Genomic DNA, 48,615 nt, shown 5'->3' on the forward strand with positions numbered 1-48,615 from the left:
CGCTCGCGATATCGATAAACGAGGTGAGGTTTTTGTCGATCGTTGACATGGGAAGCTCCTTGCTAAAGCGTCTAATAAATTACGTTATAGTTAACTACTTACGTATAATGTAATTTATAGCTGGGCAGATTGCAAGGTTTTTTATAGCGCGTTTTTTAGAAAACCACAGGCATAAAAAAAGGCTGAGCAATGACTCAGCCTTTTTACTAACATGCTTTTCTATTCATTTACGCTAAATAGTTAGTCTTTTAAAACGTCAGCCATCGCATTGGCAACATAATCGATATTGCTGCTATTTAAGCCCGCCACACACATACGCGAGTTAGATACCATATAAATACTGAACTCGCTTTGCAGGCGTTCGACTTGCTCAGGCGTCAGACCCGTAAAGCTAAACATGCCGTTTTGCTCGGTCAAGTAATCGAAGTTACGATCTGGAATTTTTGCTTCCAATACCGATTTGAGCTTTAAGCGCATGTCTTTGATACGGTCGCGCATCGCATAAACTTCGCCTACCCATTGCTCATGTAGTGCTTCGTCGTTCATGACGATATCGACGACATGGCCACCATGTGATGGTGGGCTTGAGTAGATACGACGTACTGTAGCGTTTAGCTGACCAAAGACGCGCTCAGCTTCGTCAGCGGTTGGACAAACGACAGAGAGACCCCCGACACGCTCGCCATAAAGTGATAAGTTTTTAGAAAATGAGTTACTCACAAATACGGGTAGACCCATTTCGACTGCTTTACGGATAGCGTAAGCATCGCTGTCCATATCTTCACCAAAGCCTTGATAAGCGATGTCCATAAATGGAATCAATTCACGTTTTTGAATGACGCCTAGTGCAGTGTCCCACTGCTCACGAGTCAAATCCATTCCTGTTGGGTTATGGCAGCAAGGATGCAATAAGACGACATCGTTTTTGTTCAAGGTTTCAAAAAAAGCAATCATTTCATCAAACTTGATGCTACTGGTTGCCTTGTCGTAGTACGGATATTTATCGACTTCAACGTCAGAGCCTTCAAAAATAGCAATGTGGTTGCCCCACGTAGGATCGCTGACATAACACTTAGATTGCGGGAACCATTCATGGATAAATTCTGCGCCTACTTTTAGCGCACCAGAACCGCCGATGGTCGCGATGGTCGCAACCAAACCATCTTGTAAGATTTGAGCGTCTTTACCAAACAGTAAGTCCTGACAGCCTTTACGGTGTCCTGGCAAGCCGGCCATTGGCAAGTAAGGACGAGGAGAGATTGGGTCGGCTATACGCTCTTCAGCCGTTTTGACACACTCAAGGACGGGGAATTTGCCGTCCTCATCATAATAAACGCCCACACCCAAATTGACTTTATCTGGATTGGTGTCGGCGGCGAATTTGTCCATCAATCCTAAGATCGGGTCACCAGCATAATAATCGATACGTTCAAACATTTTTTTTCCTTACAAGGGATATGAGTTAAGGCGATAAAAAGCATAAACCAGTTTGGTGATTAACTCAACGTTAGATTCCGCTATCCTGATTAATTAACGCATTTTTTTGTTTATTGACAAATTATTGGGCAGATTTGAGCCTTTGCCAAACTTGTGCGATGACTGGATTGAAAGGGTTTAATCACGATTAAACACGCTGCAAATCATCAAAGTGGCTGGCAAAATAATCCTGCAAAAATTGCTTAAAGGCAATACTGGCGGGTGATAATGCCCGCGATGAGCGCTGATAAATGAAAAAGCGGCGCATTTTGACTGGTTGTGCCAAGGGGCGCATTTGTAGGCCATTGGCGCTTACCCAATCTATCACCTCTGGCATATAAGGCAAGCACAAGGTAATGCCAAAACCTTGGCGCGTCATCTCAAGGGCGGTCGACATAAAGTTGACTTTATAACGCGCCTGCTGAATATGGCTTGCGATACCCTCGTCAAGCTCGGCGGTTACTTGTTCCAAAAACGGCCCTTGCAACGTAATAAGCGGCGTGTCTACCAAGTCCTGCCATACGATTTCTGATTTTTGCGCCAGCATATGACTATCAGGCACTACCACACAAAATGGTAGCTGATATAACAAATCGGCGCTGATGTCATCCTCATTTTCCATAAAGCCACGCTCGGTACCGACGCCCAAATCCACCTCGATATTTTGAATGTGTTCCAAAACATTTTCGGCCGAGCAATCAAGTAAAGACACGCTAATGTGAGGGTATTCTTTAGCAAATTGCGCAATGACCGCTGGCATGGAGGAGGCGGCAAATTGCGAAACGGCAAGCCTGACCTGACCTTGCGCTAAGCTTGTCAAACTACCGGCTTCGTTTTCGAATAGCTGCATCTCATTTAAAATACGTCGCGCTTGCGGCAATAAATGATGCCCGACGACGGATAACGACAGCTGGCGCGTGGTGCGGTCAAATAACACGATACCGAGGCTGGATTCTAATTCTTTAATCAAACCACTGACGGCAGATTGGGTCAAATGCATCTGCTCGCTGGCACGGGTAAAACTGCCATTGTCAGCCACACTGATAAAAGCGGTCAATTGGCGAATACTGATATTCATAAGTAAACCTGATAAATAAATCAAAAAATACGATTAGTCTTATAAATAAAGCTATTCTAATATAAATCACTCGCTAATAAGTATGTTTGATGAAAACTATTTTTTGCTGATTTTTAGCGATTTATACCACCAATTGAAATTAAGGATGATGACAATGTCAAAGTTAAAGGCAGATTTATTTGATAACCCAATGGGCCTACAAGGTTTTGATTTCGTTGAGTTTGTCTCACCTGAACCTGAGCTTGTCGAAGAGTTATTCCGTAACCTTGGCTTTACCCATATCGCCAATCACCGCTCAAAAGATGTGGCCTTGTTTCGCCAAGGAGATATCAACCTTATTTTAAACCGTGAGCCAAAAAGTCATGGTAGCTATTTTTTAGGTGAGCATGGCGCGGGCGCTTGTAGCATGGGCTTTCGAGTAGAAAACGCTCAGAAAGCGTACGACCTCGCTATCAAAAACGGTGCAGAGCCAGTAGAGGTGCCAACAGGCGTTATGGAGCTGCGCCTGCCAGCGATTAAAGGTATTGGCGGCTCACTTATTTATCTGATTGACCGCTTTACCGATGGCAACTCTATTTATGACATTGATTTTGAATACCTACCAAGCGTCGATAAGCATCCAAAAGGCTTTGGCTTTAAGGTTATCGACCATCTAACGCATAATGTCTACCGTGGTCGTATGGCTTATTGGGCAGACTTCTATGAGCGTATCTTTAACTTCCGCGAAATCCGTTATTTTGATATCACAGGTGAATACACTGGCCTAACCAGTAAAGCCATGACCGCGCCTGATGGCAAAATCCGTATTCCATTGAACGAAGAATCAAAGCAGGGCGGCGGCCAGATCGAAGAATACTTAATGCAATTTAATGGCGAAGGTATTCAGCATATTGCGCTATTGAGTGATGATTTATTGTCTAGCATCGACAAATTAAGAGACATGGGAATTCCGCTGATGACAGCGCCAAATGATACTTATTACGAGATGCTTGATGAGCGCCTACCAAACCATGGCGAGAATGTCTCTGAGTTACAGATGCGTGGTATCTTGTTGGACGGCACAACTGAGGGTGATACGCCACGATTATTACTTCAGATTTTCTCAGAAACTATCTTAGGCAGCCCTGTATTCTTCGAGTTTATCCAACGTAAGGGCGATTACGAAGAAGGCTTTGGTGAAGGTAACTTTAAGGCCCTGTTTGAGTCAATCGAGCGTGACCAAGTCCGTCGCGGCGCGATTGGTCAGTCAGAGACTGAAACGCCATAGTTTTTGACCAATCGTTTCTAGTCGAGATTTACCTTTAAGAAACGGTAGTTAATAAAACGATAAATGGGCAGGGCAAAAGGGATTTGTCTTGTCCTTAATAAGCAAAGTACTGTTTAAGATAGTCGCTCCGCAATACTTAGGATTCACTAACGAAAGTAAATGTACTCACGGTAATAAAAGGAATACAGGCATGGAACGCCTACAAACTAACAATTCTATCCATAAAGTCGTTAATGCCAAGAGCGTTACTTCTCAAGCTCTCAGCGATGATGGTTCTAGTCACGCCGATTCAGCTCATAAAAAGCAGCCTTATGTCTCGCATCAGCCAGATAGTCACGGTCATATTCACTACAGTGCCGATGAAAATGCTATGTGGCAGGCGCTGCTTGAACGTCAAGCCAAGCAAATACCCAACCGTGCCTGCTCGGCGTATCTAGAAGGTTTAGAAAAGCTGAACCTGCCATCGACGCATATTCCGCAACTACAGGACATTGACGAGGTATTGCAAGCCACGACTGGCTGGCAAACTGCTGCCGTTCCTGCGCTTATCAGCTTTGGTAAGTTTTTTAAACTCTTGGCAAATAAGCGCTTTCCGGTGGCGACCTTTATTCGCCGCTTTGAAGATATGGATTATATCGAAGAGCCTGATATTTTTCATGAAATCGTTGGACATTGTCCGCTCTTAACCCATCCTGCCTTTGCGGCTTTTAATGAGACATATGGCAAGCTCGGGCTTGATGCCAGTAAAGAAGAAAGGTGGTTTTTGGCACGGCTTTATTGGTTTACCATCGAGTTTGGCTTGGTTGGTAGTCGCCCTGACAATCGCCGTATTTATGGCGGCGGTATCTTAAGCTCGCCTTCTGAAACGGTTTATGCGCTTAATGGTAGCGATACATTGCACCAATCCAAACATCAGCAGCAGCCCCAAAATCAGCCAGAACACCGCGCATTTGATTTACTTGATGTATTGCGTACCCCATATCGCATTGATCATATTCAGCCGATTTATTATGTCATTGTTGATTTAGATACGTTGTTTGATATCGTCAATAGCGATATTATGGGCGCGGTCAAACAAGCGATGGCACTTGGATTGTTTGAGCCGACTTATGCGCTAAAAAATTCCTAGTAATTAAAAACCCCCTTGCAGTATTAAAATAACGATGTTGTAAAAAATGATGCTATGAAAATAGCGTCAACACGGACGTCGCTGTATTAAAAAAATAATAGTTAATTTAAAAGGACATTATAATGACGACATTATCACAAGCCAGCTGTGAAGCCTGCCGTATCGGTGCACCGACCGTCGACGACACAGAAGCACGCGAGCTATTAAAACAAATTCCTGATTGGTCACTCATCGAAGTCGATGGCATTCAGCAATTACAGCGTCAGTATAAATTCAAAAATTTTGTCACAGCAATGGCATTTGCCAACGAGCTTGCAGACATCGCGGAAGCAGAAGGGCATCATCCTGGTATTTTGGTAGAGTGGGGCAAAGTCACGGTCAATTGGTGGTCGCATAGTATTAAAGGTCTGCATCGCAATGATTTTATCATGGCAGCCAAGACCGATAACCTACTGGATAAGTGATGAGACTGGCAATAATCATTGCAACTCTTTAAACTTCTCCCACCCAAAACCAACCCCAACGCCAGAATATATATAATGGCAACATAAGGATGTGTTATGCCTCCACAAGTACTTACCGAGCTGTCTCCTAAAGTAGCGTTTATCATTGCTAGCGTTGTCATTGCGATTATGGGTGTCACCATGATCGGCTTTGGCTGGGTGCCGCATCTGTCGTTGATGCTTGCTATCGTTGTTCTATTAGGCCTTGGCATGTATAAAGGTCTAAGCTTTGAAAAGATGCAGGGGCAGATGTCTTCAGGCGTTGTCAGTGGTATCGGTGCTATTTACTTACTGTTTTTTATTGGTTTGCTGGTCGCAGCGCTTATGATGTCAGGCGCTATTCCTACCATTATGTATTATGGTTTTGATCTTATCTCGCCGCAGTATTATTATATTTCCGCTTTTGTTTTGACCTCAATTATTGGGGTGGCTTTAGGAAGTAGCTTGACCACCGCCGCGACGCTTGGCGTGGCCTTTATTGGTATGAGTAATGCGTTTGATGCCAACGTTGCTATTGCGGCAGGTGCCATCGTTTCAGGCGCCTTTTTTGCCGATAAAATGTCGCCTTTGTCAGATACTTGTACGCTTGCTTCTTCTGTCGTCGGTATTGACTTGTTCGAGCATATTCGAAATATGATGTATACCACGGTACCGGCGTGGCTCATTACGGCTGGGCTGTTTTGGTATTTCTCCGGGCAGACAGGAACCGGCGATTTGGGTCAAGTAACCTTGTTGCAATCGCAGTTGGTTGATAGCGGCTTAGTTCATGGTTATGCCGTGCTGCCATTTGTCGTGTTGGTGGTGTTGGCGTTATGCCGAGTAAATGCCATCTATACCATCATTTGTACGATTGCGACCGCTTTAGTAATTACTTATTTGCACAGTAGTCCAAGCATTGAGCAATTAGGCGGTTATATGTTCGCGGGTTATACGCCTGCTGAAAACTTAGAGCTAGGCGAAGTGGCGGGTATGATTTCACGCGGTGGCATGCAAAGTATGTTCTTTACCCAAACCATCGTCATTTTGGCGTTAAGTCTGGGCGGTTTATTGCGTGCTTTGGGAATTTTGCCAGCGTTATTATTAGGTATTCGAAATATGCTGACAAGCTCAGGTCGTGCCATCTTTGCCGCAGCGATGGCAGCCCTAAGCATTAACGTGCTTATCGGTGAGCAGTATTTGAGTATTTTATTATCAGGAACTGCGTTTCGCCCGACCTTTGAGCGTTTAAACTTACACCCAAAAAATCTATCGCGTACCATTGAAGATGCGGGCACGGTAATTAATCCATTGGTACCGTGGAGCGTGTGCGGGGTGTTTATCAGCCAAGCGTTAGGTGTGTCTGTGCTTGAATATCTGCCTTATGCCTTCTTCTGTTATTTATCGCTACTATTAACGATCCTGTTTGGCTTCACGGGAGTGACAATCAGTTGTAAAGACGGCTCTAGTATTCGTAAGCGCTATAAGACACAAGTAGCGAGTTAAGAAATATGGCGGAATGTAGAGTCGATTTAATGTAAAAAGCACGCTATCCCTGTAGAGGGTATCTATTCTTTACAGGGATTTTTTAACAGTAAGCTCATCATCTGGTTCAAAAAATCAGCAACATGCCTATGCAGATTCTCTCGGTAGGCCCAGTGATGCTTGACTTCATAACCTGCTTCATCGGACAGGAGTATTTTCATCAGTCCCATCTCTTCATAACGTTTTGCCAGATCATTGGGCAGGTAGCCGACGTGATGACCTGCCAAAATCAGTTGTGCAGTTGCTTCCATATGATACGTGGTGGCGCTCAAAGTCTTTGGGCGAACATGATTGATGCTGAGGTCAGTGATATAGCCTCGTTTTATCCATGGAAAATTTTGTTCCAAATCCTCTAGGTTTAAACCTTCTGATTTATCAAATAACGGGTGCTCACGACCGCAGCAGACGACTTGTTTTTCGATAAATGCTGGCTGGAACGTCAATAAGGGTGGAAAACTACCAAAATATCCCACGCCAATGTCGCTTTCATTACTCAAAAGCTTATCTAACATGCTCTCGGGGCTTTGTACATCAATAGAAAAATGGATAAGCGGGTTGTTGCGATAGCTTGCTGCCAGACACTGCTGTAAAACATCATAAAAAAAGGTTGGCATCTGGTCGATTAAACACAGTCGAATATGACCGCCATGAACCGAATCTAATTGGCGAATATAGTGCAATTGATGTTGGAAACTGGCCACCGCTTCGGTAAAGCTTAAACACGCCTCATAAACCGCTGCGCCATCCTCTGTGAGTTTAAAACCAGCGCGGCCGCGATGACATAAAGTCATACCCAAGCGATCTTCTAAGTGCGTTAGATGACCGCTGATGACAGAGGGCGTAACATTTAAGCGAGACTGAGCTGCTGTCACGCCCTGACACTCTACAATGGCCATAAAGCTACGTAAGGTTTTGATGTCTATTTTTATCAGTTCATCTAGCATCTAAAATCATACTCCAATACTTATGTTATCCATACTTATGTTATCCATTTTTTTAATATGAGACATTATCCTAAAACGCTATAAAACTTCTGATAATAACGAATAAATCAAGATTACTACGAAAAGCCAGAAGTTTACTTCTAAATTTTACCATGGTCTGTCTTCTGATATTTAGGTATTGTCGAAGCATCTAACAAATTATCTATTGTGACAAATGTAAACAAGGATGTGATTTATGAAATTCAATCAACCATTAAGCGGCAATGATATGCCAAGATTTGGCGGCTTTGCTTCTATGATGCGCCTACCAACTCAAGCGGATGCTGAGGGTTTAGATGTGGCTTTTGTTGGCGTGCCTTTAGATATTGGCGCGTCAAACCGCAGCGGTGCCAGATTGGGACCACGCCAGATTCGCGATGAGTCACGTATGATTCGACCTTATAATGTCGCTACCCGCGCCGCACCTTTTGAATCCTTACAAGTTGCCGATATTGGCGACGTGCCCATCAATACTTTTAACCTGCAAAAAAGCGTTGATATCATCGAAAAATTCTATACCGATAACATCGTTAACCATGGTGCTATTCCTTTGACCTTGGGCGGCGACCATACCATTGCGTTGCCTATTTTACGAGCGCTCGCCAAAAAACATGGCCCTGTTGGCATGGTACATATCGATGCGCATGCCGATATCAATGACGAGATGTTTGGTGAAAAAATCGCTCATGGTACCCCGTTTCGCCGTGCTGTCGAAGAAAACTTAATCGATGGTAATCGGGTGGTACAAATTGGTTTACGCGGTACGGGTTATAGCGCTGAAGAGTTTGATTGGTCAACCCAGCAAGGCTTTCGCGTGGTTCCGGCGGAGGAATGCTGGTATAAGTCGCTCACCCCACTCATGGCAGAAGTACGCGAAAAATTGGGTAATGGTCCTGTCTATTTAAGTTTCGATATTGATGGTATTGACCCTGCGTTTGCGCCTGGAACAGGTACCGCTGAAATCGGCGGCTTAACCTCAACGCAAGGTATCGAGATTATCCGCGGCATGCGTGGTCTTGATGTAGTCGGTGGTGATTTGGTTGAAGTGTCACCGCCATACGACCCGTTTGGTAATACTTCTGTATTAGCAGCAAACTTATTGTTTGAGATGCTATGTATTTTGCCAGGTGTGCGCTATGACGAAAAAGTTTCAGCAGACTACTAAGCGTACCGCGTTATATTGATAGTAACTAATCTTTATACTTTACGTAAAGGTTGGGCCTAAATACATACTCGATAATTACTTAAATACTAATTACTTAAATATTCAGCGAACTTTTTTAGGATGATTGACTCATGACGCAATCTATACAAGCCACTTCTTCCGCGCCGCCAACGCCGTCTTTGACTTGCGGTGAGCTGTTGGTTCAGTGGTTAGAATATTATGGGGTTGAGACCGTATTTGGTATCCCAGGCGTGCACACAGTTGAGCTGTATCGTGGTCTGCCCAATACTGATATTCGCCATGTGACGCCGCGTCACGAGCAAGGCGCTGGCTTTATGGCTGATGGTTATTATCGCGCTTCTGGCAAAGTCGGGGTTTGTTTTATTATCACAGGTCCTGGTATGACCAATATTATGACGGCGATGGCACAAGCATTGGCAGATTCTATTCCGATGCTGGTCATCTCTAGTGTCAATAAAGTCAAAGACACAGGCAGCGGTGAAGGGCATTTGCATGAATTGCACGACCAGCAAGGAATGGTCAGTCAAGTGGCGCTCACCAGTAAAACCATCTGGCAGCCTGAATCGTTACCTAAAGTCATCGCTGAAGCCTTTGCGTTATTTAGTGGCGCCCGTCCTGGGCCAGTGCATATTCAGCTACCCATCGATGTGATTACCGCCGATGCCAGTCATGTCGCTAGGCCTCCCAAAGTTAATAATACGTTAAATCATCAGGCTGATGCTGGTTTAACGCAACCTCAGATCATGAGACCATTGCCAAATCCTGCACAACTAGATTTGATTGTTGAAACCTTAAAATTGGCAAAAAATCCCGTCATACTTTACGGCGGCGGCTGCGTTGACGTTGATCATGATGCACAAAAACTGTCTGAGCTGATCGATGCGCCGACGTTTTTGACCATCAATGCTAAAGGTTTATTGCCACCTGCTCATCCATTGAGTTTGGGCAGTAATCAATCATTAGAGATAGGTCGCGCGATAATTAGCGAAGCCGATTTGGTATTGGCAATTGGTACTGAGCTTGGTGAGACTGACTATGATGTATTTTTTAATAGTGAGTTCCAAATCAATGGCACACTAATTCGTATTGACTGCGATGCCCAGCAATTGCAGCGTCCTTTTATTGCCGACATTGCCGTATTGTCCGACGCGCAAAGAGCAGTTAGTGGTCTTTGTTCGCGTTTAGAAAATAACGCGCTCGATCATCAAGCAGCCGCACGAGTAGCCGAAGCAAAACAAGCAATTATAGCAGCGATGACGTCAGACTTTGCTGGTCAAAATGCGCTACTGCAATTGATTCGAGATGAGGTGAAAGATGTCATCTTCGTTGGTGATTCAACGCAGCCCGTTTATAGCGGTAACCTTGGTTTTGAAGCATTGGCGACCCGCCGATGGTTTAACTCATCGACAGGATTTGGCACTTTAGGTTATGGTTTACCAGCTGCGATTGGCGCCATGATTGGCTCAAATGTGCCTGTGGTTAGCCTTATCGGTGATGGCGGCATTCAATTTACCATTGCAGAACTCATTTGCGCCGCCGAGCTTGAGTTGCCATTGATTGTTTTGTTATGGAATAACCAAGGCTACGGTGAGATTCGTCGCTATATGGAAGAGGGCGGATTGCCACTGATTGGGGTCAATATTAAGACACCAAATTTTGAGCCACTAGCAGCAGGGTTTGGCGCAGGCTATCGTAGAATTACCGACAAACAGCAGCTGCTGGACGCCTTGCAAACAGATATCAAAGGCAAGCAGCCGATTATTTATGAAGTCGATGAAGCGGATGATTTTCTGACTGAAATAGGCCGGACATTTACCTGCTTTAGTTAACACGATAACCAAGCATTATGCATAAAAACAACGAGTAAAAATGCATCCGGCCAATTCGCTCAGCCCAAGGATAGGTCAGACAGCGAAAGGAAAAATTGGCGATCGTCGCCCATCAAGGAGAGATTAAATGACGAATTATATTGATAAAACGCAGCAGCCGATTTTAGGGAATAGTGCTGGCGTGTCAGACACACCGCAAGGAGAGCAGTGGCGAGCGTCAATGTGGAAGTTTATCTTGTTTTCAGCGCTCGGTATGGCGCTATTTATTATTCCGTTTCAGTGGGATGGCAAAGTCACTATTTTATTGGGCGTATTAACAGATACGTTGCAAGCCGCGCTTGGGGGATTTGTCGTTTATGTGGCATTAGCGATAGTCACGGCCTCCTTTGTAGGGGGGCTAGCAGTAAAAGTATTTAAGCCAAGTCTGCATGAAGATTCTATGTGGGCAAAGCTGTTTGATATCGATTGGCTTTGGTTGGGCGCGCGTTTTTTAGGCGCGCTATTCGTCTGGATGATTTATCTACAAATTGGTCCTGAGTTTATTATCAATCGCAATACGGGCGGCGTGATTTTTGAAGATTTGATACCGATTTTGATTCCGCTGTTCTTCTTTGCCATTTTATCGCTACCGTTTCTTACGGATTTTGGCTTGATGGAGTTTTTGGGTACGTTATCTAGCAAGGTTTTTATAAAATTGTTTAAATTGCCTGGGCGCTCTGCGGTCGATGCTATGTCTTCTTGGTTTGGCGCGGCGTCTATCGGATTGCTGGTGACGATGCAAGAATACGATAAAAGCTACTATAGCCAGCGTGAAGCCGCCATCATTGCAACCACTTTTTCGGTGACTTCCATCGCTTTTACCTATGTCATTGCCAAAACCATTGGCGTGGACAATAACTTCGTTTATTTTTATCTGACCGTGGCTTTAACAGGATTTATCGCCGCCATCATCATGCCGCGAATACCGCCGTTGTCCTTAAAGCCTGATACTTATCATTCTGGTAAGAGTATGCTTGATGAAGAGATTCCTACTCAATACACGACATATCAGTGGGCCGTCAATCGCGCAATTACTCGTGCGCACTCGATGCCGAGTCTCGGTAGTGTATTCAAACATAGCTTCAAAAATCTGCTTGATATCTATTTTGGCTTGATTCCAGTGATTTTTGCTATTGGCGTCATTGGTCTTGGATTGGCGGAATACACACCAGTATTTGATTGGTTGTCTGCACCATTAGTACCTGTGCTCGAGCTGTTAAAAGTTCCAGAGGCTGCCGAAGCGGCGCCGGCGATGATTATGGGCTTTGCCGATATGTATTTGCCTGCTTTGGTTGGTAAAAGTATCGAGAGTGAAATGACACGCTTTATCGTTGGAGCCGCCTCCATTACCCAGATTATCTATATGTCTGAAGTCGGCGCACTGATATTGAAATCAAACATCAAGCTTAATGTGCTAGAGCTATTTATCATTTTTATTCTGCGCACGCTGATCAGTTTGGTGATCATTACTTCAGTAGCTCATTTGCTGTATTAGTCGTGATTTTAATATCAGTAAAGCAGCTAAAATTTACTATAGCGAATTTAATTTAAAACAGATACAGTGCGACTGGGATGAATTTTTCGTAGCCTCTGTGATAACAGCAAACAAGAAAAATTTATACCAGTTGCCCATAACTATTAACGTAACGATTTTATCTTGAACTCACTATACGTCTAGCGTAAAGACTATTTTGTTAAACAATATAAGGCCATTAATCATCATGGAAATGACGAATGCTAGAACCTTGACGAGAGGAACTGCCCACCAGACCATGCAAAATGAAGTAAGGTTAAATGCGGCCTATATAAATGGTGATTGGGTAAATGTCGAAGCGTCTTCGACTGATACGGATACGGCGAGCGATTTTGCCTTATATGACCCAAATTTAGGGGAAGTAATTGCAACAACTCGTCTTTGTAACAGTGCGCATGTAGAAACAGCTGCCAATGCCGCGGCGCAGGCTTATCCTTCGTGGTCACAAACCAGCGTCGATGAGCGGGCGCGTTATTTACAGGCGCTTGCTGATGAGATGGCGCAGCAATTTGACAAGTTGGTTGGCTTATCTGTGTTAAATAACGGCAAGCCGATTGAAGAGGCGAAAATAGACGTAAGCGACGCCATTGCTTGTTATCGCTATTATGCCAATCTGATCAAAGCGCAGGCGACTTGGACTAAGGTATCTACAAGCGAATCGGGCATACGCTTATTAAAAACCTATGCGCCCGTTGGTATTTGCGCGCTGATTGTTCCGTGGAATTTTCCCATGGTCACCACCGCTTGGAAACTAGCGCCTGCACTCGCCGCAGGCTGTACCGTGCTATTAAAACCGTCTGAGGTGACATTATTGCCAGAATTGATGCTGGGCAATATCTTGTCTGCTATCGAGATGCCAAAAGGAGTGGTCAATATTTTACCGGGGGCGGCCGAAGTAGGAACCGCCATGACGAGTCATCCGAAGATTGATAAAGTTTCTTTTACGGGTAGCAACGCCGTTGGCGAAAAAGTGATGATTCAAGCCGCTAAAGGCATTAAGGATATCAGTCTAGAGCTGGGCGGTAAATCAGCTATCGTCGTTTGTGCAGACGCCGATATCGATTATGCTTGTGATTTAATTATCGGTGGTATATTTACCAATGCTGGGCAAATTTGTTCGGCGACCTCAAGGCTGCTTGTCCAGCAAGATATTGCGCAGGCTTTATTTGAAAAATTGAAAATAAAAGCAGAAGCGCTGCAAATAGGGGATGGTTTCGATACTAATACCCAGATGGGACCGCTGAGCAGCGCGCAGCAACTCACGCAAGTCAAAAAATATATCGATATCGCTGCCGGCGAAAACCTCAACTGTCTAACGGGTGGCGAGATAGTAAAGCGCCAAGGGTATTTTGCAACGCCAACCATTTATACAGATGTACCAGTGACCAGCCGATTATGGACAGAAGAAATATTTGGACCCGTATTAGTGAGTAAGACGTTTGCAGACCATGCACAGGCGATTGAATTAGCAGATGACAGCAAGTATGCATTGGCTGCGACCATTGTCAGTGCGGATGAGAAAGCAGCGTTAGAGATAGCGCTACAAATCAAAGCGGGTCATATTTGGATTAATGAGCAACAAATTGTACTGCCTGAGGCGGGTTGGGGCGGATTTAAGCAAAGTGGTATCGGTCGCGAGTTGGGTAGCGACGGCTTGTCCGCGTATCAGAAAAGCAAGCATGTTTTGTTGACAGACTGATACTTAGACTAAGAAGAAAACTTAAATTAAGAAGAGAAAAAGCCTCCAATTAAGGAGGCTTTTTTAGGCTAGAAATGATGTTATGAAAATTAAATAAGCGAAGTGCGATTACTAATAATTTACCGTAACGGATACTATATCAGAGTAACTATCTGGTTTCACATCAGTCTTCGGAACGGTTACATACACCGTATGCGAGTTAGGGACTCCTCTTCCTATGCCGGCGACTCCATTTCCTACATCGTTGGCAGTAGCAGTATTTCCCCACGGCTGTCCATTAGAACCAGAGCGCAATTGGTAGGGGATTGTGTCTGAATTACCGCCAGAGCCCTTCATAATGCCTGCACCTTCCGAGTTACCGTTAGAGGGAGATAAGCCAATGTTGTAATGCATATCCGTCGGGCAAGTAACATTGATTGCATTATGACTGCCAGTAATATTGGGTGTACCTGCTGAGTAACTGCCTAAATTGATATCAGAAGTAGCATTAATAAAACAACCGGAAGTGACGGTCGCTTCTACGACAAAAGGGAGTCCAGCGGTTCCCCGATCTATTTTTGAGCAATCAGCTGAAAATGGCTCGGTGCTGGTAACTACCGTTAGTGCGGTGTGGTTACCACTGAAATCACTACTATATTTTCCTTGTGCCGCCTTAGAATTACCGTTTCCTGAGCGAAGAGAAATACGGATGGGAGCACTACCCGAAAAGCTAGAATGTTCAGCGATCATGATAGGATCTGGTTGATATTCTTTGCCATTTAAAAGGCGATCCCCCCAAGTTTCACCACTTAGCAATGTCATGTTAAATGCCAGCTTGGAATCATTAGGCCCAGACATATAACGTGGGTTAAGAATATCACTGTTGTGGCCGCCACCATCAGCTCCAAGGCAGACGGACACATATCCCGCCGTATCGCCTGAGTTGGTGCAGCTGTAACTCAAGGTTCCCGAAATACTGGCGCTGTCTGCGTTCTCAGGGGTGATGTTGCCAAGGTTAACAGAGCCGTTATTCATGTTCGCTGAACAAGAAATATTGGGAGCCGCTTGCGCTGTTCCTAAGCTCCAAAATACAAGAAGAATAAACACCAATAGGTAGTGCTGCCGAAATATTTGCAAGTTAAGTAAAGTCATTATGGGAGTTCCTATTGACAGACAAGCGGGCCGATGAGTGGAATCTCATCACCTTGTTTAGAATAATCAAAGCTCACTGTACAAATGTCATCTGAGGGGGTGGTGACCTCCAGTGTATTGTATTCATCAAGGGTGTCTAAGTACACCTCACCATCAAAGCCAACCACAGTCGATGGTACCTCTTTATTGGTGACTTGGCGAACCTGACTGCCAAGGGGCAGCGGCTGATTGTCGCTATTAGTTAAGATAATAGATGCTGAACGAACGGGCGTGATGTCAAAATTAACCAGCGTGCCGGCGCGGTCGGTAGGGGTCACATCAAGGCTGACTTTGTTGATACGTAAATCAGCGGGAAGCTCTAAGGGGTTGATGCCAACTTTATTATTCTGATAGGCGTTTAGCGGTGATATCAATAGCAAACCGCGGCTATTGGTGGTTCCTATCAGATTGTTTTGTAGCAAAACGGGCACATCAGCAACGCCACTTGTAGATACGACAGCAAAGCCATTGTTGATTTGGCGAGCAGCAAACAGCCCGCCCCCCATCTTAACCAGCGCCCCTGTTGCGCTGACGTAGCTAGAATAACGACTGTCGCTGGCAATGATTCCTGCCTGCGCCTGACCATAGCGCCCAAGGTAATTAACCTCAGCAAGACCGCTGGTACTGTTACTTCTATTCTCGCTGCCATCTTTATTTTCACTGCCATCTAGGCTTTGCCGAGCTTGCGCTCGCCAGCCAATGCCGCCACCACTTGGCGCTGATCGTGACACATCCGTTGCAAAAAAGGTCGTATCATCGGTATGCTGGATACTGCTGTTCAGCGAGATATTGCGATCCAGCGACATAGAGGCGCTCAGAAAAACACTGTTATTATCAGAGTTACTAAAATCGTGATTGTAGTTGGCACTCACATTTAACCGGCGACCAAAGGACTTTGACCAATACGCACTGGCGAACCGCTCAGGCTCTTTTTCTGCTTGTGTGACCTGATTATAACTGACTCCAAATCGACCAAAATCCTGCGTACTATAACCGGTTGAGATCCGCTCACTATGCCGTGCAAGTGTAGAGCCGTATTGTGATCCCACATCGCGGTAGTTATCGCTTGCACCTGTCGTACCCAAACCAATATTAAAGCGGCTGTTATTCCATGAGTAATCAGCGCTGTATTGTGTGCCAATCTCATCGTCACTTTTACTTGCTGCCAATGAAGCAAATAAAATACCGCCTGCATCGCCAAGAATCCATGTGCCGCCAACGCCCGCGTTGGTCAGACCTTCTGTCAGCTCGGCATGAGTTTCCGCGCTAAAACGGTTACTGACCCCATGACGCCAAGTACCACTTGCCACAAGCTTATCACCATAATCAAAAGAGCGGTTGCCATAATTTTGGCGAACCAATCCAAGCTCAAGCGACCAATCAGACAGTCCCGGCTGTAATAACCGATGGGCATCGTATAAAGAAAAATTTAGCGTGGTGCTTTGACCTAAGGCATCGGTCACCACCAGTTGCGCCTTTCCTGCGCCACTAAAGCTTGGGGCGGTATTAAGCTCAAAAGGCCCTGCAGGGACCTCTCCGCTGTACTGTTTAAGACCGTTGACATAAAGCTCAACCGCTGAGGGCAATGTGGCTGAACCAAAAAAAGTGGGTAGCGGCGTGGTGGAGCGATAAGGCTGCAAATCAAAATTGGTCCCAATTTGTAGACCGCCCAAACGCGTTGAACGCGTCCATGATAGCGCACCTGTGAGAATATCGCCTGCCCGAACCGTCATCAGCTTATCCGGAAATGATTGGCTCCAGCTGGTATCTAATCGTACGGTACGGCTATCCCAGTCGCCGCTACGACTATCACTATCGGCAGAACGATTGGCAGTAGTCAGCGCGGTGGAACTGAGCACGCCAAGCTTGTTAAACGTACGCAGTTCGGTATAAGCGCTCAGGCTTTTAGCGCTATTTTGCGTTTGAGTACCATAAAGGTTGTAATTTAACAATATGCCGGGCGACGCGGTCGGTATCGGACGCTTATTGGTCCGTGTATTAAGAATAGTAGGGTCGATATTGAGTAAAGACAAAGGAGCGATAAGGCTCAGGGTTTGCTGCCGCGCGTTATAATCAATCTTAAGATCGGGCAGGCTTTTGAGTAATATGGGTTCGGAGCTATCAGAAGCAATTATAAAACCCAGCTGTTGCAAGATAGCAGGACTTGCCCAAAGCTCATCGTCACGAAAATAAAAGTGCACCAAGTCCTTATGAGCGCCATTGAGTGTGACGTCTAAATACAGATCTAAGCCCGCGTCATCAACGTTAAGAGTATCGTGCTCTAGGTTGAGCTGGGAGAAGGCCGCATCTTCAATATTTTCAGAAGCGGTCTCTGTAGGAACAATAGTTGCGGGAGTTACTTCATTGAGTTCTACCGCGTGGCTGATAGAGACCGCCACGCATGGTAGAAAGACGGCTTTAGCGAGTAGACGCGTCCATAGTGACGTTCGGGGTCGTCTGAGTGCCATTCATCATAACCTTGAATGTTCCCCCAGCCGTGAGCGCGGAGGGTGGTACTTTCAGTGTCCAGTTCATGGTAGCTCCGGGCAATACATAACCCAATAGCCCCGGATTGATATCCGTACTATTGCCCGACTTATCAGTAAAGCTCAGCCCAGCCAACTGAGCATGACCATTACCGCTATTACTAACGCGAAGCTTTAGCTCATTACCATTTGGTTGTAACTGGGCGTGCCACTGCAATTGTGGACTGGTTTTAGTTACCCCAACCGGCTGAACAAATACCGGAAGCGAGTAGCTGAGCGCAAACTGTAATCCTGTCTTTTGATCCGCCGACTTGATCGGTAGCTCATTGACCATCACCCGATAAGCGGCCTCAACCGCGCCTGCGCCTTGCGGCGGCGCTTTGGCTCGGATGATTCGGATCAGCTGTTTGTCATTGGGATTAAGCTGAATCATCGGTGGACTGGCAAGCAGTGAGCGCGATGGGGTCAGCTTGTCGCCTGACGCATCCTGTGACCACTCAAACACGCGAACTTGCGCCTGAACCTTATCGTTACCGGAATTACTCAGAGTGAGACCACTGGCGTTCTCGCGCGCCTGCAGGCTTAAGGAGATAGGAGAGACCTGAAGTCCGCTTGCCATTACCGCAGATGAGCTAAGCGAAATCGCGCCTGCTAACAGCGCGCGATTTGCTAAACTTAGAGGACGTAATTGAAAATTAATCATAAGGATTAATAAGCTACGGAAACATTAATAGTATCAGAATAAGTATCAGGTTTAACATCGGCGGTATCAGTTACTGTCGCGTAGATGGTAGTGTCGATAGCGGTAGCATAATTTTTTGCTGCTGCAAGGGTAACAGCATTGTCACCGCTACCCCACACAGTACCAGCTGCTGAACCAGAAGTGAGCCTATATTTAACTTCTTGTTTGCTTACTCCTCCTGTCATAACTCCTGTACCATCAATGCTTGCTGATGACGGTGTTAGACTGATTACTGGAACAGCGCCTTCAGAGCAGTTCAAAGTAAGCGTGGCTGTTTTCGTTGCCTCTTCAGATGCAAGACCTGCTTTAACGGCATCTAAAGTGATATCGCCGGCAGTTTTAATGTTACAAACAGATTGAACTTCAACACTAACTTGAAATTCACCAGTAACAGGGTTCTCTGCAGCATTCGCAGTCATAGCAGCGAATCCACCAAGAATAAGCAAAGTTGCAGTTAATAAAGATTTTTGGATGTTCATAATAACTCTCCAGTGAGTATAAATGTCTTAGTATGTCTGTGAAACATAGCAAAATATCAAATTAAAGATGGGCTTATATCTTGCTAAATGGTAGAAATCACGTTTGTGCAAAAGCTTCAGTCTACGGTCATGTGTTAATAACCTGTGACTAGACTATCTATTTCTTTACGGAATTTTAACCCTTTATCGGAAATATCGACCTTCTGTCTTATTTGTTTGTTTATTGTAATATACCTTTTATGTAATTGCACGCTAAATAATTGATTAATATCAAATATTTGTAAATTAGTAAAATTTCAATTAAATGATTATTTACGGAAATATTGTTTATTGTTACAGCAACTATGTTGATATAATTTTATGTTTAAAAAAATCTACGGCACAGGAATGATGCTGATATCTTGCGTATGACATAAAGATTGAAATGATAGCGTAGGAAGGATTAGCAGATATAAAGTAAATAGGCGGCAATATAAATAGCTGAAATATAGTGGTGTTTACAGACTGGCTAAGACTTGGCAGAGTGGGATTTAGAATCTGTAGTTATGTGTAGGATAAAAGCCACAGCTTTAATAGTGTGGCTAGAAATTGATGAGGAATCTTTTTTAGTAATAAATATTATTACTATAGCGTGTTGGTTGTCCTTGCCGTGACTTACCGTTTCATTTTGGCAAGCCAACTTTTATAAATAAAGCTTACTAGCGCGATCCAATTAGCATAGAGAGCCGCACCAAACCGCGAGAATGGAATGTCTACATCATTGACGCTTCTATCATTAAATAGGCATCCTGTAGCCATAGAATTCATGATCTTCATTATAACCACCTTGACCTGAGCCGAGGTCAGAGAAGTCATGAACGAATTCAATGGCAGTAATCCACTTGACCATTTTAAAACCAAGCTCGTTTTCACAGCGTAGTCGCAGCGGCGCGCCATGAAGAACGCTGAGTGGCTCGTCATTCATATCGAGGGCTAGGATAGTCAGTTCGTGCTTCATATTCTCCATTTTATGGCAATCGTAGTAAATTCCGCCTTCAGCCCCCTCAGCGAGAGAATAGAAGACAGCGTAACGCGCCTCCGGCGTCGGACGAACCAAATCGAGAATATGGCGCGTCGGCACTCCAGTCCATTTAGCGACACCGCTCCAACCCTGAATACAGAAATGGGTGGTAATCTGCTCCTGCTGCGGCATCGCCCGTAACTCAGCCAGTGAGAATTCGGCTGGCATTTCAACCAATCCGTCAATGCGCAACCGATAGTCGGCGAAGTCATTTGCCAGAAGATCTTCAAACTCTTTTGAGTCAGGCATTGTACCGTTGGGCCATAAGAAGGGCGAAATGTCTTTTTCAGTCAATTCACTTTTTGGATCGAGCCTCTCCATCCAGCCTTTGAGCGGACCGATCATGAAGGCGCCGATTTTCTGAACCAGTCTCGCATGACGAATGGTAAAAGGTGTCGCGGCGGCCCACAATATGCCTGTTAAGATGATAAGCGGGACGAACACCATAAAGCCGCTCCACGAATCATCATTGACGCCAGCCCACATCATATTCAGATTGTCCCGTGCTCCCGTGATGAATACTAATGTCACGTGCGCTAGAATGAAAAACAGAAACCACCAAAGTGCTAAAAAGTGAATTGAGCGCGCTCGTTGGCGATTAAAGACTCGCCCGAACCAACCAAGATGGTTTGACAATGCAGGGCTTTGCATGAATCCAGTAAACACCGAAATGGGCGCTACCACGAAGACGGTGATGAAGTAGGTGAGCTGCTGCAAGCTATTATATTTGGTCCAGCTTCTATCCGTTGGAAAGTCGAGCGATAAATACTGCACGGCGATCGATACCGCGTTTGGAAAAACCTCCCACGTCGTTGGAACAACCCTCTGCCACTGACCGGTGTAAAATAGTAGACCGTAAACCACAATACCGTTTAGCAACCAGAGTGTATTGACCGAAAAGTGCCACCAACGCGCCAGTCCGACTGAATGGCGAACACCAGGGAGACCAAGCCAGCCTGGAATAGTCACTGAGTCATCTTTGGATGTCCAGATACGTCCTTTTGGTACTGATTTTTGAAAGCGAAACCATTCGGTACCGGGCGTGCTGTCGCGGTGCCAGTAGAGTCTTGGATGATCAGCCAAAATTTGAATACCAGACCGAATAATAAACACCATAAACAGTAGGTTTAGAAAGTGGCCGATGCGCATCCAAAGTGGAAACTCCGTTTCTAAGTCCACCGCAGAGGCAGGCGCACCTGGATAATTTTGGATAAACATCTGAACGCTTGGTAGTTCACGAAGCCATTGAGCGGTTGCTATGCCAGCAACCAATAGCACAAATATGATTGGTAGCGCCCAAAGAACACTGTACCACTTCTTGTTAAAGCGGATTAGCGGTATGATTCCATTTTGCGGCGGTGTCCAATCGTTCAGGAGTAGCTGGTCATTGCCAGGAGCAATTTTTGTTTCAAGTGGATCACGAATCGAAGGGGCGTCATGTTTATTGACAGCAGTATGAGCGTTTTGATTAGTCTTATTCATGAGACATCCATGTTTACAGATTAAAATCGTTTAGGTGGTATTAATGAGAGTTATATTATTTCGTTATATAGACACTTATGGGAGTAATCATCCCACCTCAGCGTTTAGCCCCATTATAGAATGATATAAAAAAGGAGTTGAAGAGATTCGAAAAGTCCTTTCTTATAAATCACTTTACTCTCAGTAATGATTAGTAGCCAGTAATGATTGCTAGCGTGCCTCTATCTATCTTATATAACATAAAAAACTGGCTATGTCAGGGCCATGGACGAATGCTCAATACGACTTACTTATCCTAATTTCTTATAAAGACCAATAAACACACGTCAACCACCATTGCTTTGATCACTTCTATTTTCAAATTTTCTATCTATCTCTACAATTAAAACCATTCAATGTGATACGAGGAAAGTTGGACGGTACAGAGCGGAGAGTTACAAAGATGAGCGAGGATGAAATTACTGTTAGCTGGTATCTGGGCTTATGCGCTTCCATGACTGACACCCCATGCACATTTAAAAATCGGTGTACATAGTAATGTACTTTAGATGCATGGCTTAGGATAGATAAAGCAGGACAGTATAGAACATCAGATACAACAAAGCCCCTGATATCAGGGGCTTGGGCGGCTCTATAGCATAGTATAGAACTAAGTATTGGTACCAGTGGTCGGACTCGAACCGACACGCTTTTAAAGGCAACGGATTTTGAATCCGTCATGTCTACCAATTCCATCACACTGGCATGTTAGGGGATAAAGTCTTTACTGCTAGACAATATCGAATTGGGCTACAGGGTTAACTCTGTATAGGCTGCGTATTATAGCAGCCTAAATGTAGCCGTCAAGAATTATTTATTATATTTGCGATAAAAAGTCATTTTTAACCAACGAAGGCACGTTCAACGGCATAATCTGCTTGAACACCCATACGCGGAGAAACAGTAAGACCAAAGTCATCTAAAATCGCCGACACTTCAGCGTTAAACGGCATGCTTCCACAAATCATGACACGGTCATCGTCTTTGTTCATTGGCGGCAGACCAATATCTTCAAAGAACTTGCCAGATTTCATCAAGTCAGTGATGCGACCGGTATTTCTAAACTCTTCGCGCGTGACGGTAGGGTAGTAAATGAATTTTTTACGGAACTCTTCACCAAAGATTTCATCATTTGGCAGCCCTTCTTCGAACATCTCACGATAAGCCAAATCTTTGACCTGTCGCACACCATGTACCAAGATAATTTTGTCAAAACGCTCATAGACTTCAGGATCACGTGACAATGCCAAAAATGGCGCAAGCCCTGTACCCGTTGACAGCATATATAAATGTTTGCCCGGTAATAAGTCGTCCAGAACTAAGGTACCTGTTGGTTTTTTACTGACCAATAACTCATCGCCAACTTTGATATGCTGCAAGCGCGAGGTTAGGGGACCATCTTGGACTTTAATAGAGAAAAATTCTAAATGCTCCTCATAGTTGGGGCTGGCAATCGAGTAAGCGCGCAATAGCGGTCTACCATCGACAACGATACCAATCATCGCAAACTCGCCATTACGGAAGCGTAAGCCATCGTCACGCGTGGTTTTGATGCTAAATAGAGAGTCATTCCAATGATGAACCTCAGTGACCGTTTCGGTGCGGAGTTTTGACATAAAGCCCTCGTTAGTAAGTGGTAATGTGTAGTCGCCAATTAAAATATTTTTGGGATAAAAACATTAATGGATTTCACGTTATACAAAATTTATAAAATAAAGCGTTTGTTCAGGCAGTCAAGCAAATGTCACTAGCAAAAACCATTATTTTAACATTATTATCAGGTTTTTTAAGGCGTCAGATTCTATCAAAAAACGGCTCTGCTTATAACCGTAAATGTTGACGCCGTACTTTATGAATGCAGGTTTGTGAGTACTGCTATATGAATGCAAGCCATTCTCAATAAATTTCTCGCTCATCATAACAAACTTTAAAATAAAAATCCGCCTAGCCGTCCGTCTCTACCATGATAAAATGGAATATCGTTAGCGAATAATTTTCTATCATTGGTGCGTGCCATTATTATCAGCCATTTATTTTTTGGGATTTGAATTATGACTTGCCAGACTACGGCGCCTTTAAGCCAGCATTTTTCGCCCATTATTGGATATCATCGGTCCCCGCTGTCGCAAAAATTTGGCGCACCAAGACAGCCGAATTTGGTAGCTATTACCAGTGTGATCGAAATGCTGGCACCTTATGATACGCCGGCGGCCTTTATCGGACTGGAAGATTTTAGCCATATTTGGATCAGTTGGCAGTTTCATCATAACTATTTATATAAAGACAGTTTATATAAAGACAATCAACCCAATAAAAACAATAAATCCGCTAGCAATTTTCGCTCGCAAGTGCGGCCGCCGCGTTTGGGTGGTAATCAAAAAATAGGCGTATTTGCCAGTCGCAGTATGTATCGACCATCCGCGCTAGGGTTGTCTGTGGTCAAACTAAAGCGCATTGAGAGTGTCGAGGGAAGGGTGTTACTTATCATTAGCGGTGCTGATATGATAGATGGGACGCCAATCATCGATATCAAGCCCTACGTAGCTTACAGTGACGCGCTGCCTGAAGCACAAAGCGGTTTTGCGCCCACTGCGCCGCACTTGTTGGATGTGACGATTACTGAGTTGGCTTATGCGCAGTTTGAGCAAATCATTAACAATCAGCGCTCTATTAATGATATAAATCAAAATGGTAAAGGTGGAAAGCTTGCTATAAAAGAAGTGATTAACAAGACACAAAAACAATTACTAATGACTGATCTTGATACAATTAAAGCCTTGATAGCCCAAGACCCGCGTCCAGCTTATCGACGTTCAGAGACGCATACATCATTTGTCATGCGCTATAAATCTGTTGATGTTAGTTTTCAGTTATTGGAATCAGAACAGCTACAGATAACAAATATCGTCACAATATAATTAAAGTAAATATCAAAGTTAAAGTAAACATAACCGCCGACCAAATGCTCTAAACCGTAGAAGAATACAACTATAGAAGAATAAAACTATGCCTGCTCAAAAGTACTCGATAGTGATTGATTTACGTTGGTGCCTAGACGAATTGTTGGCAGATAGGGTAATTGATCAACGCGGCTATAATCTCGTTATTACCAGTCGTCGCAACAAGGCTCAGCATCCGTTAATAACGATTAGTGAGTTTGGACTGCCAAATGGTCACGCACTTGATAGCAGTTCTGAAAATAAGTTAACGCTGGCATGGCTCAATCAATGGCTGGCTGCCAAAGCAGATATGCCGCTGGTGCGTATCGACCCGTTAAAGGTCAATGTTCCGGCGGTGACGCAGCTGATGTCCTTTGAGTATGCCCGCTCACAGCACATTTTACCGATTGAAGTAACGCTTGATGAAGTGGTCATCGGTACCGATCAGCCACTTTATACCGATTGGCATAGCAATATTGAAAAACTCATTAAGTCAAAAAGCTATCGTACCGTCTTTATCAATCCTGAACAAATCAATCGCTATCGCCAAGAGTTTTATCAAGTCACGCAAGCGATTGCAGGGGCAAATTCCTTACATAAGCGTGCAGCGGCGGACGTCACCAATGTCGAAGCTTTATTACAACTTGGCGATAACACCAATCCCGATGCCAATGACCAACATATTGTTAAAGTGGTCGATTGGCTATTGCAGTATGCCTTTGAGCAGCGCGCGAGCGACATTCATCTAGAGCCGCGCCGCGAAACAGGCAAGGTGCGCTTTCGCATTGATGGGGTATTGCATAGCGTGTATGAGATGCCACTTGCGATTATCGTAGCGGTGACTGCGCGTATTAAAATTTTGGGACGCCTAAATGTGGCAGAAAAGCGCAAGCCGCAAGATGGACGTTTAAAAACGCGAACGCCAAAAGGCTTAGAGACGGAGCTACGTTTATCCACAATGCCGACTGCCTTTGGTGAAAAGCTAGTGATGCGAGTATTTGATCCAGAAGTGTTGGTGCGCTCGTTTGCCCAGCTTGGTCTGTCGGGTAAGCAGTTAGAAACTTGGCATGAACTGACCGCGCATCCAAATGGCATTATCTTGGTGACAGGACCGACTGGTTCTGGTAAAACCACCACTTTATATAGTACGCTCAAACAGCTCGCTACCGAACAGGTCAATGTCTGTACCATTGAAGACCCAATTGAAATGATTGAGCCTGCCTTTAATCAAATGCAGGTCAATCCGGGTGTTGATTTGCATTTCGCCGACGGTATTCGCTCGTTGATGCGACAAGATCCAGACATTATTATGGTTGGTGAGATTCGTGATGCTGAAACGGCAAATATGGCAGTGCAAGCGTCTTTAACAGGGCATTTGGTGCTCTCAACTTTGCATACCAATGATGCGCCAAGCTCAATTACCCGTCTGCACGATTTGGGTATTCAGCCTTTTTTAACCTCAGCGACTATATTGGGCGTGATGGCACAGCGACTCTTACGGACATTATGCCCGCATTGCAAGCAAGCCGTTGATGTGAGCGCAGATAGTGAGATTGCTATCCAATGGCAAGAATTGGTGCAACCTTGGCGAGCGCCAGTTCCTGCACAAGTTTATAAAGCGCAGGGCTGTGAGCACTGCCGTCATACGGGTTATCAAGGTCGCGTTGGGCTATACGAGATTATGCCATTATCAAATGAGCTAAAAAAACTGGTCGCCGCCGATGCCAATTTGGACACGCTTAAGCAGCAAGCCTACCGCGAAGGCGTTCAGCCGCTAAGATTATCTGGAGCAAAGCGCATTAGCGAAGGGGTGACGACCATAGAAGAAGTCATGCGCGTGGTGCCGTTACATTAAAAATGGCTTTATTAAACAAGACTTGAAAAGCCTGCTTATCAGAGCAATTAATACCATTAAGATTACCAAATTTATATTTTAAAATAGTTCAATTATTAATATTTATTAACGAGATTGTTTATGTTTACTGATACGCACTGCCATCTAAACCGTTTGGATTTAACCAAGTATGATGGCCAGTTGTCTGGCGCCATTGCGGCGATGAAAGAAGCCAATGTCACCCGCGCAATGGCCATTATGTGTGATTTTGCTGAATATGATGAGATTGCTGATATTGTCCGCACTTATAATGACGAGACGTTAAACCTTGGTATGAGCGTCGGCATCCATCCTTGTGAAGATATTGACGTATTACAATCAGCGACGGTCGAGCGCTTGATCAAAACGGCTGATGCTGAGCATGTGTGGGCAATAGGGGAAACTGGGCTGGACTATTATTGGTCGACTGAAAATAAGAAAGCGCAGCAAGCCAGCCTTGCGCGTCATATTTATGCTAGTCAAAGCTTAAAAAAACCACTGGTCGTGCATATGCGTGATGCCAAAGAAGATACCATTGATATCTTAAAAAGTGAGGGTGCTGAGCACGGTATCATTCATTGCTTTACCGAGGACTGGGAAACGGCAAAACGGGCGCTAGACTTAGGGTTTTATATTTCGTTCTCAGGCATTGTTAGCTTTAAAAGTGCGCAAATGATTCAAGACGCTGCAAAAAATATGCCCAAAGATAGAATACTTATCGAAACCGACAGCCCGTACTTAGCCCCTGTTCCTAAACGCGGCAAACCCAATGAGCCAGCGTATGTGCCTTATGTGGCAAGTTATCTTGCCGAGATGTACGGTTGGAGTAGTGATGAAGTCGGCGCACTAACTGCAAAAAACTTTGAAAATTTACTGGCACAGTATCACTAAAATGGTTATGCTATGACCAATCAGTCATTTATTAGCTTGTCTTATGGTTCTGTGTTTAATGTGTTTTTGATGCTGCGCTTAACCATGTGATTATCAATGACTATTTAGCAAACATAAGCATATTTCCATTAGTGGTACTGGCGTAACCGTCATATAATTCATACGCGTGCTGCCGATACACGGATACAAAGGACGGTCATATGCATGATATTGTCAGTTTTTAGGAGAAGTTATGAGTCGTCAGCACCAGTTCAAGGCACGAGAAGAGAATATCTTAGCGATGGCGGAGCAATTGCTACTTGAGTCAGGCGATGGTGATATTACTTTAGATAGTTTGGCAGACCAGCTTGATTTGGCTAAAGGCACCTTATATAAGCATTTCTCTAGTAAAGACGAGCTCTATTTGCGTATTATTATTCGTTACGAAGAGCAGCTGTTCGAGATCAATCGCATTGATGATTGTCCGTCAGCAGGTGTCGCGCGTATGATTCTTCAGCAGCTCTTTAATCCACAAAAGGCCATGCTCCTTAACCAAATCGAAGAGCGCTTGGCAGCATCAGTGACAGGTCTGAACCGCTTGTTTGGCGAGCTTTATGATATTCGTCGCCAGCGTATGAAGCGTTTGATTGATATTATCAGTACGTATTTACAAGAACAGCACAGTAGCTTAAGTACACGTGATTATTTGTCCTCGATCTGGGCGATGGGCCAAGGCGGTGCAGGACTATTAAACTCAAGTTTTTATCAGCGCTACTTAGGTCGCCGTGATACCTTGCGTTATGCCTTTGTTCAGCAAATGCTTGAGTTGCCGAGTCATTATCCAGCTATCGATGATGAGGTGATGGATGAAGACATGCAAGAATTGGTAGAGCAAATCGATACTGAGTCAGAAGAGCATCGCAATACCAATTACTAGATTGCTGTTTTCTAGATTGTTATTATGCTTCAAATATAGCGCATCATTATTTTATAAAAACCCGTGTTGTCATATTTTGTATGACAGCACGTCAAATTTACCTTCTAATAAATGTATAAGTTTACAGTCTTTATAATCTGTTATATCTACCACTTTATACAACACAATCTATCGTCATTTTTAATAGAGTGACGCCATTCTAGATGACTTCTGTATGTCAAAATCGACTTCCCTAATAGCAACATCTCATAGGCACACGCAAGCGGGTTTTACCCTTGTCGAAATTGTGGTGGTGGTGGTCATTTTATCTATATTTGCAGGAATGATGAGCTTATCGGTCGGTAGTAGTGAATCGCGCAAAAACCGCGCTTTTTATGAGCATTTAACGGACTCATTAAACTATGTACGGTTATTATCCGCTGAGCGCATACAGCCGATGGGATTAAGCTTACAAGCGGATAAACAAGGCCAAATCACGCCCGTCATTGTCGCGCTATCTAATCCTTATATTGCTTATCAAAATCAGGATTCCACATCTTCTATTAAAGACAGCACGCCTAAGAATGCTATGGAATTGTCGGCAGATATAACCAGCATGTCAGGTGCTGCTTCAAATAAAGCGCCCACACCAAGCTGGGAGACTGAGCCAGAGGTTAGCCTGCCTGCCTTGCCTGATGGGGTGAGCTTAAGCGTTCAAAGTTTGGATGCGGGAGGCATGTCAAATACAGGACAAATGCAAGCGCTGCAGCCGTGGTTTACTGGCCAAAACGTCCCGCAAGTTTTGTGGTTTGGTACAGGGCAGGCCACGCCTGTGACGATTGAGGTGCGCCATAATTCGCGTTTGGTCGGCGAGGTGATTACAATTATGCCCGATGGCAGTATGTCGATAGGACAAGGGCTGTAGGTAATGATAGATAAAAATAAAAGGGTGCCTGTCCAGCCAAAGCAACAATCAGTGCTATTGACGCCAACAACGTTATCAAAGCACGAGCGTGGATTTACTTTAATTGAAGTGATGGTGGCCTTAGCAATTTTGGCGGTCGTTGCGGTTGCGGCGAGCCGGGCAAGTAGTGCCTATTTAAGCTCAGTCGATGTATTGCGCACCCGAACACTGGCGCAGTTCGTGGCACAAAATGCCGCGGCAGATTTGCGTATTCAAGATACGTGGTTGACAGCCAATAAAACCCAGACTATCAATGCTCAAGGCCTTGACTGGCAAGTGACGATGACCGTCACAGATGCCATCACGCCCGCATTAAAACAGGTAAATATCGCTGTTGCGCCCATTATAGACGGGCAGCCGCGCAGCGCCGTAACCGATATCAACGTGATGCTAAGTAACGCTGAACAAGAGGTTGATAGTTTGGATTTGAGTGGATTAAGCCCCAATGGGGGCAATCTGTGAAATCAAATCATGGATTCACCTTGCTTGAGCTGATGGTAGCGATGGCGATCTTTGCTATGTTAGCGGTCGCAGGCTGGCAAGTGTTTGATGGCGTTAACCGGGCGCGTGAACGGGCGCAGTTTCATGCGGATAATTTAGCGGTTTTGCAATACGCCTATTTGCAACTACAGCAAGATATGGGACAAATCCTTCCTTATCAGGCAGCGGATACGCAAGGTACTAATGCTTTAATTAATAATGTTGCAACCAACAGTACCGTAAATAACAATGGTAGTAACAACAACGCTAGCAATAACAATCAAGAAAACACACCAACGCCTGAACCTTTTATGACTCTGGACGGCGCACGTATCAGCTTTGTGCGTTTTGCCGACCCTGACCCACGTTATCAAAGCAGCGCTAGTATTCAGCATATCGAATACATTTTTGCTGATGAGCGTCTAATTCGCCGCCAATATACCAGCCTTAACGGTGATAGCATAAGCTTAGATAGTGTATTGCTTGAAGGCGTTACTGCTGGGCGTTGGCAAGCTTATTTACCTGAATTAAGTACCAAATTCCCCAATAAAGACAGCAGCAATAATAACAATGCCGCATTAGGGCAGTTGGCGATTTCAGACAATGAAACGTCTGAAATCATGCTGTTACCAAAAGGGGTTGCGCTTAACTTTACCTATCAGGATATGCCGATTACTTGGCAATGGGCATTGACTCCGCAGCCAATACCAAATGTCAGTACAAACACCACGAATAAAAATAATCCTAGTGGCAATAGTAATAACGGTAACGACAGTAATAACGGCAGCATTAATAACGATAACGCAGCCAATGGCACTGTAGAAAATAATAATTCAGGGAACACTATTGAAAATGCGTCATTTGGTCAATGATAAAGGCTATTTATGCCAAGTAAGCTGCCAGTGAAGCCAGTTGTGGCGATGAATGCCGACTCACAACGGGGAGTCGCGCTACTGACTGTCTTATTGTTGGTGGTCAGTATTACCGTGGTTGCGGGGGCGATGCTGGCCAGTCAAAAGATTGCCATTCGGCGCAGCGGCTTGTTGTTTGATCAAAATCAGCTCTTACAAGATATTGATACTGGTCAGCAATTGGCCGTTACTTTGATTCGAGCTGACGCTAAGTTAAATGATTCTGATAGCGAGCAGGACATTTGGGCGCAGCCAATACCGCCTTATACGCTGGGTGGACATAGCATTGGCATTGAATTGCGTGATGAGGCCAGTCGTTTTAATATTAATAATTTATATCACAATGGCGCCGTTGATACTGCCGCTTTGGCAGTTTTTCAAAGGTTGCTCACGCAGTTAAATCTAGAGCCTGATATCGCCATTGCCGTTCTTGATTATCAAGATACCGACAGCGAGGTTTATCAAGATGGCGGTGATGAAACGGTGGTTTATAATCAGGAGTCTAATCGCGGCGCGGATAGAACTTTACCCAACCAAGCATTGATCAGTGTCGATCAATTAGCAGAGATTAAGGGCGTCAATGCAGAAGTATTAGCAGCACTACGCCCATATATCACAGCGGTGCCGTATTATTTACCCATTAATATGAATACCGCCAGTCCAGTCTTGCTTACCGCTTTGGTAGAGGGTGCGACCAGTCAGCAAATGCAGAGCATCGTTCAATTACGAGAAAAGCAAGCATTTAGCTCTGTCGATGATGTCTGGCAGTTGCCGATACTCAGTAGTGTGAAAGAAGAGCAGCGTAAGGCATTAACGTCATTATTAGCTGTTGATAGCCAAGCTTTTATGGCGCTCATTACCGCGAGTGATAATGCCGCTATTGGTCAGGCAAGGCAACGTTTTGCGACCATTATTATCAGTAAAACTGCCGCTGATGAAATAGAAAACAGCAGTAATAATAGTGATAAAAATAGCAATGATGCTAAAAACGCTCAAAATACAAATAGTAAAAAGCCCAAAGACATCCGCGTGGTGACGCAGCGACTTTGGGCATTTCGACCGAATTTTTAAAAGAACTTACAACAGATTCCTTTAAATAGTGAGCAAAGATTTACTTAATCACTTAAACGGGTTTCTTCCGTAGATTTCCAATTATAAGCACCATAAAACAGCATTTGTGCTTGCCGCGTACAATTATGGAGCATCAGCTGTTTTTTCTTTTCTATCTCTGCCAAGTCGACCTCATCATCATGATCTTCGGTATAAGTTAGCTCAAGCCAATCGATAATCCAAGAGAAAAACATATTGACCCCAGCTTCAGCCAATAGCCTACGATCATAGGTATTGATATGGTTAAACGCAGGCTGCAGTGCTAAGTCTTCTGCTAGGCTCTGACCATGTTTTTTAATCAGCTCATTGATGGCTTTGCGTACCGCTTCTGAACCACCATAACGCTCACTGACCAAAAACTGCCAATAGCAAGGCTGCTCGCTGACCATATATAAAAACATCTGGATACTTTTAGCGATTTGACGCTCAAAGCTGCGCTTACGACCAATTTGTAAGTTTTCACTTAACGTTGCCATCGTTCCACCCAACTCTTCGATGACTAGGGCGCGACCAAGCGATTCCATGTCATCAAAATGACGATAAAACGCCGTTGGCACTACGCCAACCTCACGTGTGACTTGTCTGAGGCTGATAGAACTAAAAGACTGTCCGGTCATACATAAATCAAGCACCGCATTAAAAAAAGCGTGCCGAGTTTGAAGTTTTTTTTGTTCGCGACTACTCATAATATTTCAAAATTACCTGATAGATGTCTATCATACTCATTTCATTGCAAAAATACGAATAAAATACGTGGTTAACCATGTTAATTTATTTGTTAGCCTCGTTATTTAGACGATGGTGCCCCAGTGGCCTTGTAACTCTTGTGCCAATCGATATGCTTCATGGTCATTCATACCTGTGATAAAGTCCAATACGTTCAGCATATTTTGGTAAATATTATCGGTTAAATGGCGGCGGTGTTCTTCAAGGTGGGGCTGGAGCAATCTTAACAGCCGCTGCTGCTCAAAGGAGATTGTTGTATTCTTCTCATTGGTCCAAGTAAGTGGCATAAAGGCATCTAATAATTGATGTAAGCATTGATTGGCCATCAGTTCCATACGAACTTTACTTGGATGATTGAATATCTTTTCACGCGCCAATTGCTTAGCTTGAGTAATACCGCTTTGAATGGTGATATCACAATGAGCAAATAAACTACCCGCTAATGTTCCTGCGAGCATCGCATCGCTATTGATTACAAAGGCGTCAGTGACGGCATTGACCAAACGCATCATGGCTCGTGCCCGTAAAGAGGCTAAATGTTGCCTAACGGATATGTTAGACGGCAGATTAATTGTATTTGGCCGCTCACCAATTAACTCATAAAATATCTCGGCGACTTCATTATAAGTCAGCATATTAAGATTGATGCCATCTTCTAAATCAATCAGCGCATAGCAAATATCGTCCGCGGCTTCTAGCAAATAGGCGAGAGGATGACGGGCAAATCCGTCATGATGTTGTGAGTAGGGCAAGCTTAATGTTTCTGCTAGCTCTTCTAACTGCGCCGCCTCACTATAAAAGCAGCCAAATTTTTGCATATGAGTGTTGGGGTTGCCTTGATAAATGGAGGTGTCTTGATGAATGCGGTTGCTATGGGTCGCAAGCCAAGGATACTTCATAAAGGCGCCTAGAGTGGCACAGGTTAAGCGCATACCGCCCAAATCAGGATGGTGCTCATTGCGGGTCAATATACGAAACCCTTGTGCGTTGCCTTCATAGGCAAATAAATCCAATTGCTCATTACTGTTCAGGTCTTGCAAGAGGTTTTGTCGGTCAGGATCCATAAACCAATCACGAATGGCATATTCTCCCGCATGACCAAATGGTGGATTACCGATGTCATGAGCAAGGCAAGCAGCCTGAACGATGATACCAACATCAGCAGGCGAGACATTAGCTGGCAAACCACCCTTTAGCTTCTCATGAAGCTTTTCTGCGGCCATGATACCTAAAGAGCGCCCAATACAAGAGACTTCTAGCGAATGTGTTAGGCGCGTATGAATACCGAGCTGGTTAGTTAGGGGATGGACTTGGGTTTTTTGATTGAGCTGACGAAAGGAGTGCGAAAATACCAATCTGTCGTAATCTTTATGAAAGGAGGAGCGCGCACTGTCCTCAGCAGGGGCTTTTTTATGACTGCCCAAGCGCTGGGCACTAAATAGCTTTGTCCAATGCGCACGTGGATTAAGCGATGAGTTTATAGGAGCATTCATAGTTTACAATCCGTTATTATTATCATTATTTTATTAGTTAATTCTAATTGGGTTTATTTTTAAAGGAAGTTGGAGCTATTATAATAAAAAAAGCCAGCATCAAGGCTGGCTTTTGGTAGTACTATCATAAGACTGTGTAAACGCGCTTTGCGTTACTAGAGGTTAAAAATTAAACGTTAAAACGGAAATGCATCACATCGCCATCTTGGACGATATAAGTTTTTCCTTCTAAGCGCGATTTACCGGCGGCCGCTGCGCCTTTCTCACCACCAAACTCGATAAAATCATCATAGGCAATGACTTCGGCACGAATAAAGCCGCGCTCAAAGTCGGTATGAATGACGCCAGCCGCTTCAGGAGCCGTTGCGCCAACAGCCACTGTCCAAGCGCGAACTTCTTTTACACCGGCGGTAAAGTACGTTTGCATATCAAGCAAATCATAACCGCCGCGAATTACTTGATCGAGACCAGCCTCTTCCATACCCATTTCAGCCAAGAAGTCCTTTTTGTCATCTTCATCAAGCTGCGCGATTTCAGATTCGATTTGGTTACATAGAGCGATAACGATAGAATCTTCGCCAGTTGCATAGTCACGCACGGCATCTAGGTATGGGTTGTTCTCAAAACCATCTTCAGAAACGTTAGCGATATACATGGTTGGTTTTAGCGTAATTAGACCATAGCTTCTAATCAGTTTTTTCTCATCATTGTCTAAATTGGCACCGCGCGCCGCTTTACCTTCTGCTAATAACGGCTCGATTTTTTTAAACACATCAAGCATAGCCGTCGCGTCTTTATCACCGCCTTTGGCTTTTTTGCTTAAATTCAAAATAGCACGCTCAACGGCTTCTAAATCGGCCAATGCCAATTCGGTATTAATGGTTTCGATGTCGTCAATTGGACTGACACGACCATCAACGTGGACGACGTTGTCATCATCAAAGCAGCGTACCACATGGGCAATCGCATCAGTCTCACGGATATTGGCTAAAAACTGGTTTCCCATGCCTTCACCTTTTGAGGCGCCTGCAACCAACCCTGCGATATCAACGAATTCCATCGTCGTTGGCAATACTCGCTCAGGTTTGACAATCTCTGCCAACGCTTTTAGGCGTGGATCTGGCACAGGAACGATACCTGTATTGGGATCTTTGGTACAAAATGGAAAGTTTTCAGCGGCGATTCCCGCTTTGGTCAAGGCGTTAAACAGAGTGGATTTCCCCACGTTTGGTAGACCGACGATGCCGCAATTAAAACCCATAACATGCTCTCAATATATTGATAAAATCAGTTGGTATAAAGCTTGAATAAATAGTAACTCAAAATTGGGCGTATTGTAGCAAATTTAACCGAATATGGGTGAGGTTGTTATACTCGTTAAGTGGCGTGGCATTACACATTATCAGCAGTCCTTATGGTCTTTATTATTATGCTAAGCTAGCATCTAACCACCTTTTTTACTTTACAATAAATTGCGTACTAAACGTAATCAAAGGCAATATCCAACGATGACCACCATTTTTGCGACACACCATTATAATTATCCACAAAACTTTATTGAGATGAAACCCAAGCTTGCGCGGCTTAAGCAGGCAATTAAAAAGCTCGAAGCCAATTTGATAGAGGCAGATACCAAAGAGCTAGAACAAAGGCTCGCTAGTCACTTGGGATTGCAAGTCGATTATGCCAGTGAGCTTAATCCCAATCAACTACTGGCCGCTACTACTACTACAGAGGGTAAAGTGTTGGTCATCGCTGGTGCTGGCTCTGGTAAAACTAAAACCTTAACTTATAGAACCAGTTACTTGATAGAAAATGGCGTGGCACCAAAAGAGATTCTGCTATTAACTTTTACCCGAAAAGCCGCTAATGAAATTAAAAACCGAGCTAAGACTTTGCTGGCAAGTTCTTTTTCTACTGATAATCTAAGCAATAGCAAGGCGCTCAACGACATCACCAGCAGCACTTTTCACTCTTTTTGCAATATGTTATTGCGCCAATATTCAGGGCTGCTTGGTATCAATCCACGCTTTACAATTTTAGATACTGGCGATAGTGAAGACGCCATCGATTTGATCAATAAAGAAAAAAAGTATCCAACCAAAATAACCAATCAAGCCTTTCCACGCAAAAAGACGTTGCAAAATATCTTTTCAACCTCTCGAAATCGCCGTATTCATATTCGCGATTTAATCGAAAGCAGTTATCCTGATATCGCCGTCCATATTCCGGTTATTGAGCAATTGGCGGTTGATTTTCATGAGTATAAGCGCACCAATCATTTATATGATTTTGATGACATCATCAGCCAAGTGGTGCGCCATTTAAGAACCAATGATACGTTTCGAAAGCTACTACAACAGCAGTATCGTTATGTCATGGTCGATGAATACCAAGACACCAATATTCCACAAAAAGAGCTGATTGACCTCATTTGTGCGCCTGCGTCGGTATCACTGATGGTGGTCGGTGATGACAACCAAAGTATTTATGCCTTTCGCGGTGCTAATTATGAAAATATTTTATTATTTGGTGAGAGCTATCCTGAAGCAAAACTGATTAAATTGGAGCAAAATTATCGTAGCACGCCAGCGGTGCTGGATTATATTAATGCTTTATCGTCACAAATCACCTTGGGCTATCAAAAGCAGCTCTACTCTGGTGCCTCTATCGACGGCGTAAAGCCGACATTCCGCCGTTTAAGTGACGAAACGAAAGAGGCGAAATATATCGCCGATAAAATCATCGAATTAAAACCCGACTACGATTATCAAGACTTTGCCGTATTGTGCCGAACGTCTTTTCAATCCAACTACGTCCAGCTTGAGTTTATGGAGCGCAATATTCCGTTTATTGTCGTAGGCGGTATCCGCTTTATTGAACGGCGCCACATCAAAGATGTATTAGCATTCGTCAAAATACTATATAACCCAAATGACACCATTTCATGGCACCGAATTTTGACTTTGTTTAAAGGAGTAGGGTCAGTGACGGCGACGCGATTGACCCAAGCCATTAATACCGATAGTAATGTTAATAACAACACCTTTGAGCCATTATTAGCACCATCATTTGCGAAAAAAAGCCCTCAGCTTAAGTCATTGCACGCGACTTTAAGCAAAGCCAGTCAGGCAGAGTCAGTCGAAACGGTGATTGAGATAATTCTTGAGTTTTATATTCCTGTGCTAAAAACAATCGAAGAGAACTGGCGCGAACGTAGTGAAGATTTTCGAGTGCTTAAGAATTTAGCGACAGAGTACGACAGTCTCGATAAGTTTTTAGAAAATCTTGCCCTTGATCCGCCAAATGATTCAGTGGCGACCGCAGGCGAGCCTAAGAAAGGGACTAAAGACAGCGAAAATAACAGTGATAAAGTTACCATTTCGACCATTCATAGTGCCAAAGGGCTTGAATGGCCAGTGGTTTTCGTCAATTCTCTCGTCGATGGTATGACGCCGCATTACCGCTCACTCAGTGATTTTGAAGAATTAGAGGAAGAGCGTAAGCTGTTTTATGTTGCTTGTAGCCGCGCTAAGAATAGATTGTTTCTAACCGCGCCCGATTATTTCTCAAGCTATTCAGGATATTTCGATAAGCCATCACGGTTTATCGCGGAGTTGCCTGCCGATAAGCTGACGGCCGAGACTGGCAAAAAGCTTTTAGAGACGCTAGCGAGTGAGGATGCGATTTGGTGGTGATAGATATGGCTCATCCTCAATTCTAAGATAATCATAAATGTTAAAAGGCAGTTAAAATAACTCTATCTGACATTGTAACTTTTAGAATTATTTTTCAGTATTTGTACTATTTGGTTTATCTAAATCATGATTATTTTCTTAATGACCTCTTTATTATTCCTATCAAAAATACCTTCCTTTTAAAGGCATAACCAAAAGTATTGAATAGCAAAAATATTTATATCATAAGGGTTTAATCTTGCGCGCAATGCGTTACTATGACTCCCTTATCTGTTATTTCTTATATTCTATACTTTGTATTAAGACCTTAAAAAAGGACATTTTATGCGCTATGAAGTTATCGTTATCGGTGCAGGTATGGTCGGCACCTCAGTTGCTTGGCATCTACAAAAAAATAACGCTCAAGTTTTACTTTTGGACAAAAAGCTACCAGGCTCTGAGACTTCATACGGCAATGCAGGCTTGATTCAACGCGAGGCGATTCATACCCATCCGTTTCCGCGTCAGCTGACTGAAATGATACGCGTACTGCCAAATCAAGGGACCGATATTCGCTATCGCATTCCGGCAATCTTGCGTTATCATCAAGCGTTATTACAGTATTGGAAATATTCTACACCTGAGTCAGTCAAAAAAATAGAAGCTGAATGGCAGACGCTGATTGAGCATTGCACCAGTGAGCACCAACCCATGATTGAAGCTTCTGGGGCTGAATATTTGATTAGCCGAAAAGGCTGGTTACAGCTGCATCGTTCTGAAGAAACGCTAAAAGAAGCCATTGCTGCCGCAATCAAAGACCGTGATCAAGGTGTTGAACACAATGTCTTAACGATTGAAGAATTAAAAGCCATGGAGCCGAGCGCCAATTTTGACGATTTCGTTGGCGCGATTCACTGGCTGAATTCTTGGCAGGTTTCAAACCCAAGCTTATTGGTTAAATCATACGCAAAAAACTTTCAAGAAATGGGCGGAACGCTTAAAGAAAGCAGCGTGAACGAAATTGTGCAAGAAGCAGATGGCTGGAAAATTATTACTGACAATGACACTTTTTATAGTGATAAATTGGTCATCGCCGCTGGACCTTGGTCTAATGATTTGATCAAACCGCTCGGTTATGATTTGCCGTTATTCCCGATGCGCGGCTATCATCAACATTTTAAAGTGACAGAAAAAAATACCATCAACCATAGTATGTTTGATATGGATAAGGGCTTTGTGATGGGACCAATGCAACAAGGTATCCGCATTACCACTGGCGCTGAGATGACCACGATGAATGCGCCAAAGAACTTTGGTCAATTAAATACCGTGTTAAAACTTGCTCGCAAAATTCTGCCGCTAGAAGACGCTGTTGAGAGTGAGGCCTGGGCAGGATCACGTCCTTGTATGCCAGATATGAAGCCGGTCATTGGTCCTGCGCCGCAGCACGATAAATTGTGGTTTGCTTTTGGCCATAGCCATCAAGGTTTTACTTTAGGGCCAATGACTGGTCGTCTCGTCGAAGAGATGATTCATGAAAAACCACTATTGGTCGATATTAAACCCTTTAGCGCTGATCGTTTTTCTCAATAATTTCTTACCAAGTAACGTTTAAATAAAAATTAAGGATAATAACCCATGCAAAAGCTCCATAGTAACCAACGTATGAGTCAAATCGTGATTCATAATCAGACCATTTATCTGTCTGGCCAGGTAGGAAATAGCGAAGATGATATCAAAGCCCAAACCCTAACTTGCTTAGAGAAAGTCGAAAAACTGCTGCAAGAAGTTGGAAGTGATAAATCAAAAATGCTCTCAGCGACCGTCTGGCTAAAAAGCATGTCTGATTTTGCTGCGATGAACGAGGTTTGGGACAAATGGTTTGAAGGCGTCCAGCCACCAGCCCGCGCTTGTGGTGAATCTACGCTGGCTAGTCCTGAGTTGCTGGTTGAGATTACGGTTATCGCTGCTGAATAATTGCTTGTTTTACATGCTTAGGTTGAAAGTCAGATAAAGTAAAAGGGTGTGATGTGATATCACGCCCTTTTCTATGCGCTATTTACACAAATTAGTCTATAATCAACACTATTTAATATATTTGATGAGCAAATCAATAAGGCCACCCATTATGATTAATACCAAAATATATAAATCCATTTATGTGCTAGCAGAAAAGATGCTAGAAGCGGACAGTAAGAACGATCAAAAAACTTTTGATGCGCTATATGAGCAGCTAAAAGACTTGTGTATCGAGAACGAGAAAAGCGATAAAGATCATCCTGAACAGTGGGAGACCTTGGCTGACTTTACCGAAGATCTGGATGAAGCGCTGGTTATCTATCAAAAAGCGTTAGACAAAGCCGCGGCGATTAATTCTAAAGACCATTTGGCATCGATTGCATTTTCTATGGCTGAGCTGCAAATCGAATTGGGTCAAACGGAGGCCGCTATCAAGAATCTACAAAATGCCAAAATTAGCGCCAATAAAATCGAAGATAAAGAGTTTAAGGCCGAGATAAACGAATTACTAGCAACATTGCTCGCTAACTAAAACGCTAAAATGGGCGATTACTATTTTCAGTAGTTTACTTGTTATCCAGTTCTTTATTTAGCTAAACATCATACTAGAGACAGTTTGTGCGCTCTAGTATGGGGATAGGGGAGCTAACATCCTCTCCATAGCGCAGGACGTTTTTCGATAAAGGCGTCTATGCCTTCGCTGACGTCAGCCGCCATCATATTGCACGTCATCACCTCAGCCGCATATTCATACGCATCGGCCAACTCCATATCCAGTTGTTTATAAAACATGTCTTTGCCAGTTCTAATGGCCACTGAAGATTTGGATATGATAGCGCTTATCAAAGACTGTAGCGTGCTGTCTAACTGCGCAATGTTTGCCACACGATTGATTAGCCCTTGATCTAAGGCAGTATGGGCATCGATAAACTCACCAGTGATGAGCATTTCAAACGCTTGCTTGCGAGATAAGTTGCGACTGACCGCGACAGCCGGCGTAGAGCAGAACAACCCTACATTTATCCCAGAGGTAGCAAACTTAGCATTATCAGAGGCCACTGCCAAGTCACAGGCTGCGACTAACTGGCAGCCTGCTGCGGTTGCGATACCTTGTACCTTGGCAATGACAACTTGCGGCATACGATTGATGGTTAGCATCATTTGGCTACATTGTTGAAACAGATGACGCTGAAAGCTCTCATCAGGATTAGCACGCATCTCTTTTAGATTGTGTCCGGCACAAAACGCTTTGCCATTGGCGGCGATGACTACCACTTGTACGCTGCTATCTTGCGCGATATCGTCTAGCTCTGATTGCATGGCGGAAAGCAGCTCAACAGATAAAGCGTTAAATTCTTTGGGACGGTTCAGGGTCAACGTGACTACACTGTTTGAATTAACATCTACTTCTCTGATAATCACTGCTTCATTGATATTATTGATTGAGGTCGCTGTTGGGTTAAATTGAGTCATTTATCATCCTTGATAATGGTTATTTATGCATAAAGTAGCGCAAAAATCGCTTTAACTCTTTTTTAAATACTAGCATGCTTTGCTTGTTAAGCAACCCGATTGTTACTTTATGGGTTAGCAAGTAGCGGCAATCGATTAATTTATATTTTGGCCTAACTTCATGGCAGCAGCAATATTGGTAGCGGTAATTTCAATATTGTTATAAGCATTTTTGAAGACATTATCGAAGGACTCTAGCTTTTGGATACTGGGCATAATGACATCAAACTGGCTGGTTTGAGCCGATTTTAGCCCATCAACACTGCCGCAAATAGCAATGACTGGCGTATGACTCAGTTTGGCAATTTGGCTAATACCGCCCGCTACTTTGCCCATAGCAGACTGAGCGTCAAGCTTGCCTTCACCAGTGATGACCAAATCTGCATCGGCGATATGCTGGGCTAAGTTGGCCACTTTTGCCACTGTATCAAAACCTGACGTTAACTTCGCTTGGCAAAAGCTCATTAACGCATAGCCCAGTCCACCCGCTGCACCGGCTCCTGCTATCTCTTGATGGCGTTGGTAGCCATGCTGCTCGCATACACTTGCGAAATGATTTAACGCTTTATCTAACTCACTGACTTGCTGCGGGCTAGCACCTTTTTGAGGACCAAATATCGCGCTAGCTCCCAACACGCCGCATAGAGGATTGGTGACATCGCAGGCCACTTCAAATACCGTGTCTAACACGCTGGCATGAAAGCTCATCGCATCCAGTCGTTGCAAGTTGGCAAGCGCGCCGCCGCCTTGGGCTAAGATGTTGTCATCACTATCATGAAACGTCATACCAAGTGCCATTAGCATACCAAGTCCTGCATCATTGGTGGCACTACCGCCAAGGCCAATGATGATTCGCTTGACGCCTTCATTTAGAGCATCCGCAATCAGCTCGCCGACGCCATAGCTGCTAGCGATGACAGGATTACGCTCTGCTACCGTCAATAGATGTAAGCCGCAAGCTTGAGCGACTTCGATGACCGCTGTCGCATCAGGCAGTAATAAATATTTTGCGCTAATCGGTCGCATTAAGGGATCATGGACACGCACTTCTTTCCAGCGTCCACCTAACACATAAGAGAGCACTGCAGAAGTCCCTTCGCCGCCGTCCGCCATCGGTAGTAGCTTATAGTCAGCGTCAGGAAATACTTGGCTGAAACCAGATTGGATAGCGTGACAGACATCTAATGCCTCGACACTTTCTTTAAATGAGTCAGGGGCGATTAAAATTTTCATGACTTTCTCTTTAAGTGTTTTTTTTGAGTCTTTTTTAATAATTTAACTTTCAATAATTCAACTTTTGATAATTTAAATAAGGCGCTAGATAAATACCAAGGTTAATAACCAAATAAAGATGATGCTGGTCACGCCCTGAATACCAGTCGCCATAGAATGCGCTTTGTAAGCCTGCGCCACGCTCATACGACTAAACTGGCTAACAATCCAAAAAAAGCTGTCATTAGCGTGCGAGATAGTCATCGCACCTGCACCAATCGCCATTACACAGAATACGCGACCAAGCTCACTATCAAGGCCTATTTGACCTAATAATGGGGCAACCATCGCCGAAGTTGTAACCAAAGCAACAGTGGTCGAACCTTGAGCCGTTTTTAACGCAGCAGAGACGATAAATGGCATAAAAATACCCAATCCCAATGCTGATAACGTCGTACCCAAATAATCGCCGATTGGCGTGACTTTGAGCATAGCGCCAAACGCGCCACCAGCACCAGTAATTAGGAGAATAGGCGCTGCGACTACTAAGCCTTGTGAGATGCTGTCACTAATCTGTTGTGTTTTTTGTTCAGTATTAATCAGTAGAAATGATAAAAATAAACCAATCAATAGGGCGGTTAGGGGATTGCCGATAAAGACTAAAATATCTGTTATGGTATTTGTACCAAATGGTGCGCTGGGTAAATTGGCAACAGACGATAAGCAAATCAGTACAATGGGCACAACAATAGGCAAAAATGCCATGGTTGCTGATGGCAGTGTGCTGAAGTCGTCGCGGGTCTTCATATTATCCGGCACAGCGACCGCATCAAGGGCATCAATATTGTCAGGCGTGGCGTCAAGGAAGCGATTTGACCACAGCCAACCGGCAAATACCGCAACGATGGTTACGACAACACCGACCACGATGACCAAGCCCAAGTTTGACTCAAGTCCCAAGTTGCCCGCTGCTGCAATCGGACCTGGTGTTGGCGGCACAAAAGTATGTGTAGCATATAAACCAGTCGCTAAGGCGATACTCATTGCCACGCTTGAAACTTTTAAACGCTCAGCCAAAGACTCTTTTAACGAGTTTAAAATAATATAGCCTGAGTCACAAAATACGGGCACAGATACGACAGCACCAACGATAGACATGGTCAAAGTAGGAAAACGCGGTCCCAAGACTTTGATGACGGTTTCTGCCATCACGATAGCGGCACCTGTTTTCTCAAGTATTAAGCCGATAATGGTGCCAAATACAATTACCAGACCGATATATCCTAAAATACCGCCAAAGCCATCAGAGATGGTTTTTGCGACTGTATCAAGCGGAACTTGGTAAAAAAGTGCGACAAGAAAGGCAGATAGTATTAGTACTAAAAAAGGATGCCATTTTAACTTTGCAGTGGCAAAAATAATAAAAAGAATGGTCAGCAGCAGCCAAAATGTGATCATTATTGTCTCTATATAGTTGTTAATGTCCTAACGCTATTAATGCAACTCATACCGCATACACTGAGTTTGGCACCTAGCTTAACATCAATAGTAATATGAATTTTTAAAGGTGCATATTCTATAGTAAATCTATTCTACTAGGGAATCTATTCGGCTCTCATTTGATTTTATTCATAGTAAAGCTAAGATACTCTGCTAGTATGTGGGTTTTATTTTAAATACATAAATACTAGGGTGGTTTCCTTGAGCACATTTATAGCGCCTAAGATTGAGAATATAGAAAATAGCGAACTGCGCCAGCAGTTGCAGCAAATCATCGATCAAAAAACCAAACCTCTTGGCGCGCTTGGGCGTTTAGAGACATTGGCGCTACAGATAGGTATGATTCAAGGAACGGCTACGCCAAAAATTGAGCAACCACAAATCAGAGTGTTTGCGGCTGACCATGGTTTAACCAAGCATGGCACATCGGCATTTCCTAGCGCGGTCACTGCACAAATGGTTGATAACTTTTTACAAGGCGGCGCTGCTATCAATGTTTTAGCTCGTCAGCATAATATTGAGCTAAAAGTGGTCGATGCTGGTGTTGATGAAGACTTTGGCAATTCTCCTTTTAAAGACCATCCGCAACTGCTCGATTATAAAATCCGTCATGGCAGCCGTGATGCGCTAACAGAACCTGCTATGACAGCAGAAGAGTGCTTAGCTGCATTAGAAAATGGCAGACAAGTAGTCGAAAAGATGGCAGGCAACCTATTGATTGTTGGAGAAATGGGGATTGGTAATACGTCTGCTGCCAGTCTCTTGTTAGCAAGATTGGGCGATATACCGATTGATGCTTGTATCGGTCGCGGCACTGGTCTTGACGATGCTGGGTTACAGCATAAAACGGATGTTTTAACAAAAGTATTAGCACGTCATAGTACCGCACAAACGCCATTTGACGTACTCGCGGCATTAGGTGGACTTGAAATTGCCATGATGGCAGGGGCATTGATTCAAGCAGCCAGCGAGCGCCGTATTCTTTTAATTGATGGCTTTATCGCCAGTGCTGCTTTACTGGTTGCCGAGTGCCTAGCGCCGGGTGTCGCTCAATACGCTATCTTTGCCCATCGTTCGGTCGAGCCAGGACATGCTCATTTATTAAAACTGTTGAATGCTGAGCCATTACTCGATATGGGAATGCGCTTAGGTGAGGGTAGCGGAGCGGCGCTTACCTATCCACTATTGCAATCTGCCTGCGCGATTATGAATGAAATGGCAAGCTTTAGTGATGCAGGTATTAGTGAGCAGAGTCGCTGATGTCAAGTTTATCACTGCTGTCTGTGCGGCAGCGATTGCGTTATGAAGCGCGACTGGTATTGGTAGCAATTCAATTTTTAACTCGTCTGCCAGTTCCGCAGTTTAAAAACTATAATCCGCAGTGGTTGCACGAGAGTAGCCGGTATTTCCCCGCCGTGGGGTTGCTGGTTGGTTTGCTCTGTGCGGGCATATTCTGGATTGCGAGTATCTTATTTACGCCATTGGTTGCAGCAGTGATAAGCACGGCGTTTGGGATTAGGCTCACTGGCGCTTTTCATGAAGATGGCCTCGCTGATAGTTGTGATGGGCTTGGCGGTGGTTTAACCCGCGAGCGCACCCTAAAGATTATGAAGGATTCGCGCTTGGGTACGTATGGCGTTTTAGGGCTAGTATCAGCGCTTCTTCTTAAAATTAGCTTGCTTGCCGCGATGCCGCCATCGGTAGCTGTCATTGCCCTTATCATCGGTCATACGGCCTCACGCTTATTATGTATTAGTTTACTGGCGTTGTTGCCTTACGGTGGGGAGATTGAGCATGCTAAAGCCAAACCGATGGCGCAGCAGCTGACGCCATTACAAGGGCTATTGAGCAGTGGTTGGCTTATATTGGCTGCCGTGATCATCGTGTTTCTTTTTCCTAATACTGTGCAGCAGCTTAGCATTTGGCAATGGTTATTGGCTTTATTTTTAGGGTTAATAGCGACGGATTATATGCGGCGTTTATTACGTAGGCGACTTGATGGTTATACAGGTGATGGTTTGGGTGCCACACAGCAGTTAAGTGAGATTGCTATTTATATCGGACTTGCTGCCTCAGTGCCGTTTATCTAAGTTAAAGGTTCACGTTGAAAAAGGATAAGTATTACAAATGGTTGTTTATATTTGGCGCCATCCAAAACCTATGGCTGCTACTGGCCTTTGTATTGGACAGACAAACGTAAAGGTCAATAAGCGGAAACTCAAACGCCTTGCCAATAAAATTCAGCGCTTTGTCCGTCTGCATCAATTACCAAAAGTTATCTGGGTTAGCCCGTTGCAGCGCTCTTTAAAAGTGGGGCAACTACTAGCACAGCGCGGCTTTCAATGTCGGATGGCCCCTGAGCTGGCAGAAATCAATTTTGGCATATGGGACGGTCAGCTTTGGTCACAAATACCAAAACAACAGATTGATGACTGGTGCGATAATTTTACGGATTTTGCACCCAAGGATGGCGAAAGCTTACAGCAACTATTTAAGCGCACTGAGGCGTGGTTAAATAAGATGACTATGCAAACTATGCAAACTGTGCAAAATTGTAAAGATAGACCAACACTAGCGGTCGGTCATGCTGGCTGGATTAATGCGGCTAGTATGATTGTCGCTGGGCAAGGGGTGCCAAAAATAGCCGCTGATTGGCCGCGACCAGTGAATTATCTAGAGTGTCGTCAATTAAATTTTTAATAAAAAAACTGACCATTTACCATGATCAGCTTTTTGAATAATGTTTTGTTTAATATATCTCTCATAAGTATATGTCTTCAGCAATGCCTTAATAAGTTATGCTCTTCTAAGTAGTTTTATCAAACCATGCTTTATTGTCTTTGGCGCTCATCGAATCGAAACTAACATAGATACCTTCATCGCCTAAGGTTGCATACCAATGGTCAGCATTATTACCAGTCATTATCTGAAAATACTTGTTATTCACAATTCTACCGACTGTATAGATTTCACCTTCTGTGTAAAACTGGTTACCTTGGATGCATATTAATTTATCATCAGTGTTTATCATATTGTCCCGCTTTATCTGTGGTTAAATACAGCTAGGATAGCAACTACATTGATAATATTGAATATGACTTTATGAGCAGTATTTTATTATTAGGTATAGTTTGTGCAGGTGATTTATTACCAGTTATTGCTGCCATATACGATTGTAATTTTTGATAAGAATAATAAATACTTAGCAGATTCTAACCATAAAAAAGGCCAGCAACATAATAATGTTACTGGCTTTTTAGACTGGTACTAAATTTAGACTAGTACTAGATATTACTCTTCTGAGTAACCTTCGTTGTCGTCTTCAGCTTCGTCTTCGTTGTCGCCATCTTCAGAAAGAATGGTTACTAAGATGCTAGCAGTAACGTCGTGGTGAAGTTGAATATCAACATTGTATTCGCCCACTTGACGTAGGGTACCTTCAGGAAGCTTGATTTCAGCACGGTCAACTTCTAGACCTGAGTTAGTCAACGCTTCAGCGATATCGCGAGTACCGATAGAGCCAAATAGCTTGCCTTCGTCACCTGATTTGGCGCGCATGATGACATTAACGTCAGTTAACGCGTCAGCACGTTCTTGAGCAACTGCTACTTCTTTTGCTTCTTCAGCTTCAAGCTCTGCACGGCGTGCTTCAAACTTTTCAATGTTTGCTTTAGTTGCAGGAAGTGCTTTGCCCTGAGGGATAAGAAAGTTACGTCCGTAACCTGGTTTCACATCGACAGTTTCACCGAGTTTACCAAGGTTGACGATACGCTGTAACAAAATAATTTGCATGAGTCATTCCTAGTTAACGGTTAAATTACTGATGGTTGTCAGTATACGGAAGTAGCGCAAGATAGCGAGCTTGCTTGATAGCAGTGGCTAGCTGACGCTGATATTTAGTAGACGTACCGGTGATGCGGCTTGGTACGATTTTACCATTGTCACTGATATACTGTTTTAGCAATTCAACATCTTTATAATCGATGTGAGTGATGCCTTCAGCAGTGAAACGGCAGAATTTGCGACGGCGATAGAAACGTGCCATGAGTATTCTCCTTTAATTAGTCTTCACTGTTGTCGTTGTCGTCGTTTTCACGATTGTCTGGACGACGAGTCGTTGCTTTGCGTGCGCGTTTTTCATCGGCATTCTTGGCTAACTGCGACTCTTCAGTGACAGCTTCGTCACGGCGCATAACTAGACTACGAATGATCGCGTCGTTATAACGGAATAATTCTTCAAGTTCAGCCAAAGTCTCACCGTCAGTTTCAACGTTGAAAAGAACGTAGTGAGCTTTGTGAATTTTGTTAATTGGGTAAGCCAATTGACGACGACCCCAATCTTCTAGACGATGGATCGTACCGCCGTTGTCTTGAACCAACTTGATATAGCGTTCAACCATGCCGACCACTTGGTCGCTTTGGTCTGGGTGTACAAGTAACACCAGTTCGTAATGTCGCATTATGACTCCTTACGGATTAGTAGCTATTAACCCTATGTTAATAGCAAGGAGATTTATAAGGTAAGCCCAAATCTTATCGAATTTTGCAAAAACAATAGCAATAAGCTTAGTTTATAAAGCGCCGTATTATAACAGTACTCAGCGCTTAACACAAAGGTTAATCACTGCCATGCTGTCGATAAATAATAAAACTCGTAAATATAAATGGTTCAATAAAAAAGCAGCGTATAATGAACTGACCCCCAAATGTT

The 48,615-nt window shown here is 44.0% G+C and carries 42 protein-coding genes and 1 tRNA gene; 23 read left to right on the plus strand and 20 right to left on the minus strand.

Annotation, left to right across the window (positions count from 1 at the left end; all coding sequences use genetic code 11):
• Positions 1-240: 240 nt before the first annotated feature.
• Both B4K26_RS07315 and B4K26_RS07320 read right to left on the minus strand, forming a co-directional pair.
• Positions 241-1,437 carry an aromatic amino acid transaminase gene (locus tag B4K26_RS07315; RefSeq protein WP_296244515.1) on the minus strand — a complete coding sequence of 399 codons (1,197 nt, stop codon included), beginning with the start codon at positions 1,435-1,437 and terminating at the stop codon, positions 241-243.
• Between the two features lie 187 nt (positions 1,438-1,624).
• Entirely contained in the window at positions 1,625-2,554 is a 930-nt protein-coding gene (locus B4K26_RS07320; protein ID WP_296244516.1) for a LysR family transcriptional regulator, read from the minus strand.
• A 154-nt stretch (positions 2,555-2,708) separates the two neighbouring features.
• On the opposite strand from B4K26_RS07320, the gene hppD reads away from it, so the two are divergent.
• From hppD to nhaC, 4 genes are all read left to right on the plus strand, one after another.
• Positions 2,709-3,821, plus strand: a complete 1,113-nt coding sequence (gene hppD / locus B4K26_RS07325) for a 4-hydroxyphenylpyruvate dioxygenase (protein ID WP_296244517.1) — start codon at positions 2,709-2,711, stop codon at positions 3,819-3,821.
• A gap of 190 nt (positions 3,822-4,011) precedes the next feature.
• On the plus strand, positions 4,012-4,950 hold the full coding sequence (gene phhA, locus B4K26_RS07330) for a phenylalanine 4-monooxygenase (protein ID WP_296244518.1): 939 nt from the start codon (positions 4,012-4,014) through the stop codon (positions 4,948-4,950).
• Between the two features lie 122 nt (positions 4,951-5,072).
• Positions 5,073-5,414 (plus strand): 4a-hydroxytetrahydrobiopterin dehydratase, encoded by a 342-nt coding sequence (locus B4K26_RS07335; RefSeq protein ID WP_296244520.1) that lies wholly within the window; start codon positions 5,073-5,075, stop codon positions 5,412-5,414.
• A 96-nt stretch (positions 5,415-5,510) separates the two neighbouring features.
• The gene (gene nhaC / locus B4K26_RS07340; RefSeq protein ID WP_296244523.1) at positions 5,511-6,935 is read left to right on the plus strand and encodes a Na+/H+ antiporter NhaC; all 1,425 of its coding nucleotides are present in this window, start codon (positions 5,511-5,513) and stop codon (positions 6,933-6,935) included.
• A 62-nt stretch (positions 6,936-6,997) separates the two neighbouring features.
• Here the strand turns inward: nhaC and B4K26_RS07345 are convergent, their stop codons facing one another.
• Positions 6,998-7,918 carry a LysR family transcriptional regulator gene (locus B4K26_RS07345; protein WP_296244524.1) on the minus strand — a complete coding sequence of 307 codons (921 nt, stop codon included), beginning with the start codon at positions 7,916-7,918 and terminating at the stop codon, positions 6,998-7,000.
• A gap of 235 nt (positions 7,919-8,153) precedes the next feature.
• Between B4K26_RS07345 and speB the strand changes: the two genes are divergently transcribed.
• The 4 genes from speB to B4K26_RS07365 all read left to right on the plus strand — a co-directional run bounded on the left by speB (position 8,154) and on the right by B4K26_RS07365 (position 14,244).
• Entirely contained in the window at positions 8,154-9,122 is a 969-nt protein-coding gene (speB, locus tag B4K26_RS07350) for an agmatinase (protein ID WP_296244525.1), read from the plus strand.
• Positions 9,123-9,253: 131 nt separating this feature from the next.
• Positions 9,254-10,972: a 5-guanidino-2-oxopentanoate decarboxylase gene (locus B4K26_RS07355; protein ID WP_296244527.1), complete on the plus strand. Its 1,719-nt coding sequence runs from the start codon at positions 9,254-9,256 to the stop codon at positions 10,970-10,972.
• Between the two features lie 127 nt (positions 10,973-11,099).
• Positions 11,100-12,506, plus strand: coding sequence for a YjiH family protein (locus tag B4K26_RS07360; protein WP_296244529.1), 1,407 nt, complete (start codon positions 11,100-11,102; stop codon positions 12,504-12,506).
• A gap of 226 nt (positions 12,507-12,732) precedes the next feature.
• Entirely contained in the window at positions 12,733-14,244 is a 1,512-nt protein-coding gene (locus B4K26_RS07365; RefSeq protein ID WP_296244530.1) for an aldehyde dehydrogenase family protein, read from the plus strand.
• A 111-nt stretch (positions 14,245-14,355) separates the two neighbouring features.
• Here B4K26_RS07365 and B4K26_RS07370 read toward each other — a convergent pair whose 3' ends face one another.
• The 7 genes from B4K26_RS07370 to B4K26_RS07400 all read right to left on the minus strand — a co-directional run bounded on the left by B4K26_RS07370 (position 14,356) and on the right by B4K26_RS07400 (position 23,318).
• Positions 14,356-15,375: a Csu type fimbrial protein gene (locus tag B4K26_RS07370; RefSeq protein ID WP_296244531.1), complete on the minus strand. Its 1,020-nt coding sequence runs from the start codon at positions 15,373-15,375 to the stop codon at positions 14,356-14,358.
• A gap of 11 nt (positions 15,376-15,386) precedes the next feature.
• A complete protein-coding gene (locus tag B4K26_RS07375) occupies positions 15,387-17,882 on the minus strand; it encodes a fimbria/pilus outer membrane usher protein (RefSeq protein WP_296244533.1) in 2,496 nt (831 codons plus the stop codon).
• Positions 17,833-18,603 carry a fimbrial biogenesis chaperone gene (locus tag B4K26_RS07380; RefSeq protein ID WP_296244534.1) on the minus strand — a complete coding sequence of 257 codons (771 nt, stop codon included), beginning with the start codon at positions 18,601-18,603 and terminating at the stop codon, positions 17,833-17,835. The genes B4K26_RS07375 and B4K26_RS07380 overlap by 50 nt, the downstream gene beginning before the upstream one ends.
• A 5-nt stretch (positions 18,604-18,608) precedes the next feature.
• Positions 18,609-19,121, minus strand: a complete 513-nt coding sequence (locus tag B4K26_RS07385) for a spore coat protein U domain-containing protein (protein WP_296244535.1) — start codon at positions 19,119-19,121, stop codon at positions 18,609-18,611.
• A gap of 775 nt (positions 19,122-19,896) precedes the next feature.
• Positions 19,897-21,663, minus strand: coding sequence for a molybdopterin-dependent oxidoreductase (locus B4K26_RS07390; protein ID WP_296244536.1), 1,767 nt, complete (start codon positions 21,661-21,663; stop codon positions 19,897-19,899).
• Between the two features lie 657 nt (positions 21,664-22,320).
• Positions 22,321-22,407, minus strand: a tRNA-Leu gene (locus tag B4K26_RS07395).
• A 137-nt stretch (positions 22,408-22,544) separates the two neighbouring features.
• Entirely contained in the window at positions 22,545-23,318 is a 774-nt protein-coding gene (locus B4K26_RS07400; RefSeq protein WP_296244537.1) for a ferredoxin--NADP reductase, read from the minus strand.
• A 435-nt stretch (positions 23,319-23,753) separates the two neighbouring features.
• On the opposite strand from B4K26_RS07400, the gene tsaA reads away from it, so the two are divergent.
• The 8 genes from tsaA (at position 23,754) to gspK (ending at position 31,726) form a co-directional block, all read left to right on the plus strand.
• Complete coding sequence (gene tsaA / locus B4K26_RS07405; protein ID WP_296244538.1) at positions 23,754-24,620, plus strand: tRNA (N6-threonylcarbamoyladenosine(37)-N6)-methyltransferase TrmO; 867 nt, start codon at positions 23,754-23,756, stop codon at positions 24,618-24,620.
• 88 nt (positions 24,621-24,708) lie between these two features.
• Complete coding sequence (locus B4K26_RS07410; RefSeq protein ID WP_296244539.1) at positions 24,709-26,496, plus strand: GspE/PulE family protein; 1,788 nt, start codon at positions 24,709-24,711, stop codon at positions 26,494-26,496.
• 120 nt (positions 26,497-26,616) lie between these two features.
• Positions 26,617-27,405, plus strand: coding sequence for a TatD family hydrolase (locus B4K26_RS07415; RefSeq protein ID WP_296244540.1), 789 nt, complete (start codon positions 26,617-26,619; stop codon positions 27,403-27,405).
• Positions 27,406-27,637: 232 nt separating this feature from the next.
• Positions 27,638-28,321 (plus strand): TetR/AcrR family transcriptional regulator, encoded by a 684-nt coding sequence (locus tag B4K26_RS07420; protein WP_296244541.1) that lies wholly within the window; start codon positions 27,638-27,640, stop codon positions 28,319-28,321.
• A gap of 214 nt (positions 28,322-28,535) precedes the next feature.
• Positions 28,536-29,225: a prepilin-type N-terminal cleavage/methylation domain-containing protein gene (locus tag B4K26_RS07425; RefSeq protein ID WP_296244542.1), complete on the plus strand. Its 690-nt coding sequence runs from the start codon at positions 28,536-28,538 to the stop codon at positions 29,223-29,225.
• 3 nt (positions 29,226-29,228) lie between these two features.
• Positions 29,229-29,726 carry a type II secretion system minor pseudopilin GspI gene (gene gspI, locus B4K26_RS07430; RefSeq protein ID WP_296244543.1) on the plus strand — a complete coding sequence of 166 codons (498 nt, stop codon included), beginning with the start codon at positions 29,229-29,231 and terminating at the stop codon, positions 29,724-29,726.
• Positions 29,723-30,616, plus strand: coding sequence for a type II secretion system protein GspJ (locus B4K26_RS07435; RefSeq protein ID WP_296244544.1), 894 nt, complete (start codon positions 29,723-29,725; stop codon positions 30,614-30,616). The genes gspI and B4K26_RS07435 overlap by 4 nt, the downstream gene beginning before the upstream one ends.
• A 12-nt stretch (positions 30,617-30,628) precedes the next feature.
• Positions 30,629-31,726, plus strand: a complete 1,098-nt coding sequence (gene gspK / locus B4K26_RS07440) for a type II secretion system minor pseudopilin GspK (protein ID WP_296244545.1) — start codon at positions 30,629-30,631, stop codon at positions 31,724-31,726.
• 44 nt (positions 31,727-31,770) lie between these two features.
• Here the strand turns inward: gspK and B4K26_RS07445 are convergent, their stop codons facing one another.
• The 3 genes from B4K26_RS07445 to ychF form a co-directional block, all read right to left on the minus strand.
• Complete coding sequence (locus B4K26_RS07445; protein WP_296244546.1) at positions 31,771-32,451, minus strand: TetR family transcriptional regulator; 681 nt, start codon at positions 32,449-32,451, stop codon at positions 31,771-31,773.
• Between the two features lie 105 nt (positions 32,452-32,556).
• The gene (locus B4K26_RS07450) at positions 32,557-33,984 is read right to left on the minus strand and encodes a deoxyguanosinetriphosphate triphosphohydrolase (protein WP_296244548.1); all 1,428 of its coding nucleotides are present in this window, start codon (positions 33,982-33,984) and stop codon (positions 32,557-32,559) included.
• Between the two features lie 169 nt (positions 33,985-34,153).
• Positions 34,154-35,245 carry a redox-regulated ATPase YchF gene (ychF, locus tag B4K26_RS07455; protein ID WP_296244551.1) on the minus strand — a complete coding sequence of 364 codons (1,092 nt, stop codon included), beginning with the start codon at positions 35,243-35,245 and terminating at the stop codon, positions 34,154-34,156.
• A gap of 247 nt (positions 35,246-35,492) precedes the next feature.
• On the opposite strand from ychF, the gene B4K26_RS07460 reads away from it, so the two are divergent.
• The 4 genes from B4K26_RS07460 to B4K26_RS07475 all read left to right on the plus strand — a co-directional run bounded on the left by B4K26_RS07460 (position 35,493) and on the right by B4K26_RS07475 (position 40,212).
• Positions 35,493-37,682, plus strand: coding sequence for an ATP-dependent helicase (locus B4K26_RS07460; protein WP_296244553.1), 2,190 nt, complete (start codon positions 35,493-35,495; stop codon positions 37,680-37,682).
• Between the two features lie 324 nt (positions 37,683-38,006).
• Positions 38,007-39,254 carry an NAD(P)/FAD-dependent oxidoreductase gene (locus tag B4K26_RS07465; protein ID WP_296244554.1) on the plus strand — a complete coding sequence of 416 codons (1,248 nt, stop codon included), beginning with the start codon at positions 38,007-38,009 and terminating at the stop codon, positions 39,252-39,254.
• A gap of 45 nt (positions 39,255-39,299) precedes the next feature.
• The gene (locus tag B4K26_RS07470) at positions 39,300-39,638 is read left to right on the plus strand and encodes a RidA family protein (protein WP_296244556.1); all 339 of its coding nucleotides are present in this window, start codon (positions 39,300-39,302) and stop codon (positions 39,636-39,638) included.
• 151 nt (positions 39,639-39,789) lie between these two features.
• Positions 39,790-40,212 carry a tetratricopeptide repeat protein gene (locus B4K26_RS07475; RefSeq protein ID WP_296244558.1) on the plus strand — a complete coding sequence of 141 codons (423 nt, stop codon included), beginning with the start codon at positions 39,790-39,792 and terminating at the stop codon, positions 40,210-40,212.
• Positions 40,213-40,325: 113 nt separating this feature from the next.
• Here the strand turns inward: B4K26_RS07475 and B4K26_RS07480 are convergent, their stop codons facing one another.
• The 3 genes from B4K26_RS07480 to B4K26_RS07490 form a co-directional block, all read right to left on the minus strand.
• Complete coding sequence (locus tag B4K26_RS07480) at positions 40,326-41,153, minus strand: enoyl-CoA hydratase (protein ID WP_296244561.1); 828 nt, start codon at positions 41,151-41,153, stop codon at positions 40,326-40,328.
• 135 nt (positions 41,154-41,288) lie between these two features.
• The gene (locus tag B4K26_RS07485; RefSeq protein ID WP_296244562.1) at positions 41,289-42,425 is read right to left on the minus strand and encodes a glycerate kinase; all 1,137 of its coding nucleotides are present in this window, start codon (positions 42,423-42,425) and stop codon (positions 41,289-41,291) included.
• Between the two features lie 84 nt (positions 42,426-42,509).
• Positions 42,510-43,862: a GntP family permease gene (locus tag B4K26_RS07490; RefSeq protein WP_296244564.1), complete on the minus strand. Its 1,353-nt coding sequence runs from the start codon at positions 43,860-43,862 to the stop codon at positions 42,510-42,512.
• 234 nt (positions 43,863-44,096) lie between these two features.
• Between B4K26_RS07490 and cobT the strand changes: the two genes are divergently transcribed.
• Genes cobT through B4K26_RS07505 form a run of 3 tightly spaced genes read left to right on the plus strand, consistent with a single transcriptional unit; the run spans position 44,097 to position 46,604 of the window.
• The gene (gene cobT / locus B4K26_RS07495) at positions 44,097-45,164 is read left to right on the plus strand and encodes a nicotinate-nucleotide--dimethylbenzimidazole phosphoribosyltransferase (protein ID WP_296244566.1); all 1,068 of its coding nucleotides are present in this window, start codon (positions 44,097-44,099) and stop codon (positions 45,162-45,164) included.
• The gene (gene cobS, locus B4K26_RS07500; RefSeq protein WP_296244568.1) at positions 45,164-45,994 is read left to right on the plus strand and encodes an adenosylcobinamide-GDP ribazoletransferase; all 831 of its coding nucleotides are present in this window, start codon (positions 45,164-45,166) and stop codon (positions 45,992-45,994) included. Before cobT ends, cobS begins: the two co-directional genes overlap by 1 nt.
• Positions 45,995-46,031: 37 nt before the next feature.
• Positions 46,032-46,604 (plus strand): histidine phosphatase family protein, encoded by a 573-nt coding sequence (locus tag B4K26_RS07505; RefSeq protein WP_296244571.1) that lies wholly within the window; start codon positions 46,032-46,034, stop codon positions 46,602-46,604.
• Between the two features lie 106 nt (positions 46,605-46,710).
• Here B4K26_RS07505 and B4K26_RS07510 read toward each other — a convergent pair whose 3' ends face one another.
• The 4 genes from B4K26_RS07510 to rpsF all read right to left on the minus strand — a co-directional run bounded on the left by B4K26_RS07510 (position 46,711) and on the right by rpsF (position 48,364).
• On the minus strand, positions 46,711-46,935 hold the full coding sequence (locus B4K26_RS07510; protein WP_296244574.1) for a hypothetical protein: 225 nt from the start codon (positions 46,933-46,935) through the stop codon (positions 46,711-46,713).
• Positions 46,936-47,195: 260 nt separating this feature from the next.
• Positions 47,196-47,696 (minus strand): 50S ribosomal protein L9, encoded by a 501-nt coding sequence (rplI, locus tag B4K26_RS07515; RefSeq protein ID WP_296244576.1) that lies wholly within the window; start codon positions 47,694-47,696, stop codon positions 47,196-47,198.
• Positions 47,697-47,721: 25 nt separating this feature from the next.
• Entirely contained in the window at positions 47,722-47,949 is a 228-nt protein-coding gene (rpsR, locus tag B4K26_RS07520; protein WP_068404827.1) for a 30S ribosomal protein S18, read from the minus strand.
• A gap of 16 nt (positions 47,950-47,965) precedes the next feature.
• A complete protein-coding gene (gene rpsF / locus B4K26_RS07525) occupies positions 47,966-48,364 on the minus strand; it encodes a 30S ribosomal protein S6 (protein ID WP_068404828.1) in 399 nt (132 codons plus the stop codon).
• Between the last annotated feature and the right edge of the window lie 251 nt (positions 48,365-48,615).

This window comes from Psychrobacter sp. UBA6766, assembly GCF_002453355.1.
GTDB lineage: Bacteria > Pseudomonadota > Gammaproteobacteria > Pseudomonadales > Moraxellaceae > Psychrobacter.

What these genes read in the sequence shown, in the direction of transcription:
- cobS (WP_296244568.1), top strand. Translation starts at nt 45,164, where the DNA reads ATGTCAAGTTTATCACTGCTGTCTGTGCGGCAGCGATTGCGTTATGAA.
- tsaA (WP_296244538.1), top strand. Translation starts at nt 23,754, where the DNA reads ATGACTTGCCAGACTACGGCGCCTTTAAGCCAGCATTTTTCGCCCATT.
- B4K26_RS07425 (WP_296244542.1), top strand. Translation starts at nt 28,536, where the DNA reads ATGTCAAAATCGACTTCCCTAATAGCAACATCTCATAGGCACACGCAA.
- B4K26_RS07335 (WP_296244520.1), top strand. Translation starts at nt 5,073, where the DNA reads ATGACGACATTATCACAAGCCAGCTGTGAAGCCTGCCGTATCGGTGCA.
- B4K26_RS07450 (WP_296244548.1), bottom strand. Translation starts at nt 33,984, where the DNA reads ATGAATGCTCCTATAAACTCATCGCTTAATCCACGTGCGCATTGGACA.
- ychF (WP_296244551.1), bottom strand. Translation starts at nt 35,245, where the DNA reads ATGGGTTTTAATTGCGGCATCGTCGGTCTACCAAACGTGGGGAAATCC.
- B4K26_RS07380 (WP_296244534.1), bottom strand. Translation starts at nt 18,603, where the DNA reads ATGATTAATTTTCAATTACGTCCTCTAAGTTTAGCAAATCGCGCGCTG.
- B4K26_RS07360 (WP_296244529.1), top strand. Translation starts at nt 11,100, where the DNA reads ATGACGAATTATATTGATAAAACGCAGCAGCCGATTTTAGGGAATAGT.
- B4K26_RS07460 (WP_296244553.1), top strand. Translation starts at nt 35,493, where the DNA reads ATGACCACCATTTTTGCGACACACCATTATAATTATCCACAAAACTTT.
- B4K26_RS07345 (WP_296244524.1), bottom strand. Translation starts at nt 7,918, where the DNA reads ATGCTAGATGAACTGATAAAAATAGACATCAAAACCTTACGTAGCTTT.
- rplI (WP_296244576.1), bottom strand. Translation starts at nt 47,696, where the DNA reads ATGCAAATTATTTTGTTACAGCGTATCGTCAACCTTGGTAAACTCGGT.
- B4K26_RS07375 (WP_296244533.1), bottom strand. Translation starts at nt 17,882, where the DNA reads ATGGCACTCAGACGACCCCGAACGTCACTATGGACGCGTCTACTCGCT.
- B4K26_RS07420 (WP_296244541.1), top strand. Translation starts at nt 27,638, where the DNA reads ATGAGTCGTCAGCACCAGTTCAAGGCACGAGAAGAGAATATCTTAGCG.
- B4K26_RS07470 (WP_296244556.1), top strand. Translation starts at nt 39,300, where the DNA reads ATGCAAAAGCTCCATAGTAACCAACGTATGAGTCAAATCGTGATTCAT.
- B4K26_RS07505 (WP_296244571.1), top strand. Translation starts at nt 46,032, where the DNA reads ATGGTTGTTTATATTTGGCGCCATCCAAAACCTATGGCTGCTACTGGC.
- B4K26_RS07385 (WP_296244535.1), bottom strand. Translation starts at nt 19,121, where the DNA reads ATGAACATCCAAAAATCTTTATTAACTGCAACTTTGCTTATTCTTGGT.
- gspI (WP_296244543.1), top strand. Translation starts at nt 29,229, where the DNA reads ATGATAGATAAAAATAAAAGGGTGCCTGTCCAGCCAAAGCAACAATCA.
- B4K26_RS07465 (WP_296244554.1), top strand. Translation starts at nt 38,007, where the DNA reads ATGCGCTATGAAGTTATCGTTATCGGTGCAGGTATGGTCGGCACCTCA.
- B4K26_RS07510 (WP_296244574.1), bottom strand. Translation starts at nt 46,935, where the DNA reads ATGATAAACACTGATGATAAATTAATATGCATCCAAGGTAACCAGTTT.
- hppD (WP_296244517.1), top strand. Translation starts at nt 2,709, where the DNA reads ATGTCAAAGTTAAAGGCAGATTTATTTGATAACCCAATGGGCCTACAA.
- nhaC (WP_296244523.1), top strand. Translation starts at nt 5,511, where the DNA reads ATGCCTCCACAAGTACTTACCGAGCTGTCTCCTAAAGTAGCGTTTATC.
- B4K26_RS07475 (WP_296244558.1), top strand. Translation starts at nt 39,790, where the DNA reads ATGATTAATACCAAAATATATAAATCCATTTATGTGCTAGCAGAAAAG.
- B4K26_RS07390 (WP_296244536.1), bottom strand. Translation starts at nt 21,663, where the DNA reads ATGAATAAGACTAATCAAAACGCTCATACTGCTGTCAATAAACATGAC.
- B4K26_RS07365 (WP_296244530.1), top strand. Translation starts at nt 12,733, where the DNA reads ATGGAAATGACGAATGCTAGAACCTTGACGAGAGGAACTGCCCACCAG.
- phhA (WP_296244518.1), top strand. Translation starts at nt 4,012, where the DNA reads ATGGAACGCCTACAAACTAACAATTCTATCCATAAAGTCGTTAATGCC.
- gspK (WP_296244545.1), top strand. Translation starts at nt 30,629, where the DNA reads ATGCCAAGTAAGCTGCCAGTGAAGCCAGTTGTGGCGATGAATGCCGAC.
- B4K26_RS07485 (WP_296244562.1), bottom strand. Translation starts at nt 42,425, where the DNA reads ATGAAAATTTTAATCGCCCCTGACTCATTTAAAGAAAGTGTCGAGGCA.
- B4K26_RS07400 (WP_296244537.1), bottom strand. Translation starts at nt 23,318, where the DNA reads ATGTCAAAACTCCGCACCGAAACGGTCACTGAGGTTCATCATTGGAAT.
- rpsF (WP_068404828.1), bottom strand. Translation starts at nt 48,364, where the DNA reads ATGCGACATTACGAACTGGTGTTACTTGTACACCCAGACCAAAGCGAC.
- B4K26_RS07370 (WP_296244531.1), bottom strand. Translation starts at nt 15,375, where the DNA reads ATGACTTTACTTAACTTGCAAATATTTCGGCAGCACTACCTATTGGTG.
- B4K26_RS07315 (WP_296244515.1), bottom strand. Translation starts at nt 1,437, where the DNA reads ATGTTTGAACGTATCGATTATTATGCTGGTGACCCGATCTTAGGATTG.
- B4K26_RS07410 (WP_296244539.1), top strand. Translation starts at nt 24,709, where the DNA reads ATGCCTGCTCAAAAGTACTCGATAGTGATTGATTTACGTTGGTGCCTA.
- B4K26_RS07445 (WP_296244546.1), bottom strand. Translation starts at nt 32,451, where the DNA reads ATGAGTAGTCGCGAACAAAAAAAACTTCAAACTCGGCACGCTTTTTTT.
- B4K26_RS07355 (WP_296244527.1), top strand. Translation starts at nt 9,254, where the DNA reads ATGACGCAATCTATACAAGCCACTTCTTCCGCGCCGCCAACGCCGTCT.
- speB (WP_296244525.1), top strand. Translation starts at nt 8,154, where the DNA reads ATGAAATTCAATCAACCATTAAGCGGCAATGATATGCCAAGATTTGGC.
- B4K26_RS07415 (WP_296244540.1), top strand. Translation starts at nt 26,617, where the DNA reads ATGTTTACTGATACGCACTGCCATCTAAACCGTTTGGATTTAACCAAG.
- B4K26_RS07320 (WP_296244516.1), bottom strand. Translation starts at nt 2,554, where the DNA reads ATGAATATCAGTATTCGCCAATTGACCGCTTTTATCAGTGTGGCTGAC.
- B4K26_RS07490 (WP_296244564.1), bottom strand. Translation starts at nt 43,862, where the DNA reads ATGATCACATTTTGGCTGCTGCTGACCATTCTTTTTATTATTTTTGCC.
- B4K26_RS07480 (WP_296244561.1), bottom strand. Translation starts at nt 41,153, where the DNA reads ATGACTCAATTTAACCCAACAGCGACCTCAATCAATAATATCAATGAA.
- rpsR (WP_068404827.1), bottom strand. Translation starts at nt 47,949, where the DNA reads ATGGCACGTTTCTATCGCCGTCGCAAATTCTGCCGTTTCACTGCTGAA.